This is a genomic window from Nocardioides sp. NPDC127514 (assembly GCF_040302125.1).
Classification (GTDB): domain Bacteria; phylum Actinomycetota; class Actinomycetes; order Propionibacteriales; family Nocardioidaceae; genus Nocardioides.
In genome coordinates this window covers 1-41,020 of record NZ_JBEORF010000046.1, presented here as the reverse complement: position 1 = coordinate 41,020, position 41,020 = coordinate 1, and the positions used below count along the sequence as shown (strand labels likewise).

At 69.7% G+C, this 41,020-nt stretch carries 44 protein-coding genes; 22 read left to right on the top strand and 22 right to left on the bottom strand.

Going from position 1 to position 41,020, the window contains the following annotated elements:
• Positions 1 to 149: 149 nt before the first annotated feature.
• From ABTX24_RS28025 to ABTX24_RS28005, 5 genes are all read right to left on the bottom strand, one after another.
• Positions 150 to 1,157, bottom strand: coding sequence for an ABC transporter substrate-binding protein (locus ABTX24_RS28025; protein ID WP_350844344.1), 1,008 nt, complete (start codon positions 1,155 to 1,157; stop codon positions 150 to 152).
• A gap of 35 nt (positions 1,158 to 1,192) precedes the next feature.
• Positions 1,193 to 2,050, bottom strand: a complete 858-nt coding sequence (locus ABTX24_RS28020) for an ABC transporter permease (protein ID WP_350844342.1) — start codon at positions 2,048 to 2,050, stop codon at positions 1,193 to 1,195.
• A complete protein-coding gene (locus ABTX24_RS28015) occupies positions 2,047 to 2,823 on the bottom strand; it encodes an ABC transporter ATP-binding protein (RefSeq protein WP_350844348.1) in 777 nt (258 codons plus the stop codon). The genes ABTX24_RS28020 and ABTX24_RS28015 overlap by 4 nt, the downstream gene beginning before the upstream one ends.
• A 196-nt stretch (positions 2,824 to 3,019) precedes the next feature.
• On the bottom strand, positions 3,020 to 3,508 hold the full coding sequence (locus ABTX24_RS28010) for a DUF456 domain-containing protein (RefSeq protein ID WP_350844340.1): 489 nt from the start codon (positions 3,506 to 3,508) through the stop codon (positions 3,020 to 3,022).
• An 87-nt stretch (positions 3,509 to 3,595) separates the two neighbouring features.
• Positions 3,596 to 3,802, bottom strand: coding sequence for a DUF7455 domain-containing protein (locus ABTX24_RS28005; RefSeq protein ID WP_040756289.1), 207 nt, complete (start codon positions 3,800 to 3,802; stop codon positions 3,596 to 3,598).
• A gap of 469 nt (positions 3,803 to 4,271) precedes the next feature.
• Between ABTX24_RS28005 and ABTX24_RS28000 the strand changes: the two genes are divergently transcribed.
• Together ABTX24_RS28000 and ABTX24_RS27995 are read left to right on the top strand one after the other, a co-directional pair.
• Positions 4,272 to 6,257 carry a DNA gyrase/topoisomerase IV subunit B gene (locus ABTX24_RS28000; protein ID WP_350844338.1) on the top strand — a complete coding sequence of 662 codons (1,986 nt, stop codon included), beginning with the start codon at positions 4,272 to 4,274 and terminating at the stop codon, positions 6,255 to 6,257.
• Positions 6,258 to 6,261: 4 nt separating this feature from the next.
• Entirely contained in the window at positions 6,262 to 6,684 is a 423-nt protein-coding gene (locus tag ABTX24_RS27995) for a hypothetical protein (protein WP_350844336.1), read from the top strand.
• A 23-nt stretch (positions 6,685 to 6,707) separates the two neighbouring features.
• Here ABTX24_RS27995 and ABTX24_RS27990 read toward each other — a convergent pair whose 3' ends face one another.
• On the bottom strand, positions 6,708 to 7,604 hold the full coding sequence (locus tag ABTX24_RS27990; protein WP_350844334.1) for an RNA polymerase sigma-70 factor: 897 nt from the start codon (positions 7,602 to 7,604) through the stop codon (positions 6,708 to 6,710).
• Positions 7,605 to 7,685: 81 nt separating this feature from the next.
• Here ABTX24_RS27990 and ABTX24_RS27985 point away from each other — a divergent pair, with 81 nt between their 5' ends.
• Both ABTX24_RS27985 and ABTX24_RS27980 read left to right on the top strand, forming a co-directional pair.
• Positions 7,686 to 8,633 carry an NAD-dependent epimerase/dehydratase family protein gene (locus ABTX24_RS27985; RefSeq protein WP_350844332.1) on the top strand — a complete coding sequence of 316 codons (948 nt, stop codon included), beginning with the start codon at positions 7,686 to 7,688 and terminating at the stop codon, positions 8,631 to 8,633.
• Between the two features lie 25 nt (positions 8,634 to 8,658).
• A complete protein-coding gene (locus ABTX24_RS27980) occupies positions 8,659 to 9,111 on the top strand; it encodes a PaaI family thioesterase (RefSeq protein WP_350844346.1) in 453 nt (150 codons plus the stop codon).
• A 56-nt stretch (positions 9,112 to 9,167) separates the two neighbouring features.
• On the opposite strand, the gene tuf is transcribed toward ABTX24_RS27980, so the two are convergent.
• From tuf to ABTX24_RS27955, 5 genes are all read right to left on the bottom strand, one after another.
• A complete protein-coding gene (tuf, locus tag ABTX24_RS27975) occupies positions 9,168 to 10,355 on the bottom strand; it encodes an elongation factor Tu (protein WP_350844330.1) in 1,188 nt (395 codons plus the stop codon).
• Between the two features lie 369 nt (positions 10,356 to 10,724).
• The gene (locus ABTX24_RS27970) at positions 10,725 to 13,004 is read right to left on the bottom strand and encodes an FdhF/YdeP family oxidoreductase (protein ID WP_350844328.1); all 2,280 of its coding nucleotides are present in this window, start codon (positions 13,002 to 13,004) and stop codon (positions 10,725 to 10,727) included.
• A gap of 10 nt (positions 13,005 to 13,014) precedes the next feature.
• Positions 13,015 to 15,624: an ABC transporter permease gene (locus ABTX24_RS27965; protein WP_350844326.1), complete on the bottom strand. Its 2,610-nt coding sequence runs from the start codon at positions 15,622 to 15,624 to the stop codon at positions 13,015 to 13,017.
• 85 nt (positions 15,625 to 15,709) lie between these two features.
• Positions 15,710 to 16,489, bottom strand: a complete 780-nt coding sequence (locus ABTX24_RS27960; protein WP_160024240.1) for an ABC transporter ATP-binding protein — start codon at positions 16,487 to 16,489, stop codon at positions 15,710 to 15,712.
• An 88-nt stretch (positions 16,490 to 16,577) separates the two neighbouring features.
• A complete protein-coding gene (locus ABTX24_RS27955) occupies positions 16,578 to 17,075 on the bottom strand; it encodes a beta-class carbonic anhydrase (protein WP_350844324.1) in 498 nt (165 codons plus the stop codon).
• Between the two features lie 61 nt (positions 17,076 to 17,136).
• Here ABTX24_RS27955 and ABTX24_RS27950 point away from each other — a divergent pair, with 61 nt between their 5' ends.
• A complete protein-coding gene (locus ABTX24_RS27950; RefSeq protein ID WP_350844322.1) occupies positions 17,137 to 19,158 on the top strand; it encodes a M3 family metallopeptidase in 2,022 nt (673 codons plus the stop codon).
• Between the two features lie 3 nt (positions 19,159 to 19,161).
• Here the strand turns inward: ABTX24_RS27950 and ABTX24_RS27945 are convergent, their stop codons facing one another.
• The gene (locus ABTX24_RS27945) at positions 19,162 to 19,359 is read right to left on the bottom strand and encodes a hypothetical protein (protein ID WP_350844320.1); all 198 of its coding nucleotides are present in this window, start codon (positions 19,357 to 19,359) and stop codon (positions 19,162 to 19,164) included.
• Positions 19,360 to 19,431: 72 nt separating this feature from the next.
• The gene (locus ABTX24_RS27940; protein WP_350844318.1) at positions 19,432 to 20,007 is read right to left on the bottom strand and encodes a hemerythrin domain-containing protein; all 576 of its coding nucleotides are present in this window, start codon (positions 20,005 to 20,007) and stop codon (positions 19,432 to 19,434) included.
• A gap of 105 nt (positions 20,008 to 20,112) precedes the next feature.
• On the opposite strand from ABTX24_RS27940, the gene ABTX24_RS27935 reads away from it, so the two are divergent.
• From ABTX24_RS27935 to ABTX24_RS27920, 4 genes are all read left to right on the top strand, one after another.
• A complete protein-coding gene (locus tag ABTX24_RS27935) occupies positions 20,113 to 20,784 on the top strand; it encodes a helix-turn-helix transcriptional regulator (protein WP_160024235.1) in 672 nt (223 codons plus the stop codon).
• Between the two features lie 188 nt (positions 20,785 to 20,972).
• Complete coding sequence (locus ABTX24_RS27930; protein ID WP_350844316.1) at positions 20,973 to 21,494, top strand: sigma-70 family RNA polymerase sigma factor; 522 nt, start codon at positions 20,973 to 20,975, stop codon at positions 21,492 to 21,494.
• 28 nt (positions 21,495 to 21,522) lie between these two features.
• A complete protein-coding gene (locus tag ABTX24_RS27925) occupies positions 21,523 to 21,669 on the top strand; it encodes a hypothetical protein (protein ID WP_160024233.1) in 147 nt (48 codons plus the stop codon).
• Between the two features lies 1 nt (position 21,670).
• On the top strand, positions 21,671 to 21,997 hold the full coding sequence (locus ABTX24_RS27920; RefSeq protein ID WP_160024232.1) for a plasmid stabilization protein: 327 nt from the start codon (positions 21,671 to 21,673) through the stop codon (positions 21,995 to 21,997).
• Positions 21,998 to 22,077: 80 nt separating this feature from the next.
• Here ABTX24_RS27920 and ABTX24_RS27915 read toward each other — a convergent pair whose 3' ends face one another.
• Genes ABTX24_RS27915 through ABTX24_RS27905 form a run of 3 tightly spaced genes read right to left on the bottom strand, consistent with a single transcriptional unit; the run spans position 22,078 to position 23,418 of the window.
• Positions 22,078 to 22,344: a hypothetical protein gene (locus tag ABTX24_RS27915; RefSeq protein ID WP_160024231.1), complete on the bottom strand. Its 267-nt coding sequence runs from the start codon at positions 22,342 to 22,344 to the stop codon at positions 22,078 to 22,080.
• A complete protein-coding gene (locus ABTX24_RS27910) occupies positions 22,341 to 22,565 on the bottom strand; it encodes a hypothetical protein (protein WP_350844313.1) in 225 nt (74 codons plus the stop codon). The genes ABTX24_RS27915 and ABTX24_RS27910 overlap by 4 nt, the downstream gene beginning before the upstream one ends.
• Before the next feature lie 58 nt (positions 22,566 to 22,623).
• Positions 22,624 to 23,418 (bottom strand): sigma-70 family RNA polymerase sigma factor, encoded by a 795-nt coding sequence (locus tag ABTX24_RS27905; RefSeq protein ID WP_160024229.1) that lies wholly within the window; start codon positions 23,416 to 23,418, stop codon positions 22,624 to 22,626.
• A gap of 180 nt (positions 23,419 to 23,598) precedes the next feature.
• On the opposite strand from ABTX24_RS27905, the gene ABTX24_RS27900 reads away from it, so the two are divergent.
• The 6 genes from ABTX24_RS27900 (at position 23,599) to ABTX24_RS27875 (ending at position 27,698) form a co-directional block, all read left to right on the top strand.
• Positions 23,599 to 24,591, top strand: a complete 993-nt coding sequence (locus tag ABTX24_RS27900; protein WP_350844311.1) for an NAD-dependent epimerase/dehydratase family protein — start codon at positions 23,599 to 23,601, stop codon at positions 24,589 to 24,591.
• Between the two features lie 59 nt (positions 24,592 to 24,650).
• Positions 24,651 to 25,613 (top strand): glycosyltransferase, encoded by a 963-nt coding sequence (locus ABTX24_RS27895; protein ID WP_350844309.1) that lies wholly within the window; start codon positions 24,651 to 24,653, stop codon positions 25,611 to 25,613.
• 123 nt (positions 25,614 to 25,736) lie between these two features.
• Positions 25,737 to 25,979: a hypothetical protein gene (locus tag ABTX24_RS27890; RefSeq protein WP_350844307.1), complete on the top strand. Its 243-nt coding sequence runs from the start codon at positions 25,737 to 25,739 to the stop codon at positions 25,977 to 25,979.
• Between the two features lie 39 nt (positions 25,980 to 26,018).
• Positions 26,019 to 26,162, top strand: coding sequence for a GPGG-motif small membrane protein (locus ABTX24_RS27885; protein WP_168381108.1), 144 nt, complete (start codon positions 26,019 to 26,021; stop codon positions 26,160 to 26,162).
• Positions 26,163 to 26,247: 85 nt separating this feature from the next.
• Positions 26,248 to 26,496 (top strand): metallothionein, encoded by a 249-nt coding sequence (locus tag ABTX24_RS27880; protein ID WP_160024225.1) that lies wholly within the window; start codon positions 26,248 to 26,250, stop codon positions 26,494 to 26,496.
• A 14-nt stretch (positions 26,497 to 26,510) separates the two neighbouring features.
• Positions 26,511 to 27,698: a cytochrome P450 gene (locus ABTX24_RS27875; RefSeq protein WP_350844304.1), complete on the top strand. Its 1,188-nt coding sequence runs from the start codon at positions 26,511 to 26,513 to the stop codon at positions 27,696 to 27,698.
• A gap of 1 nt (position 27,699) precedes the next feature.
• Here the strand turns inward: ABTX24_RS27875 and ABTX24_RS27870 are convergent, their stop codons facing one another.
• Entirely contained in the window at positions 27,700 to 28,332 is a 633-nt protein-coding gene (locus tag ABTX24_RS27870) for a MerR family transcriptional regulator (RefSeq protein ID WP_350718087.1), read from the bottom strand.
• Positions 28,333 to 28,420: 88 nt separating this feature from the next.
• Here ABTX24_RS27870 and ABTX24_RS27865 point away from each other — a divergent pair, with 88 nt between their 5' ends.
• Entirely contained in the window at positions 28,421 to 28,975 is a 555-nt protein-coding gene (locus ABTX24_RS27865) for a DUF4188 domain-containing protein (RefSeq protein WP_350718085.1), read from the top strand.
• On the opposite strand, the gene ABTX24_RS27860 is transcribed toward ABTX24_RS27865, so the two are convergent.
• From ABTX24_RS27860 to ABTX24_RS27840, 5 genes are all read right to left on the bottom strand, one after another.
• Entirely contained in the window at positions 28,962 to 30,680 is a 1,719-nt protein-coding gene (locus ABTX24_RS27860; protein WP_350844302.1) for an MFS transporter, read from the bottom strand. The genes ABTX24_RS27865 and ABTX24_RS27860 overlap by 14 nt on opposite strands.
• Positions 30,677 to 31,384 carry an LppX_LprAFG lipoprotein gene (locus ABTX24_RS27855; protein WP_160024221.1) on the bottom strand — a complete coding sequence of 236 codons (708 nt, stop codon included), beginning with the start codon at positions 31,382 to 31,384 and terminating at the stop codon, positions 30,677 to 30,679. The genes ABTX24_RS27860 and ABTX24_RS27855 overlap by 4 nt, the downstream gene beginning before the upstream one ends.
• A gap of 38 nt (positions 31,385 to 31,422) precedes the next feature.
• Positions 31,423 to 32,556, bottom strand: coding sequence for an FUSC family protein (locus tag ABTX24_RS27850; protein ID WP_350844300.1), 1,134 nt, complete (start codon positions 32,554 to 32,556; stop codon positions 31,423 to 31,425).
• A gap of 124 nt (positions 32,557 to 32,680) precedes the next feature.
• Entirely contained in the window at positions 32,681 to 33,871 is a 1,191-nt protein-coding gene (locus ABTX24_RS27845; RefSeq protein ID WP_350844298.1) for an MFS transporter, read from the bottom strand.
• Positions 33,872 to 33,993: 122 nt separating this feature from the next.
• On the bottom strand, positions 33,994 to 34,917 hold the full coding sequence (locus tag ABTX24_RS27840) for a LysR family transcriptional regulator (protein WP_160024218.1): 924 nt from the start codon (positions 34,915 to 34,917) through the stop codon (positions 33,994 to 33,996).
• Positions 34,918 to 35,035: 118 nt separating this feature from the next.
• Here ABTX24_RS27840 and ABTX24_RS27835 point away from each other — a divergent pair, with 118 nt between their 5' ends.
• The 6 genes from ABTX24_RS27835 to ABTX24_RS27810 are packed head-to-tail and all read left to right on the top strand — an operon-like array spanning position 35,036 to position 40,936.
• The gene (locus ABTX24_RS27835) at positions 35,036 to 36,163 is read left to right on the top strand and encodes an FAD-dependent monooxygenase (protein ID WP_350844296.1); all 1,128 of its coding nucleotides are present in this window, start codon (positions 35,036 to 35,038) and stop codon (positions 36,161 to 36,163) included.
• Between the two features lie 26 nt (positions 36,164 to 36,189).
• Positions 36,190 to 37,167 (top strand): VOC family protein, encoded by a 978-nt coding sequence (locus ABTX24_RS27830; RefSeq protein ID WP_350844295.1) that lies wholly within the window; start codon positions 36,190 to 36,192, stop codon positions 37,165 to 37,167.
• 9 nt (positions 37,168 to 37,176) lie between these two features.
• Entirely contained in the window at positions 37,177 to 38,166 is a 990-nt protein-coding gene (locus ABTX24_RS27825) for a fumarylacetoacetate hydrolase family protein (protein WP_350844293.1), read from the top strand.
• Entirely contained in the window at positions 38,163 to 38,879 is a 717-nt protein-coding gene (locus ABTX24_RS27820; protein WP_350844291.1) for an SDR family NAD(P)-dependent oxidoreductase, read from the top strand. The genes ABTX24_RS27825 and ABTX24_RS27820 overlap by 4 nt, the downstream gene beginning before the upstream one ends.
• Positions 38,880 to 38,906: 27 nt before the next feature.
• Positions 38,907 to 40,079 (top strand): alpha/beta hydrolase family protein, encoded by a 1,173-nt coding sequence (locus tag ABTX24_RS27815; RefSeq protein WP_350844289.1) that lies wholly within the window; start codon positions 38,907 to 38,909, stop codon positions 40,077 to 40,079.
• On the top strand, positions 40,076 to 40,936 hold the full coding sequence (locus tag ABTX24_RS27810; RefSeq protein WP_350844287.1) for a cyclase family protein: 861 nt from the start codon (positions 40,076 to 40,078) through the stop codon (positions 40,934 to 40,936). The genes ABTX24_RS27815 and ABTX24_RS27810 overlap by 4 nt, the downstream gene beginning before the upstream one ends.
• Positions 40,937 to 41,020: the final 84 nt, after the last annotated feature.

The following is a 41,020-nucleotide window of genomic DNA, read 5'->3' as shown; positions in this document are numbered from 1 at the left end:
ATCGCGGCCTTGGGCCGGGTGTCGAGCCTGGGGACGACCCAGCTGGTGGGGTCGGCCTCCTTGAGGTGGTAGAGCGAGCGGTTGGTCTACCTTCGTCGCCCACAACTGCATTCTCGGCGCGCCAGAACTACCGATTCGGCGGGGAGGGGTCAGCTGGCGTCGGCGTTGAACTCGTTGTCGACGTAGATGTCCTCGGCGGCCGGGGCCTTCTTGATCATCTCGACCGACTCCATGAAGTCGGCGAACTCGCCGAAACCGGTGGGGGTCAGGGACCAGGTGACGTCGGGGTCGGTGATCTGGGTCTTGACCTCGGCCGCGGTGAGCTCGCCCTCGGACTCGGCGGAGAGGAGCTTGGCGGCCTGCGCCGGGTCGTCGCTCAGCAGGGCGTTGGACTCCTTCAGGGCCGCGTAGAACGCCTTGGTGAAGTCGGGGTTGGCGTCGAGGAAGTCGGGCTTGGCGTAGATCGCGTTGAAGGTGGTGCGACCGAAGAGGTCGTAGCTCTTCAGGATCGGGTGGGCGCCGGCCTCGGCCTCCTGGGCGACGAACGGCGGAGCGGTGAGGTGGCCGGCGATCTGGCCGGAGACGAGCGCCTGGAGGCCGTCGGGGTGGCCCATGCCGACGATGTTCTTGTCCAGGGCGTGCGGGTCGCCGAGCTGCTCACCGGCGGCCTTGCGCAGCGGCAGCGACTGGATCGAGTCGGGCGCCGGCATGGCGATCTTGGCGTCCTTCGGCAGGTCCTTCAGCGACTTGATCGCGGGGTCGGTGACCATGAGCTGGAGGTTCATCTGGTTCATCGCGGCGACCGTCTTCCAGCCGACGCCGGCATCGACGCCGACCAGGAACGGCGAGGCGCCCATCGAGGCGACCTGGACGTCACCGGCGATGACCGCGTCGCGCAGCGCACCACCGGAGTCGAGCTCCTGCCAGGTGATCTCGGTGTCGGGCAGCGCCTTCTCGAGCGTCTTCTGCTCCTTGATGATTAACAGGGTCGCGTACCCCAGGCCGGGCTGGTAGCCGATCGTGATCGAGTCGGCCGGTCCGTCGTCCGCGCCGGCGCCGCAGGCGGCGAGTACGCCGGTGAGCAGGGTGGCGGCGAAGACCGCGGCCAGGCTGCGTACGCCGCGACGCGATCCTCGGCGGGAACCTCGATAGGACATGGTGGAGCTCCTTGACGTGGGGTGGGCGGAGAGTGTCAGGCGGTCTTCATGCCCCAGCGCACGACGGTGCGGCGCTCGAGCCAGCTGAAGACGAGGTCGAAGAGGATCCCGATCAGCGCGATGGTGACCAGGCCGGCGAAGGCGTCGGCGATGTGCAGGTAGGTCTTGGCGTTGTTGATGAAGTAGCCCAGGCCGCCGCCCTCGCCGGCGACGCCGAAGACCAGCTCGGCGGCGATGATCGTGCGCCAGCCGAACGCCCAGGCGCTCTTCAGGCCGGAGACGGTGTGCGGGAGGGCGGCGGGGACGAGGACGTACCAGACCAGGCGTACGCCGCGCAGCCCGATGTTGCGCCCGACCGCGACCACCGTGGGGTTGGCGGTGCGGAAGCCCTGGCTGACGTTGATGGCGATCGGCCAGATCACCGCGTTGGCGATCACCACGATCAGAGCCGTGGTGTTGATGCCGAACCACAGCATCGCCAGCGGCAGGATCGCGACGGCCGGGAGCGGGTTGAGCATCGAGGTCAGCAGGACGAGGAGGTCCTCGCCGATCGTCGTCCAGGTGGCGAGCGTGGTCAGCACCGCGGCGGCCACGATCCCGATGGCAAGCGCCTGGCCGAGGATGCGCAGGGTCAGCACGGTCGAGTCGACCAGCGCGCCGCTGCGTACGCCCTCGACCATCGCCTGCGCGACGTCGAGCGGCCCGACGAGCACGAGCGGGCTGACCCCGCCGAACCGGACGCCGAGGTCCCAGGCGAGCAGCAGGGCGAGGAGCAGCAGCCCGCGACGTACGGCGGTGGGGATGTCGCCCCAGCGGGGCAGTCTCCGCTGCAGGACGTCGGGTAGGTCGGCGGTGGTCCTGGAGGTGGTGGGCGGGGGAGCGGTCTGGGTCATGCTGCCGCCTCGCTCTCGCCGGACCCGTCGACCCCGTCGCCGGCGAGAAGGGACCGCAGGCGGGTCTGGGCGGTGACGAAGGCAGGATCGGTGGGGTCGTCGAGGCCGCGTACGTCGAGCGTGTCCACGACGTGTGACGGGGGCGTCGAGAGGACGACGACCTGGTCGCCGACGTAGACCGCCTCGGCGATGCTGTGGGTGACGAAGAGGACGGTGATGCCGGTGTCCGCGGCTACCTGCTTGAGCTCGCGCTGCAGGCGATCACGGGTCTGGGCGTCGAGGGCGCCGAACGGCTCGTCCATGAGGAGTACGTCGGGTTCGAGTGCCAGCGCGCGGGCGATCGCGACCCGCTGCTTCATCCCGCCCGAGAGCTGGTGCGGATAACGCGCCCCCGCCTGGTCGAGCCCCATCGTCGTCAGCCAGCGGTCGGCCCGCTCCCGGGCCTGCTCGCGGGTGCGTCCGTTGGCGCGCAGCGGGAACTCCAGGTTGCCTCGTACGGTCCGCCACGGGAAGAGCTGGTCGAACTCCTGGAAGACGACCGCCCGGTCCGGCCCGGGCGTGGTGACCGAGGTGCGGCCGGAGACGGTGATCGTGCCCGACCAGGGCCGTAGGAACCCGGCCGCTGCCTTCAGGATGGTCGACTTCCCGCAGCCCGACGGACCGAGCAGCATCGTCGTCGATCCGCGTGGCACGGAGAACGAGACCCCGCCGACGGCGAGATGCGGCTCGCCGTCGACGAGATAGCCGAGGCGTACATCGCTGACCTCGAGCATGGACACGGAAGGCCTCCAGGGATGTGGTCGTCAGAGTCGACTTAGAAAACTAAGTAACTCGACTATAGCGACCTGGAGAAGTGCCCGCCGGAGTGGCCCAGGGGTCGGACTTCTCGGGTGTTTCCTGCACTTCTCGGGCATTGCAACACCTGAGAAGTGCAGGGATACCCGGTTAACCGGGTATCCCGACCGGCGACTACGGCGTGATGACGACCCCCACGACCCAGGTGATGGTGGCGAAGGTGGCGGCGGTGGCGTCGATGAGGATGAACAGGCCCATCGCCTTCAGGGCGGTCCAGGTGGAGGTCCACGCGGCACCTGGGTCACCGCCGTGGCGGCGGAGCTCGGCGAGGAAGACGCCGACGGGGAAGCCGACGAAGATGCCGACGACGGGGATCACGAAGAAGCCGATGATGGCCAGGACCGCGCCGACGATCTGGGTGGACAGCGGCATCCCGGAGTCCTTGAGGCGCTTGCCGGGGATGGCGTACTTGGTGATCAGCCCGATGGCGATGAAGGCGGCCGAGATGCCGAAGATCACCCACCCGGTGGACTCTCCCAGCCAGATGGCCCAGCCGAGGATCGCGGCGGCGACGAGCAGCGCTCCGCCGGGGAGGACAGGGACGATGATGCCGGCGATGCCGAAGGCGATGACCAGCGCGACGAGAACTTCGACGAGACTCACGGAGCGAACCCTAGCCCCGTGCCACCCCGCAGACGCCGAAGGCCCGGACCGTCGTGGTCCGGGCCTTCGGGGAGTCGGTGGGTGGGGTCAGTTCTTCTCGGTGAGCTTGTGGGTCTCGTCGGTGATCGAGCTCGCGATCTCCTTGAGCTTCTCACCGTGCTCGCGGGCGTGGTGGGCGCAGAACAGCAGTTCGCCGCCGGAGTGGAGCTCCGCGCGTACGTAGGCCTGCGCTCCGCACCGGTCGCAACGGTCCTCGGACGTGAGCGGCGAGCTGGTGGCAACGGCAGTGGTCACATCGGCCTCATTTCTGAATCATGATTGCGCCGGGATAACGTACGTGAGTCCTGGAAGATTCCCTAGATCGCTAGCGTTTCCTCGCGAACTCTTACCGCCGCCGCACCTCTAATCCTTGCAGTTGTCGCTCCGGGTTGGGGATCCGGGTCGGACCTACCCCGCGGGACATCGCTGTCCGTGACAGACATTCTTACCTGTCGACTGACCATTTCGTGCATCGAAACCCGCAAGTTCCACGTAACGGACCGATCACGACGTACATGTGCCGCACGATGGCGCATGGGCCGGTTGCCGCGTGCCTGCGTGAGACCCGGGCGTGTCGCACGGTAGATTTCATCCAAGAAACACCCCCACGCAGTACCCCGGGTACCACGCAGTTACGCAGGAGCCGATCATCTCTGACAACACCTACAACGCCGCGCACCTCCTCGTCCTCGAGGGCTTGGAGGCGGTGCGCAAGCGTCCCGGTATGTACATCGGCTCGACCGATACCCGCGGCCTCATGCACTGCCTGTGGGAGATCATCGACAACGGCGTCGACGAGGCGCTGGCGGGTGTCGCCGGCCACGTCGAGGTGACGATGCACCCCGACGGCTCGGTCGAGGTCTACGACGACGGCCGTGGCATCCCGACCGACAAGGAGCCCCGCACCGGGCTTCCGGGCGTCGAGGTGGTCGCGACCAAGCTGCACGCGGGCGGCAAGTTCGGTGGTGGCTCCTACAACGCGACCGGCGGTCTGCACGGTGTCGGCCTCTCGGTCGTCAACGCGCTCTCGAGTCGCATGGACATCGACGTGGACCGCTCGCCGGCCCAGCAGGGGATGTCGTTCCGCCGGGGCGTGCCCGGGGTGTTCGACGGCGACGGCCCGGCGGCCGCCTTCACCCCGCAGAGCGGCCTGACCCGCAAGGGCAAGCGAGTCGCCAAGGGCAAGAGCGGCACCAGGGTCAGGTTCTGGCCCGACCGGCAGATCTTCACCAAGGACGCCCGCTTCGAGCTCGAGGGCCTGCTCGGCCGGGCCCGGCAGACGAGCTTCATCGTGCCCGGGCTCGAGCTGGTCATCCGCGACCTGTCCGGCGAGGACCCGGTCGAGGAGAAGTTCCGCCACGACGGCGGCATCGCCGAGTTCGTCGACTTCCTGGCCAAGGACGAGCCGGTCAGCGGCGTCCTTCGCCTGCAGGGTTCGGACACCTTCACCGAGACCGTGCCGATGCTCGACGACGCCGGCCACATGACGCCGCAGGACGTCGAGCGCGAGCTCGGCGTCGACATCGCGGTGCGGTGGGGCAGCGGCTACGACAACGAGATCCGCTCCTTCGTCAACGTGATCGCCACCCCGAAGGGCGGCACCCACGTCAGCGGCTTCGAGAACGCGCTGACCAAGACGTTCAACGACGCCATGCGCGCCACCAAGGTGCTCAAGGTCAACGACAAGGACATCGTCAAGGAAGACATCCTCGAGGGTCTGACCGCGGTGGTGACGGTGCGTCTGGCCGAGCCGCAGTTCGAGGGCCAGACGAAGGAGATCCTCGGCACCCCGGCTGCGCGCAGCGTGGTGCGCAAGGTCGTCGCCGCTGAGATGAAGACGTTCCTCACCGAGTCGCGCGGGGCGCAGAAGCAGCAGGCCAAGCTGGTGATGGAGAAGGTGTACGCCGCCTCCAAGACCCGGCTCTCGCTGCGTCAGCAGAAGGAGAACCAGCGGCGCAAGAACGCGCTGGAGTCCTCCGCGCTGCCGTCCAAGCTCGCCGACTGCCGCACCACCGACGACCGGGCCGAGCTGTTCATCGTCGAGGGTGACTCCGCGCTCGGCACCGCGAAGGTGGCCCGCAACTCGGAGTTCCAGGCGCTGCTGCCGATCCGCGGCAAGATCCTCAACGTCCAGAAGGCTTCGGTCGGCGACATGCTGAAGAACGCCGAGTGCTCCTCGATCATCCAGGTGGTCGGGACCGGCACAGGTCGCAGCTTCGACCTGGACGCGGCGCGCTACGGCAAGATCATCTTCATGGCCGACGCCGACTCCGACGGCGCCCACATCCGTACGCTGCTGGCGACCCTGTTCTTCAAGTACATGCCCGAGCTGATCGCCGCGGGCAAGGTCTACACCGCGGTCCCGCCGCTGCACCGGATCGAGATCTCCAACCCCAAGAAGGGGATGGAGAAGTACATCTACACCTACTCCGACCCGGAGCTGCAGCGGAAGCTCGCCGAGCTGAAGAAGAAGAACGTCACCTGGAAAGACCCGGTGCAGCGCTACAAGGGTCTGGGTGAGATGGACGCCGACCAGCTGGCCGAGACCACCATGGACCCGCGCCACCGGACGCTTCGCCGGCTGACGCTGGACGATGCCGACGAGGCCGCGGCGGTCTTCGACCTGCTGATGGGATCCGAGGTCGCTCCGCGCAAGGAGTTCATCGTCGCCGGGGGCGGTCAGCTCTCCGAGACCGACCTCGACTTCTAGGGCCGTGACCTCAGCGATGGACCAGAAGGCAGCCCGGACAGCGGCGACCAAGGCGTTCAAGACGGGCGGCATGCCGCTGCGCAAGGGCCATCACCGGCTCGGCGACCCCAAGAGCGACGACATCGTCTGGTACGTCGACCTGCGCGCCCAGGGCGCCGGGCCGAGCGCGCCGCTGCGCTATGAGATCGGCTGCTGGGTCGCGGCTCTGGGCCACCCGGAGCCGGAGGGCGGCCCCGTCGACTGCCCGCTGCTGCTCGACCGGCCGGTCGCGGCCACCACACCCGCCGAGATCGGCGAGGAGGTCGAGGAGCTGGTGACACTCGTCGCCGATCTCGACTCGGTCACCGCGCTGCGCGACGCGCTGGCGGAGGGGACGCTGGGGCGGCCGTTGGTCGACCAGTCGCTGCGTACGTTCCTGGATGGGTAGGGCCTTGGACGGCTGACGCTCGGTCAGCGCTCGGCCAGCAGTGCGAAGAGGTCGCCGACCTCGCCCAGGTGACCGAGCTTGTCGGGGTTGAGGACGTTGTGCATGCGTACGATCCGGCCGCCGTCGACGTCGAGGGCGATGACCCCGAGCAGGGCGCCGTCGGCACCGCGGGTCAGCATCGCCGGCTGACCGTTGGCGTGCGAGAGCTCCAGACGTACGCCGAAGCGCTCGCCCTGACGCATGAGCCCGAGCAGGAAGCGGGTGACGGCGACGGCGCCCAGCATGGGCTTCTGGATGGCTGGAGCCCGGCCGCCGCCGTCGGCGACGAACACGACGTCGTCGGCGAGCAGGCGTTCCAGGCCGGCGATGTCGCTCGCGGAGAGCGCGGCGACGAACTGCGAGGCGAGCTGGTCGCGGCGCTCACGGGACGGGTCGAACCGCGGCGTGCCGTCGGCGATCCGCTTGCGGGCACGGGTGAAGATCTGGCGGCAGTTGGTCGCGCTCTTGTCGACGACGGGGGCGATGTCCTCGTAGTCGTAGCCCAGCACCTCACGTAGCACGAACACGGCGCGCTCGACCGGCGTGAGTGACTCCAGCAGGACCAGGAACGCTGTGCTGACGGTCTCGTCGAGCTCGAGGCGGTGGCTCGGGTCCTCGTCGGAGACGAGGATCGGCTCGGGCAGCCACGGCCCGACGTACTGCTCACGGCGGTGGCGGGCCGAGCGCAGGGTGTCGATGGCGATCCGGGTGGTGACCGTGGTGGCGTACGCATCGAGGTTGTCGACCTCCTCGCTGCTGCGGTGCATGCGCAGGAACGCCTCCTGCACGACGTCCTCCGCCTCGGCGACGCTGCCGAGCATCCGGTAGGCGATCGAGAACATCAGCGGGCGGAGCCCGTCATGGGCGGTTGCGAGGTCCACGAACGCAGGACCTTACGCCAGCTGTCACAGGAGCGCAGGTTGTTTCGTCGGTGGGGTCAACAACGACGAAAGGAACAGAAAATGCGCATCTTCATCGCAGGCGGAACCGGTGCGGTCGGCGTCAGGATGGTGCCGCTCCTGGTGGCTGCCGGACACGAGGTCTACGGCTCGACCCGGCACGAGGCCGGGTGCGAGACCCTGGCCGGCATGGGTGCGACCGGGATCGTGATGGACCCGCTGGACGCGCAGAGCGTCCACGACGCCGTCGCCAAGGCCGAGCCCGAGGTCGTCGTGCACCAGCTCACCGCGTTGGGCGGCCTCAGCGGCAACCTGAAGAAGTGGGACCAGGACTTCGCGATGACCAACCGGCTGCGTACCGAGGGCACCGACCACCTGCTGGCGGCGTCCCGGGCGGCCGGCGTGCGTCGGTTCGTCGCGCAGAGCTTCGGTGGCGGCTGGACCTACGAGCGCACCGGCGGCTGGGTCAAGGACGAGAGCACCCCGATGATCACCGACCCCGGCAAGGAGGCGCGAGGCGCCCTGGCGGCGATCCGTCACCTGGAGGAGGCGGTGACCGCCGCCTCTGACCTCGAGGGGCTGGTGCTGCGCTACGGAAACTTCTACGGCCCCGGCAACGCGGCCTCGCGCGAAGGTGCGATCGGCGAGCTGCTGCGTGCGGGCAAGATGCCGGTGGTGGGTGGCGGCACGGGGGTGTGGTCGTTCGTCCACATCGACGACGTGGGGGCGGCGACCGCCGCGGCGGTCGAGCGTGGTGCGCCGGGCATCTACAACATCGTCGACGACGAGCCCGCTCCGGTGAACCAGTGGATGCCGTTCCTGGCCGAGCAGGTCGGCGGCCGGAACCCGATGCGCCTGCCGGCCTGGCTGGCCCGGCCGCTGATCGGTGAGTTCGGGGTCGCGCTGATGACCTCGGTGCGCGGCTCCTCGAACGCCAAGGCGAAGCGGGAGCTCGGCTGGACGCCGTCGTACGCCACCTGGCGCGAGGGCTTCCGGACCGGGATCGGCTGATCGTGGTTATGGTGGCGCGGTGAAGATGATCGCGTTGCAGGACGAGTGGTGGCCGACGATGACCTGCTTCGGGTGCGGGCCGGCCAACGCCGAGGGGCTCCGGCTGAAGAGCTATCCGCAGCTGGACGGGAGCGTGACCGCGACCTTCCAGCCGTGGCCCCAGCACGACAACGGCGGCGGGTTCCTCAACGGCGGGATCATCGCGACCCTGCTCGACTGCCACAGCGCCGCCGCGGTGCACCAGGAGGCCTTCCTCAACGGTTGGATGCCCGCCGAGGGGGAGTCGCTGGCCTACGTCACGGCCGGGATCGACGTACGCTACCGGCGGCCGGCCCCGCTCCGGGAGCCGGTCACGCTGATCGCGTCCACCAAGGACGCCAGCGAGGACCAGATCACCTCGCTGGTCCGGCTGGAGTGGGACGGGAAGGTCCGCGCCGAGGGCGAGGCGCTGTGGAAGCGGTGGCGCCCCCGCGACTGAGAAATGGGAGACGGCCCCCACCAGGTGAGGGCCGTCCCGTTTCGTGGTCGAGCAGCTCAGTCGAGAAGCTCGGTCACGGTGCCGGCGGCGACGGTGTGACCGCCTTCGCGGACCGCGAACCCGAGCCCGACGTTCATCGCGATCGGCTTCTCCAGCTCCACTCCCAGCTCGATCGTGTCGCCGGGCATGACCAGGGCGATCTCACCCAGGTCGATCCCGCCGGGCACGTCCGTGGTCCGGAAGTAGAACTGCGGTCGGTAGTCCGCGGCGAACGGCGTGTGCCGGCCACCCTCGGCGGTGGACAGCGCGTGCAGGTTCGCCCGGAACTTCCGGTGCGGCCGTACGCTGCCCGGCAGCGCCACCACCTGGCCGCGACGGACCTCGTCGCGCTTGACGCCACGCAGCAGCACCGCCGCGTTGTCGCCCGCGTCCGCGGACTCCAGCGACTTCCCGAACGTCTCGAGCCCGATCGCCGTGCTGGTGATCGTCGCGCCGAGGCCCACGACCTCGACCGCGTCGCCGACCTTCAGCGACCCGCGCTCGACGGCACCGGTGACCACCGTCCCGCGGCCGGTGATGGTGACGACGTTCTCGATCGGCATCAGGAACGGCTCGCCGAGCTCGCGCTCCGGCACCGGCACGTAGCCGTCGATCGCGTCCAGCAGGTCACCGATCGCGGCGGTCCACTTCGGGTCGCCCTCCAGCGCCTTCAGTCCGGAGACCCGGACGACAGGTACGTCGTCGCCGGGAAACCCGTACTCGGAGAGGAGGTCGCGGACCTCCAGCTCGACCAGGTCGAGCAGGTCCGGGTCGTCGACGGTGTCGGCCTTGTTGAGCGCCACCACCAGGTACGGCACGCCCACCCGGCGCGCGAGCAGCACGTGCTCCCGCGTCTGCGGCATGGCGCCGTCCTGCGCGGAGACGACCAGGATCGCGGCGTCCACCTGGGCGGCGCCGGTGATCATGTTCTTCACGTAGTCGGCGTGCCCGGGCATGTCGACGTGGGCGTAGTGCCGGGTCGCGGTCTCGTACTCGACGTGCGAGATGTTGATGGTGATCCCGCGCTGCAGCTCCTCCGGAGCACGGTCGATGCCGTCGAAGGCGATGAAGCGGTTCACGCTCGGGTCGCGCTCCGCGAGCACCTTGGTGATCGCGGCGGTCAGAGTGGTCTTGCCGTGGTCGACGTGACCCATCGTCCCGATGTTGAGGTGCGGCTTGGTCCGCACGAACTGGCCCTTGGCCATGAGAGTTCCTTTGTGTGTCAGAAGATTTCGGGGTGAGCCAGGACCCTCCGGCAAGCCCTCACAGCGCTGTCACCGCGATGAGGGGGCCGGTGCGGGCCACCCTCCTCCGCGGGTCCTGCAGAGCAGGAGGAGGGTCAGCTTCGCGCGCCGGTGCAATCGACTGACGGTGCCCACGTGGGAGCGCCCGTCAGGCTCTTGCCTGACAGGTGGTGCTCGGAAACCACGCGGAACATGCTCATCACGTTAGGCATCAACACCGGCCTCGGCAAAGTAATTCCGACGCCCCACAACCTGCCGAGTCGGCGCGTTATGACGCGCCGACTCGACGGGGATTGTGGTCAGGATGAGCCGACTCGGCCGGATTTCAGGTCAGGATGAGCCGACTCGGCGAGGGTCGAGGCGGACCACGACCGACTTCGAGGTCGGGGTGCGGCTGCCGTCGGCGTAGGAGTCGAGCGGGATGAGGACGTTCGTCTCCGGGAAGTACGCCGCGGCGGAGCCGCGAGGGGTGGCGTAGGCGACGACGCGGAAGCCCTCGGCCCGGCGCTCGCCGTCGGTCCAGACCGAGACGATGTCGACGGTGCCGCCATCCGCGATGCCGAGCTCGCGGAGGTCGTCGGGGTTGACGAAGACGACGTGGCGCCCGCCCTTGATGCCGCGGTAGCGGTCGTTGTAGCCGTAGACCGTGGTGTTGAACTGGTCGTGGGAGCGCAGCGTCTGGAGCAGCAGGTGGCCCGGGGGAGCCGAGACCGCGGTCAGCGGGTTGGCGGTGATCCGGGCCCGGCCGGTCGCGGTGTTGAAGGTGCGCGAGTCGCGGGGGCCGTTGGGCAGGGCGAAGCCGCCGGGTGCCTTCAGCCGGGTCTCGAAGTCCTCGAACCCGGGGATCACCGTGGAGATGTGCCGGCGGATCCGGGAGTAGTCCGTGCCCATCGTGGCCCAGTCGACGCCGTTGTCCGAGCCGAAGAGCGCCTCGCCGATGGCGCAGACGATGCCGACCTCGCTGCGCAGCTCCTTCGAGCCCGGAAGCAGCCGGCCGTAGGAGGCGTGGACCATGCCCATCGAGTCCTCGACGGTGACGTACTGCTCGCGGCCGCCGGTCTCGTCGCGCTCGGTGCGGCCCAGGCAGGGCAGGATCAGGCCCTCGCGGCCGTGGTGGAGGTGGCTGCGGTTGAGCTTGGTCGAGATCTGGACGGTGAGGCCGACGTTGGCCAGCGCGGCCGTGGTGACGGCGGTGTCGGGGGTCGCGGCGGCGAAGTTGCCGCCCAGGGCGAGGAAGACGTCGACGGCGCCGTCGCGCATCGCCTCGATCGCGGCGACCACGTCGAAGCCGTCCTCACGGGGCGGCGTGATGCCGAACTCGGCACCGACCGCGTCGAGGAACCACGCCGGCGGCTTCTCCCAGATGCCCATCGTGCGGTCGCCCTGCACGTTGGAGTGGCCGCGGACCGGGCAGGCGCCCGCGCCGGGCTTGCCGATGTTGCCACGCAGCAGCAGGAACGAGGCGATCTCGCGGATCGTGGCGACCGAGTTCTTGTGCTGGGTCAGGCCCATCGCCCAGCACACGATGACGCGCTCGCGGGACTCGACCAGGTCGGTCAGCGACTCGATCTCCTCGCGGGAGATGCCGCTGAGCCGGGTGATCTCGTCCCACTCCATCGCTGCCCACGCCTGCGCCGCGACCTCGAAGCCGTCGGTGTGCTCCTCGATGAAGGGGTGCGCGATGGCGTCGCGCTCGACGAGCAGCTTGTTGATCCCGGCGAACAGCGCCAGGTCGCCGTTGACCTGCACGGGTACGTGGACGTCGGCGAGCTGTGTGCCGACGCCGGTGACGCCGCGTACGGTCTGGGGGTTGCGGAACCGCCCCAGCCCGGCCTCGCGCAGCGGGTTGATCGAGACGACCTTCGCGCCGTTCTCCTTGGCGGACTCGAGCGCGGTCAGCATCCGGGGGTGGTTGGTGCCGGGGTTCTGGCCGACCACGAAGATCAGGTCGGAGTGCTCGGCGAGGTCGTCGTAGGTGACCGTGCCCTTGCCGATGCCGATCACCTCGCCGAGTGCGGTGCCGCTGGACTCGTGGCACATGTTGGAGCAGTCGGGGAGGTTGTTGGTGCCGAGCTGGCGGGCGAGCAGCTGGTAGACGAACGCGGCCTCGTTGGACGCCCGGCCGGAGGTGTAGAAGACCGAACGGTCGGCGTCGGACGCGCGCATCCGGTCGGCGATGAGCGAGATCGCGTCGGACCAGGTGATGGGGGAGTAGTGGGTCTCGCCGGGGGCGACGTACATCGGCTCGGTCAGCCGGCCCTGCGACTCCAGCCAGTGGTCGTCGCGCTCGTTGAGCGAGGCGATCGAGTTGGCCGCGAAGAAGGCGCGGTCGACCCGCTTGCGGGTCGCCTCCCAGGCCACCGCCTTGGCGCCGTTCTCGCAGAACTCCGCCGCCTTGCGGTGGTCGGGGTCCGGCCAAGCACACGAAGGGCAGTCGAAGCCGCCGACCTGGTTGACCTTGAGCAGCGTCTGCAGGCTGCGCCTGGGGCCCATCTCGCGCAGTGCGTACTCCATCGAGTGGGCCACGCCGGGGAGTCCGACCGCGGCCGTCTCCGGCTCCTTGATGCGGAGGGTGGGTTCGGGCAGGTCTACGGAGTGCTCGGTGCTCACCCGAGGCACACTACTCCGAGGCGATCGCCTTGAGGACGTCTTCCCTCCCGGCGCGGATGGCCGGGAGGAGCGCGGCCAGGACGCCGACGACCACGGCGATCGCCATGAAGATGGCCAGCTGGTCGAGCGGCACCCACAGGCTGGTGAGGTCGTCGCGCAGCGCGTCGCGCAGCAGCACCCCGAAGAGCACCCCGAGGGCGAGCCCGAGCACCGCGCCGAGGACCGCGATCGTCACCGACTCCAGGGTGATCATCCGGCGCAGCTGGCCGCGGGAGAGACCGATGGCGCGCAGCAGCCCGATCTCGCGGGTGCGCTCGATGACGCTGAGGCCGAGGGTATTGACGATGCCGATCACGGCGATCACGATCGCCAGCGCGAGCAGGCCGTAGATCATGTAGAGCAGCTGGTTGACCTGCCCCTTGATCGACTCGGCGAACTCGTCCTTGTCCTGCACCGCGACCACCGGACGGTCCTCGACGAGCTTGTCGAGACGGTCGTGGACGACGGCCGGGTCGGCTCCGCGGGCGAGCATGATGCTCAGCGAGGCGTCCTCGCGCGGCACCTTGGCCGCGACCAGGTCCTCGATGCGCACCGTGATGTCGCCGGTGACCTGGGTCCGGGCGATGATCCCGCTGATCTGGGGGCGCTGCTGGCGGCCGCTGACGAAGGTGAGGTCGATGCGGTCACCGAGCTGCCACTTGTGCTCCTTCGCGGCCTCGTCGGTGACCAGCACCTGGCCGGGCTTGACGTCCTCGCTGCCCTCGAGCACGTCGAGGTCATAGACCTGTGAGAGGTGCTCGTCGACGCCGAAGAGGAACTCGACGTCGTTCTTCTTCGGGTTCTGCAGATCCACCTTGCCGACGACGGCCTGGGCGATCTGGGAACGGGAGACGGTCGCGACGCCCTCCACCTTTTCCATCTCGTCGCCGATCGAGGTCGGGAACGGGGTGAACGTCGGGCTCTGCACGACCAGGTCGGGCTTGAACTGTTCCTCGACCACATCGGAGATCGAGGCGTTCATCGAGGCGGCGAGCACGCCGATGAGGGAGACCAGCGCCAGGCCGATCATCAGCGCCGACGCGGTGGCGCCGGTGCGCCGTGGGTCGCGCATCGCGTTCTGGCCGGCCAGCTTGCCGGTCATCCCGAAGACAGCCCCCGAGACCGTACGCAGCGCCGCCAGCACCGGTCGGCCCAGGAACGCGCTGATCCAGGCGACCGAGAGGATCGAGATCCCGGCCCCGACGCCCACCCACAGCGCCGGGCTGGTCGGCACGTCGAAGCCGCCGGGGAGAGTGATCTCCGGGACGCCGATCCGCGGCACCGCGGCGATCGCGAGCCCGGCGGCCAGCAGGACGAGCCCCACCGACGTACGCAGGACGGTGGATCTGGCCGGAGGCTGGGTGTCCTCTCGCATCGCCGCCACCGGCGGGACCTTGCCGGCCCGGCGGGAGGGGAGCAGAGCCGCGGCGAGCGTGACGCAGACGCCCACGGCGTAGGAGATCCAGATGGTGCGCGGGGTGAGGACGAGGACGTCGGAGGCGATCTCCAGACCTGCCTGCCGGAAGACGGCGGCCAGGGCATGGGCCAGCCCCCAGCCGGCGAGAACCCCGATGGTGGCCGCGATCAGCGACATCACCAGCGCCTCGAAGAGCACCGAGGTGGTGACCTGGCGGCGGGAGGCCCCCAGGGCGCGGAGCAGCGCCAGCTGGCGGGAGCGCTGCGCGATCAGGATGGAGAAGGTGTTGACGATGATGAAGGCCCCGACGATGACCGCGATCACCGCGAAGACGATCAGGAAGACCGAGATCACGTCGAGGAACTCGCCGATCGCGTCCTCGGACTCCTCGACCATCTTGTCGCCGGTGACGGCCTCGAACCCCTTCGGGACCACCGTCTCCGCGGCCTCGACGAGCTCCTTCTGGGAGACGCCGGGGGCGGCGGTCAACGAGATCCCGGAGTAGACGTCCTTGCCGTCGGTGAACAGGCTCTGGGCACCGGCCGTGCTGAAGATCAGCAGCTGCGCGCCCGCGGTGCCACCGCCGTTGAAGGAGGCGGTGCCGGTGAGGGTGACCTTGCGGCGGGTCTCGCCCTGGGGCGCGATCAGGGTGACGGAGTCGCCCACCTGGTAGCCGGCCTTCTCCGCGGTCGCCTCGTCGAGGACGAGCTCCTTGTCCCCGGTCGGCCAGCTCCCGGTGATGAGCTCGAGCGACGGCTCGCCGAGCAGGTTGGGGGTTCCGGTGTGGTTGAACGCCAGCGTCGGCGCACCCGAGCTGCTGACCAGCTTGTCGTCGGTGTCGAGCACATAGAGTCCCGCGCCCTGGACGACGCCGTCGGCGCGGGCGACCTCCGGCAGCGTACGCAGCTTCTCGATGGCCGCCGGCTCCAGCGTGGCCGCGCCGCCGCTGCCGGGGCGGCTGGCCTCGGCAGAGCTGGCGCTGTTGGTCGGACGTACCTGGCCGTCAGGCGTGGAGCCGTTGATGATCCCGGAGAAGGTGCGGTCGAGCCCGTGGGAGAAGGTGAGTACGCCGGCCAGGAACGCCACGCCCAGGACGATCGCGAGCGTCGACATGAGCAGGCGCACCTTGTGCGCGGCGAGGTTGCGCAGCGTCAGCCGAAGCACGCCGCCACCTTCCTTGCGCAAGCGCGAGTGTACGGACGTGGCGGCGTGCCGACTGCGTGGTTCACTCGCTGACGCTCGTTCACTCTCAGGCGCCTTCGCTGATCGGAGCCAGGCCCATCGCCCGTGCCTGCAGGTCGGCCATGTGGGCCAGGATCTCCTCGCGGCTCGGCTTGGCCAGCTCGTCGACGATGCGGCCGTCGGCCAGGAAGATCACCCGGTCGCAGTAGGAGGCGGCGACCGGGTCGTGGGAGACCATCACGATGGTCTGGCCCAGGTCGTCGACGCTGTGGCGCAGGAAGTCGAGCACCTGGGCGGCTGAGGTGGAGTCGAGGTTGCCGGTCGGCTCGTCGGCGAAGACGATGTCGGGCTTGGAGACCAGCGCCCGGGCACAGGCGACCCGCTGCTGCTGTCCGCCGGAGAGCTCGCTCGGCTTGTGCGAGAGCCGCGGTCGCAGGTCGACGGTGTCGATGACCTGGTCGAACCACCCCGGGTCCGGCTTCTTCCGGGCCAGCGAGAGCGGAAGCAGGATGTTCTCCTGCGCGGTCAGCGTCGGGACCAGGTTGAACGCCTGGAAGACGAACCCGATCTTGTCGCGCCGCAGCGAAGTGAGGCGGCGGTCGCGCAGCTTGCCGAGCTTGCGACCGCCGACGATCACCTCACCCGTCGTGGGCTTGTCGAGCGCCGCCAGACAGTGCATCAGCGTCGACTTCCCCGAGCCTGATGGACCCATGATCGCGGTGAACTGCCCCGCATAGAGGTCCAGGCTCACGCCGTCGAGCGCGCGGACCTCTGCGGCGCCCTTGCCGTAGGTCTTGTGCAGGTCGATCGCCTGGGCGGCGATCTCGAGTCGGTCTGCGTCGGTCACGACCCCAACTCTGGCTCACCCATGGTGAGCGCGCATCGGGGTTTATACCGATTTCGTAGATCTCGACCCGCTTCGCGGGTTCGCCGGCTCAGATCTTCTGGTTGAGCAGACCCGTGTCGACGTCGTAGATGAACCCGCCGACCTTGACGTCCTCGGGGACGAACGGGTGCGAGCGCACCTTGGCGACGTCCTCGGCGAGCGCGCGGGCCTGGTCGTCGACGACGACGGTCAAGTCGAGCCAGGACGCGTCCTGGCCCGCGGACTCGGAGAGCTTGGTGCGCAGCTCGGCCTCGGTGTTGGAGGCGACCGCACAGCGGGTGTGGGGCACGATCAGGATGCGCTTGACGTTGAGGAGGTGCACGCCGAGCACCAGCGCCTCCATCGCCTGCGGGGTCACCCGGCCACCGGGGTTGCGGAAGATCTTGGCGTCCCCGAGGCTCAGTCCCAGCATGGCCAGCGGCTCGATGCGGGAGTCCATGCAGGTCACGATCGCCACTCCGGCGTGGGCGACGCCGTCGAAGCCGCCGGTGTCGAACGTGTCGGCGTAGGTCTGGTTCGCGGCAAGCAGGTCATCGAAATCGGCCATGACGTCAAGGTAGCCGATATCCGCGGGCCGTCCGCACGCTGTTTCAGATAGCGTGCGCGATGTGATCGATGCCCTACTCGAGCCCAGTGACCTGCCCCACCGCCTGCCCCGTTTCGCGGACATCTCGATCGAGGACTACGGCCCGGCGATCGAGCAGGGGATGGCCGAGCAGCTGGCCGCGCTGGCCGCGATCACGACCTCTGCCGAGGAGCCGACGTTCGAGAACACGCTGGTCGCTCTGGAGCGGTCCGGCGAGCGGCTGGACCGGGTCCTGCGGATCTTCTTCTCGCTGCTCTCCGCGGACTCCGACGACGATCTGGACGAGCTCCATGCTGCGTACGCTCCACGGCTGGCGGCCCACCACGACGCGCTGCTCCTCGACGACGCGCTCTTCGCCCGGGTGAACGCGGTCTATGAGAAGCGGGCCGAGCTGCAGGGCGAGGACCGCTATCTGGTCGAGCGCTACCACCGCGACTTCGTGCTCGCCGGTGCTGCGCTGGGGCCCACGGAGAAGGCACGCCTGCGGGAGCTCAACCAGGAGATCTCCGGGCTGGAGGCCGCGTTCGGACACGCGGCGCAGGCCGACTCCAACGACCTCGCCGTGGTCGTCGACACCGTCGAGGAGCTCGCCGGGCTGACCCCGGGGGAGATCTCCGCGGCCGCGGCGGCCGCCGAGGGCAGGGGACTGGCGGGCAAGTTCCTGATCACGCTGACCCTGTTCACCGCCCACCCCTACCTGTCGGTGCTGGAGAACCGGGAGCTGCGCCAGCGGCTGTTCGAGGCCCAGCTCGCCCGCGGCTCGCGCGGCAACGCCAACGACACCCGCGGCATCGCGCTCGACGCGCTGCGGCTGCGGGCGGAGAAGGCGCAGCTGCTCGGGTTCGACAGCTACGCCGGCCTGGTGACCGCCGACAACACCGCCGGCACCCCGAAGGCCGTCCGCGACATGCTGGAGCGGCTGGCGGCGCCGGCGGCTCGCAACGCCCGGGCCGAGCAGTCCGCGCTCGAGGCATCGGCGGGCGGACCGATCGAAGCCTGGGACTGGCCCTACTACGCGGAGAAGGTCCGGGTCTCGGAGTACGACGTCGACCTGGCCGTGCTGCGGCCGTGGTTCGAGGCCGACCGGGTGCTGCACGACGGCGTCTTCTTCGCCGCCGGCCGGCTCTACGGACTGACCTTCGAGGAGCGCCCCGACCTGCAGGGCTACCACCCCGAGGTACGCGTCTTCGAGGTCTCCCGCGACGGCGAGCCGATCGGCCTCTTCCTGCTCGACCTCTACACCCGGGACTCCAAGAAGGGCGGCGCGTGGATGAACTCCTACGTCACCGCCAACACGCTGCTGGGTGAGCCGTCGGCGGTCGTGACCAACAACCTCAACGTGCCCAAGCCGGCGCCGGGGGAGCCGACGTTGCTCACGTTCGACCAGGTCAACACGCTCTTCCACGAGTTCGGGCACGCGCTCCACGGGCTGCTCGCGCGGGCGACCTACCCGCGGTTCGCGGCGACGTCGGTCTACCGCGACTTCGTCGAGTACCCGTCCCAGGTCAACGAGATGTGGATGCTCTGGCCCGAGGTGCTCGCCAACTACGCCGTACATCACGAGACCGGTGAGCCGATCCCGGCCGACGTCCTCGGCAAGCTCGAGGCGTCCGCCACGTTCAACGAGGGGTTCGCGACCTCCGAGTACCTGGCCGCCGCGCTCATCGACCTCGCCTGGCACGAGCTCGGTCCGGCCGACGTACCGACCTCGCCGGAGGCGGTCGAGGAGTTCGAGGCGGCCGCGCTCTCGGCGGTCGGCCTGGACAACCCGGCGGTGCGGCCTCGCTACTACACGGCGTACTTCAAGCACATCTTCGGCGGCTACGCCTCGGCCTACTACTCCTACATCTGGTCCGAGGTCCTCGACGCCGACACGGTCGCGTGGTTCAAGGAGAACGGAGGCCTGACGAGGGAGAACGGCGAGGCGTACGTCCGTTACGTGATCGGCATCGGCGGCACTCGGGACCCGCTGGAGTCCTATGCGGAGTGGCGCGGCCGGCCGGCCCCGATCGCTCCGTTGCTGGAGCGCCGGGGCCTGGCCTGAGGGTCAGCGGTCCCGCGGATCCGCGGGACCGGCCCAGCTGGACTGCGGGTCGCTGGCGGGAAAGGTCTCTTCCTCGGTCTCGTCCTGGCGATCGCGCTCGGCGCCTTCCTCCTCGACCCGGTCCGGAGTGGGGAAGGGGATCGGAGCCTCGGTGCTCTCGTCAGCGCCGGTCACCGGGTCCTTGGTTTCCTTCTCGACCATGTTCTCTGCTCCCATCTGAAGACTTCGCTGCTGTCGTCGATGCCGTTCAGCATCCACTGTGCCACGGCCAGGTCAGGATCGGCTCAGCGCGTCCTTGACACGGTCCGCGATGGAGTGGAACGGCATGGTGGCCAACTGCTTGGGCACCGATCCGGCGGAGCCGGGGTGGGGGTGGGTCGGTGCGATGAGCTCGGTCGCGGTCAGGCGCTTGCCCATCATGTGGCGAGCCGTCTCGTCGATCGTGCTGAGGAGCAGCGGGAACTCGACACGCTCCTCCTCCTCGGCGTGCTGCTCGACGGCGATCTGGAAGATCGGGAAGGTCTCGTCGAACTCGGGGCTGTCGACGCCGACCTCCTCGAGCCGGGCCAGCATCTCGGTGGCCTCCTTCTCATCGGCGTTGAGCGCCTTGGCGAGCGTCTCGCCGCCATGGGTCGAGGTGACCGTGTGGACGACGATCTGCTCGGCGGTCTCGTGCACCGCGAGCAGGACCCGGAGGTCGTCGAACGCCTGGCGCTTGGCCGGGCCCTCGGAATTCGCCACCGTCGCGCAGAGCTGCCGGATGCCGGCGTGCTGCTGCAGCAGGATCCTGACCACGTCTCCCTCGGGTAGCTCGGAGGCCTTCTTGAGGTCTTCGGTCACGTGGGACATGGGCTGCTCCTGTCTCGGATGTCTGGACATAACCCCAGGTACCCACGGCGTGTTCTGCCCATACACCTGTCCAATCGACCACTGATCTGAGATGGTTCAGGTGTGATGAGGTCGGGCGTTGTGCAGGTCGCGGTGGTCAGCCCGCAGGAGGTTGTCGTGCGGGGGCTCGTGAGCATGCTCACGGACTTTCCCGACCGGGTGGTCGTGACCGCGCTTCCGTCGGTACGCAGCCGTGCGCCGGGCGTCGACGTGATCCTCTACGACACCTACGGTCTGTACCTGAGCGACGGCGCCGATCTGCAGCATCTGCTGCACGAGACCGACGCCGAGGTGCTGATCTTCAGCCGCGACATGCGCCCCGATCTGAGGGCCCAGGCCTACTCGCTGGGAGCCCGCTCCTGGGTATCGATGAGCGTGCACGCCGGTGATCTCGTACGCAGCATCGAGCTCGCCGCCGCCGGCGAGCCGATCGGCGAGCACGAGGACCCGATGGGCACGCTCGCCGGGCTCAGCACCCGTGAGGTCGAGGTGCTTGCCCTGATCACCCAGGGGCTGTCCAACAAGGAGATCGCCGAGAAGCTCGTGGTGAGCGTGAACACGCTCAAGAGCCACATCCGTCAGGCCTACCGAAAGATCGACGTCACCACCCGCAGCCAGGCGGTCAGTTGGGCGATCACCCACGGGTTCGCGCCGCCCGACGAGAATTCTCTGGAGCCGGGCGCATCGGTGGTGGCACGGATGGTTACCGATAGCGTATCGACAGAGCAGTCTGGGTGACTGCCGCCTGCCACGGCACGCCGGTGGACACCACGATTGTGCTGTCGGTGCCGCGGTCTCGGCAACGGACCCGGGACCGCGGTTCTAACCCTCAGGGGTGAGTGTGCTGTGGGGGTTGAGCTCACCCCTGGGGGCCATTTCTCTCCTGAGCAGGTGTCTTTCGCACGTCCGCGCGAAAGACTCGGGTCATGGATACGACACAGGATGCATCGCCGCTGCTCCCTCCTCAGCAGGAGGATCTGGTCGTACGCCACCTCCCGGTGGCACGCTCGCTTGCGGCCCGCTACTCGGGCCGCGGCGTCGAGGCCGACGACCTTCGCCAGGCCGCCCACATGGGACTGGTGAAGGCTGCTCGCCGCTATGACCCCGCCGAGGGCGAGTTCCTGAGCTATGCCGTGCCGATGGCCAAGGGCGAGATCCGCCACTGCTTCCGCGAGCTGGCCCGCTGCGTACGTCCGCAGGGTGTGGACGACGAGCTGCTCGAGCAGATGGGGGAGGCCGACCCCGGCTTCGACCGCGCCGAGGCGCGAGTCGTCGTCGCGGAGGCGATCGGCGATCTCCGTGAGGCGGACCTGATGATCCTGCAGCTGCGGTTCGTCGACGGTCTTTCTCAGGCCGAGATCGGCGAGCGGATCGGCGCCACCCAGGCGCAGGTCTCCCGCGCCCTGGCCCGGATCCTCCGCCGGATGCGGGTCGCCGTCGCCGCGTAACCGATGTATCGAGGGGGTACCGGAAGATATGACTACCCAAGCCGTCATCTTCACCGTGATCGGGGTGATCGTCGTCCTGGTCGGCGTTGCCGCCTGGCTCTACGACGCCCGCCGGAACAAGCGCGTCGCCGATGACGAGGAGCGCTTCGATCAGCCGAGAAAGAGGAGGAGCTGAGATGCCGCAACGTGCCTGGAGCAAGAAGCGAGAACGCCAGTACGAGCACATCAAGGAAGGTCTGCTCGAGCGCGGTGAGAACGAGGACACCGCCGAGGAGATCGCGGCTCGTACGGTGAACAAGGAGCGTGCCCGCGGGGGAGAGTCCCGCGAAAGCAGCCGCACCTCGACCAAGGACATCTCCTCAGGCCGCCGCGGTGGCTTGCGCAGCCACCGCGGCTCCGGCGGCCGGACCAAGGCCCAGTTGTACGAAGAGGCCAAGGACAAGAACGTCAAGGGGCGTTCGAAGATGAGCAAGGCCGAGCTCGAGAAGGCGGTTGGGCGCTAGTTCCGTTCTACGGAGACCTGTGGGCCGCCGACCCGTGATCGGGTCGGCGGCCCACAACTGTGTGCTGAGCCTGCAACCATCTACGGATGCGGCCGCGAGACGTACGCCGTCGAGGTCCGCTCGAACACGCCGTCGGCGTTGTCCGGAGGCGGGGTGGGGGCTCGGTGGTAGCCGGGTCGCCCGATCGGGAAGGTCTCGGACATCATGCCGATCCGCTCGCGGGCCAGACCCAGGGTGATGCCGGCTCCGTCACGCAGCTTCTCGTACGTGGCGGCGGGGTAGCGGCCGACGACGTAGCCGGCCACCCCACCCAGGGCGAAGGTGAAGAGGTTGCGTTTCGTCCTCACTTCTTCTTACCTCCCTTGACCTTTCGCAGCAGCGCCTCGGTGCCCTTCTTGCGGATGACCGTGGTGGCGACGGTGATCACGATCGGGACCGCGAAGGCGGCGACAGCCGTGAGCCGCTTGCCCCAGGACGACTCCTGCCACTTGGTCTTGGGCGTCGTGCCGTTCCACAGCGAGCGCTGAGCGTCCTTGGAGCGCTCGCCGGTGATCGTTGAGTACGTCATGCCAGATCTCCTTGTGTCGGGGTCGGCTTTCGTGTCCCGTACCCGCCGTGGGTGCGGGTCATGCGGCGAGTCCTACGCCTTCGAGCTGCTCACGGAGCTCGTCGATGATCCGGGTCAGGATCCGGGAGACCTGGGTCTGGGTGACTCCGATGGCCTCGCCGATCTCTGCTTGGCTGCGGTCCTCGATGAAGCGCAGCCTCACCACGAGCTGGTCACGCGGGCACAGCACGTGAATCGCCTGCTCCAGGGCCAGACGGGTCTCGCAGTCGGCGAGTCCGCCGTCGACTCCGGGCAGCATGTCGCCGATGGTCGCCTCGGCCGAGGACTGGGCCTCGCCCGGGCGCAGCGGAGCGTCCAGCGAGGACGGGGTGAAGCAACCGCGGGCATCGAGCGCCTCGCGTACCTTCTGCTCCGGCACGTGGGCGATCTCGGCCAGCTCGGAGGTGGGCAGGTTGCCTCGCTCCGACCCGATCCGCAGCAGCGTGCTCTGCAGCTCCTGGATGGGTCGCGGCGGCCGTACCGTCCAGCCGTGGTCACGGAACCAGCGCTTCACCTCCCCGCGGATCGTGGGTACCGCATAGGTGAGGAAGTCGTCGGCACGATCGGGGTGGAAGCTCTTCGCGGCCCGGACGAGGGCGATGTACGCCACCTGCTCCAGGTCCGCACGGGGGATGCCACGGCCGGTGTAGCGGTGGGCGATCGAGCGGGCGACCGCGGCGTTGAGGAGGATCACCTCCTCGAGGATCCGGTCCTGCTCCTCACCCTCCGCGGTGTGTGCCTTCGCCAACAGCTCTGAGGTCAGACGCTGTCGCTCGGCCCGGGGTAGGTCTGTCTCGAAAGTTGTCGTCGTCATGTGTAGGTAGTGCCCGACACGACCGTCTCCCAACGGCTTCTGCGCAAGGTTCACCCCGGCGGGTGTGGGTCGTAGGGGTCCGCAACCACCCCTGCGGGTGGTAAACGGGACGGCCGGGCTGGGACGAGCGGCTGCGGGTACCGGCAGGTGAAACGGACACACGCCCTGGGAGGAACACCGATGAACGCCTGGGAAGAGTCATTGCGCGGCGCCCGGGTGGTGGTCACCGGCGGGGCCGGATTCCTCGGATCGTGGGTGAGCGAGCGACTCCTGGACGCCGGGGCCCAGGTGTGGATCGTCGACAACCTGCTCACCGGCTCGGCCGACAAGATCGAGCACCTCTTCGGCCGCCCGGGTTTCGCGATCACCATCGCCGACGCCAGCCGATCGATCCCCGACCCCGGTAACGTCGACCTGGTGATGCACCTGGCCTGTCCGGCCTCTCCGGTGCACTACGAGCGGCTGCCTCTCGAGACGCTACGAGCGGCGAGCGAAGGTACGGTCAACGCACTCGAGCTGGCCGCCCGCCACAACGCCAGGTTCGTGCTCACCTCCACCTCCGAGGTCTACGGGGAGCCCGAGGAGCACCCCCAGCGCGAGGAGGACTGGGGCCACGTCAACCCGATCGGCGTACGCAGCGTCTACTACGAGGGCCAGCGGTTCGCGGAGGCGACCACGATGGCCTATGCCCGCGAGCGAGGCGTCGACGTCGCGGTGGCGCGCCTCTTCAGCACCTACGGCCCGCGGATGAGCCTCGATGACGGCCGGGTCGTGCCGACCTTCCTCGGCCAGGCCCTGAGCGGGGCTCCGCTGACGGTCGCGGGTGACGGCTCGCAGACCCGGTCCCTGTGCTGGGTCGAGGACACCGTCGAGGGACTTCTGCGGCTCGCCTGCGCCGACGTGGCGGGACCGGTCAACATAGGCAACGACCACGAGGTCACGATGCTCGAGCTGGCCCGGATGATCATCGAGCTGACCGGGTCCGAGTCGCGGATCCACCACGTGGCGCTGCCGACGGACGACCCGCACGTACGCCGCCCGGACCTGACCCGCGCGCGGCTGCTGCTCGGCTGGGAGCCGGAGATGCCGCTCGAGGAGGGGCTCAAGCGAACGGCGAGATGGCGCGAGGAGACGACCTCGACGGCGGCAGCAGACGCAGAACCGGTGCGCTGACCTCGGAACTTGTCCTGATTCGCCGCATCACCACAGGGCGTCCCGGGCACCGAGAGGGAATGAGAATCCTGATCTGGCACGTACACGACTCCTGGACGAGGGCGTTCGTGCACGGTCGCCACGACTATCTCCTCCCGACCACGCCCGACCGCGGCCCCGACGGTCTCGGCCGCGCCAGCACATGGGACTGGCCGCCGGCAGCCCGCGAGGTGAGCAGCGAGGCCCTCGCGGACGAGGAGATCGACGTCGTCGTCCTGCAGCGGCCGCACGAGGTCGAGCTGGCCGAGCGGTGGCTCGGCGGTCGGCGCCCGGGTCGGGACCTGCCCGCTGTCTACGTGGAGCACAGCACTCCCGTCGGCGCGGTCCCCGACACGCGCCACCCGATGGCGGGCGGCGGTGTCCCGATCGTCCACGTCACCGGATTCAACGACCTCCTCTGGGACTGCTCGGGCACCCCTACCACCGTGATCGAGCACGGCATCGTCGATCCGGGCCGCCGCTACACCGGCGACATCGAGCGCGCCGGAGTGGTCGTCAACGATCCCGTACGCCGAGGCCGCTCGGTCGGCGCCGACCTGATCCCGGCGCTGGCCGAGGGCGTCGGCGCCGACGTCTTCGGCCAGCGCGTCGAGCGCCTGCCGTCCTACGACGGGCTGCGGACGTACGAGGACCTGTCGCAGCAGGATCTGCACGATCATCTCCCGCGACGTCGCGTCTACGTCCACCTCAACCGCTGGACCTCGCTGGGGCTCTCGCTGATCGAGGCGATGCACCTCGGTATGCCGGTCGTCGCCCTGGCCACGACCGAGACCCCGCTCGCGGTGCCGCATGAGGCCGGGTTCGTCACCACCCGCCGCGACGAGATCGTCCCGGCCGTACGCCACCTGATGAAGGATCCCGACGTCGCCGAGGAGGCCGGGCTCATCGGGCGCCGGCACGCGAGAAGGCGCTACGGCCTGGAGCGGTTCCTCGAGGAGTGGGACGACGTGCTCCGGTGGGTCGCCACCGACAGCGCTCGGTGATACCGCGTCCGATATCGCCCGGACGCGAGCCGATCTTCCGTTCCGGACGGAGGGTTTGCGGGCGCGCGAGTTGGGTACCGGGCGGAGTGTAGGAACGAAAAAACCTCATGAGGAGTGATCCGCATGACCACGAAGAGCGCTGAGACTGGAGTCGTCACGGGTACCCCTGACAAGGACTACAACCTCATCTGGTTCGCCGAGGCATGCCTGAACAACGCGCTGCGTCTGGACACCTACATCGAGGACGCGCGCCGCTCGAAGGACACCGAATTGGAAGACCTGTTCGTTCGCGCGCAGGCCAACTCCGTGCAGGGTGCCGAGGAGGCGAAGGCCCTGCTCCGTAGCCGCTTGGACGACAAGGTCTGAGCATCCCCCGCAACAACTACACACTGAGGTGAGATCCACATGGCACTAATTCTCTGGCTGATCGCGGCAGTCCTGGTTATCGGCGGCATCCTGGCCCTGGTACGCGGCCAGATCCTATGGGGAGCAGTCCTCATCATTGTCGGCCTGTTGGTCGGCCCTGGTGGGGTCAGCATCTTCACCTAGACACCATGCGGCCCGGGCCCTCGAGGGCCCGGGCCGCGTGGCGTCCGGCGTGAAGTCCGGTACGAAGCAAGGAAAGGACCGAACCATGGGTAAGTGCGTCACGTGCGGCAACGACTACGACGAGAGCTTCGAGGTGACGACGGCTTCGGGTGAGCACCACGTCTTCGACTCGATCGAGTGTGCTGTGGCGGTGATCGCGCCCGTGTGCGTCAACTGCGGCACCCGCATCCTCGGGCACGGGGTGCAGAACGAGGAGCACGTGTTCTGCTGCGCCCACTGTGCCCATTCGGTCGGCGTGACGGGTGTGAGCGACCGGGTCACCAGCGGTTCCTGACGGGAGGCGACCGGATGTCCCGCGATCTCGCCGCGGACCTGCTCCGGCACGGCTACCACGCGATCCCCGACGCTCGGCGACGGGCCGGCGACCCGCCGGTCTGCCCCGTCAAGCTCCTCGGGGACGATGCCGTCGTCGTGAGCGGTCCTGCCTCCGTACGCCGCTTCTACGACCCCCGGCTCATCCGCCGCTCCGGTGCGGTGCCCCAACCTTTGGCCACGCTGCTCTTCGGCCGTGGCGCCGTCCACGGACTCGACGGTGAAGAGCACCAGCACCGCAAGGGGCAGTTCCTCGGCCTGCTCGACGATGCCGCTGCCTCGACGCTCGAGGATCTGGTACACCACCACCTCGACACAGCGATTCGGGAACGCCACGGGGAGACGGCGAGCGTGTTCCACCTGCTGTCCGAGGTCTACGCCCGCGCGGTCCTGGCATGGGCCGGCATCTCGGTGCGCCACCCCGACAGGGTCGGGCGTCGGCTGGCCGGGATCGTCGACGGGTTCGGGGTCTCCGGCCCCTCCTACGCGAGAGCGTGGGCGGCCCGGCTGTGGGCCAACCGCTGGGCCCGGGGGCTCATCCGGGAGGCGCAGTCGGCCACTACGCAGCCCACCACGCCGGTGGAGACCATCGCCACCTGGCGGGACCCGGAGGGCGAGCTGCTGCCGGTTCCGGTGGCGGCGGTGGAGCTGCTCAACGTACTGCGGCCCGCGGTCGCCGTGGCCTACCTCGGCACCTTCGCCGTCCAGACCCTCGACGACGAACCCGCGCTGCGCCCGATGCTCGCCGAGGATCCCGGTCGACGCCACGCCTTCACCCAAGAGGTACGCCGCATCTTCCCGTTCGTTCCGGCGCTCGCCGGCATCGCGCGCCAGCACGGCGACTGGGACGGCCAGATCGTCCCGCAGGGGAAGCGGGTCGTCCTCGACGTACCCGGGACCAACCTGGACCCGGCCTCGTGGTCCGCGCCGTACACGTTCTCGACCGAGCGGTTCCTCGGCCGAGAGGTCGACGAGTTCGAGCTGGTGCCGCAGGGCGGGGGAGACCCCGCCGAGGGTCACCGGTGCCCCGGCGAGCCGTCGACGATCGCGATGATCTCGGCAACCGCCGAGGTCTTCGCCGCCGCTCCCTGGAGCGTGGTCGAGCGCGGAAGCACCTATCCGCGGATCCCCGCCCGCGAGCGGCTCCGCGTCCGGATCGGGTAGATCAGCGGCGCCCGGCGAACCGCAGGGCACTGTGGTGCTCGTGGGCCAGTCGGCGCAGGCAGAGGAGGAACTCGCCGAGGACCACCTGACCCACGACCATCTGCTCCATCATCGCCTCGCGGTCTTGGGTGTCGTCGATCTGGCCGAGCTCGTAGGCAGCGATCGCATCGACGAGGGGAAGATAGGTCGCCGCGCCCTCGGGGTCGGTCGGCAGACCGCTGTCGAGGATGACCTCGATGATGCCAGCGAGATGGTCGCGCTCGGGGGCATCCGCCCTGACCTCGGTCCACCCCGCTTGGGCGACGATCTGGTCGGCGAGCTCGCGGGTGTGATCACCCCGGGACACGGGGACGGTCGTCTCGATGCGGAGCGCGTCACAGGCCTTGCCGAACATGTCGTGCACAGACGCGGTGCGGTCCTGGGTCGCGTCGACCAGTGCCTTGAGCGCCCCGACGGGGACGGCGCCCACATCGCGTAGCACGCGGAGCAGGCGAAGGCGGCGTACGTGCTGGTCGTCGTAGTCGGCCAGACGCTCGGAGAGCTTTTTGCCGGGGGAGAGGAGGCCCTCGCGCACGTAGTACTTGATGGTCGCGACGCTCACGCCGGTCGAGTCGGCAAGCTCGGAGATCCGCATCGTTCCTCCGTGAAAGGGTTGACGGCACTGTTGGATAGGAGCACTATCCTAGACTAGATACTAATGCTATCCAGTCAGGAGGACGGCCATGTCGAAGATTGCCCGGGGCTATCGAGGGGCTCCCGAGAACGTCCCGGACGGCGTCACGCCCGGCCACAGCGTCGCCGACGTCGGCACCGACGAGGTCGTCGTGTTCCTGATCGGGATGCGCATCCACCGCTGGCACAAGGTGCGCAGCTGGTTCCCAGCGTTCGTCGGGATGCCCCGGATGCTCGCCGAGCTCGCCAAGAACCCTGACCTCGGGCTGCTCTCGGCGCGCAGCTACTGGTCGGGGCGCGTGCTGATGACGGTGCAGTACTGGCGCAGCGTCGAGGACCTGGGCCGGTTCGCCAAGGACCCGTCCCTCACGCACGCTCCCGCCTGGGCGGCCTTCAACCGGCGCGCGGCCTCGACCGGCGACATCGGGATCTGGCACGAGACCTACCGGGTCCCCGGCGACCAGGTCGAGACGCTCTACGGCAACATGCCGGCCTTCGGCCTGGGTGCCGCCCTCGGGGCCATCGAGCGCGCATCCGGACGGCGGAACGCGACCCACGAACGGATGGGCTCGACCCGCCCGGAGTACGTCCCTACAGCGCGGTGACGGTCTCGGTGGGGGAGAGCGCCCGGGTGGGCGCTCCTCGCAGGAGCACCACGGAGAGCAGGGCCGCGATCCCCGCGCAGACAGCGGCGCCGGCGAAGACGGTGTGCTCCTGGGCGATGGCGGCGCCGATGAGCAGGTCCTGATACTCCTCGCACATGCCGCCGCCGGTGCACACCGACGACAGCGACGGCAGGTCGGCCTGGGCGGCGTAGTAGCTGCGCAGGCCGATCGTGGTCAGCGCCGAGATGCCGACCAGCATCCCGACCATGCGGGCCACCACGGTGAAGGAGGTGGTCAGGCCGTGCATCGACTGCTCGGTCGTGGCCAGGATCGCCGCGTTGACCGGCGCCAGGGCGAGGCCGAAGCCGAGGCCGCCGGCGACGAGCACGACGGTCGCCGACAGCGAGCGCAGCGCGTCGGCGTCCCAGCGGGCCATGAACACGAACGCCACCGCGGCCAGCAGCATCCCGGCACCCGCGATCACGCCCGCCGGCAGCCGCCGGGTCAGGAAGCCTCCCGCGATGGCACCCACGGGCAGTGCGACCAGGAACTCGAGCAGCACCAGGGCCGCTTTCAGCTGGCTGTCGCCGTAGATCGTGGTGCGGGCGAAGAGCGGTACGTCGATCAGCGCCGCCACGAGCGCGGCGCCGACGAAGAACGAGATCAGCACCGAGCCCCACGCGGGCGTGCGGGCGAACGCGCCCCGGGGCACGATCGGGTCCTGCGCCCGGCGCAGGTGGAAGACGAACCCGAGCAGCGCCAGCCCGCCGGCGACCAGGTACCAGGTGCCCTGCTCGGAGAAGACCGCGACCTCGGGGTCGGCGGTCGCGAAGGCCAGGATCACCCCGGCCAGGGCGAACGAGAGCAGCAGCGCCCCGAGGAGGTCGACCTCGGCGGCGATCCGGCCGAGCACGCGGCGTACGCCCGGCCGCAGGCCGCACTTCACCAGGAACCCGAGGGTGGCGATGATCGTGACCAGCCCCAGCGGGGTCAGCCAGCGCGTCGATCCGGCCGCGGGCACGTAGAGCGCGCCCCAGGTCAGGTCCTGGACCAGGGCGGTCGGCTCGACCGCCAGCAGCACGAACGCGGCGCCGGCGACCAGCAACAGCAGCATTGCGATCAGGTCCGGTCGCCGTGGACGATCCCGGACGGAGTCCGCTCGGCCCAGCTTCCGGATCGCCACCGCGAGCACGACGCCCACCACGAGGTTGAGCCCGAAGATCGCCCGCCAGTCCGCGACGGCGAGGACGGCCGCGCCGATGAGCGGCCCGAGCACGGAGCCGAGCTCCTGGACCGCCGAGACCAGCCCGAGCGGAACCCCGCGCCGCTCAGCGGGGTAGAGCACTGCGACGAGCGCGAGGGTCGCCGGTACGAGTGCGCCACCGCCCAGCCCCTGGAAGAACCGGCCGACGACCATCGCGGCCAGGTCCCACGACAGGGCGGTCAGGAACGAGCCGAACGCGAAGACGACCAGCCCGCCGACGAGCACCGGCAGGTGCCCGAGCAGGTCGGCGAGGCGGCCGATCAGCGGCAGCACCGCCACATAGCCCAGCAGGAACCCCGAGATCAGCGGTGCCGCCCGCTGCAGCTCCTCGATCGAGAGCCCGACGCCCGCCATCATGTCCGGCAGCGCCAGCACCACGACGTAGGTGTCCGCGGCGGCGAACGCCACCGCGATCGCGGCGAGCCAGAGAACGGCTCTCACGGCTTGGTGATCTCCTTCTCGACGCCGTACTCGGTCACGTCGATCGTGTAGGAGTACGCCGCCTCGCCCTCACCGCTGAAGTTGCCCTCGATGGTGGCCTCGGTGAGCTCGTCGGAGTCGTTGATGATGTAGGTGACGTCGAAGTCGCCGGTCGCGCCCGCGAGGATCTTCTGGACCGCGGTGTCCGGGAGCGTGCCGGTGTAGGTCGAGAGGATCTCGTCGTTGTCGGCGCCGCCGCGTACGGACTTGCCGATCTTCACGTCCTCGGTCGCGGCGAGCAGCGAGGAGATGCCCGTCTCCGGAGCGATCAGCGCGGCCGGGTCGGGCACGCCGTAGTCGGCCGGGTCGAGCTCCTGGAACGCGGTCGTGAACGGCAGCTTCGCGTAGACGACGCCGTCGACCGAGACCACCTCGACCTGCGCCTCCGTGCCCATCACCGGCACGGTCAGCGTGCCCTCGAAGGCGGGCTCGCGGGTCAGTGTCCCGGTCGCCGCCTTCAGCGTGGTGATGCCCTCGGGAAGGTCGTCGGAGGCGATCGAGAAGTTGATCCCGCTCGTCTCGTCGAGGTGCTTCTGCGCCGCCGCGAGCACCTGTTTCGGCGTACGTCCCTTGGCCGGGTCCTCGTCGCCGCACGAGGTCATCACGAGAAGCGCGGCCAGAAGGGCGACGAGAGCGAAGGCGAGGCGTGGCAGGCTCAGGGGCATGCGGGTCAGAATGCCACGCCCCGCAACCATCTTGCTGTTCAGGTGGCGTAATCAGCGGCGCTGACCGGGCGCGGCGTCTCCAGGCAGCGCCGGATGGTGGTGACGATGCTGCCGGCGGTGAAGAGCTCGTCATCTGGGGAGTCGCCCGCACGTACGTCATGGATCTGGTCGACAAGTGCCGACAAGGCGTCCTGGGCGTCCGCCTTTGCCCCGGGATCCGCGGTGCGCCCGTCTCCTGACTCGACCAGGTCGGCGAGAGCGAGCAGAGCCCGTGCGGTGTGCGGCCGCAGCTCTGGGCCGAGCCCGACCTGGTCGTTCTCCGCCCGTTCCTCCTCTTCGAGGAGCTGGGTGAGCTCCTCGACCAGGACGCACACTCTCTCCAGGACGGCCGCCTGCTCGAGCTGTCGTTCCAGGCGAAACCGGTGGGGTCCCCGACGCCTGTTGGCGCGGGCCGCTTCAAGGACGAGCTGTCGTGCGGCGCGCATGTTCTGCGCGGCCGGCTCCAGCTGTGCCCGATGGTCGCTCCATTCGTTCTCCGTCGGTGGCCCGTGCTCGTGCAGCGCGCGTGCCAGCCGTCGGAGCTGGACGAGCACCTCCGCACGCACGTCACTGATCGACCGCTCCATCGGGGCGAGTGGAAGCTGTGGGAAGAGCATCGTCATCAGGACCCCGATGGCGGCCCCGATCAGGGTGAGTCCGCCGAAGGCGCTCACGAACGCCACCGGGTTCTCGGTCCCGATGATCAGGACGAACAAGGCTGCCGTCGGTACCCAGCGGCCGGTGTCGTCGAGCCAGCCCCAGGTCCCCGCTATCGTTCCCACCGCGATCACCAGCGCCACCGTCGCGGGACTGGGGGAGAGCACGGCCCCGACGGCCAGCGCGATCGCCGATCCCAGCCAGATGCTGACGACGCTCTGGATGGACTTGCGCACCGAGCGCATCACGGTCGAGGACATGGCGACCACGGCGCCCAAGGGCGCGTAGTACGGGAACTCGCCAGCCGGCCGCGGGAAGACCGCACCGACCCAGAAGGCGATGGCTCCTGCGGCCGCCGTCGTCAGGGCTGGTCCCCAGGGAAGCCGACCGACCCGCGCTCGGAAGCGAGCCGATCGCTCCGTCTCGGGCAGGTCCGTCTTCGTCCCGGCACGCGTGGCCGCGGTCGAACGCGACATCACCTGACGATGCGGCGCTCAGGGCGGACGGTTCGGCCGGCGACCGTGACGACGACAGATGTGACGGCAGTTGTCATGACCCGCTCGGTACCCCGGCGGATGCCGGTTCATAACCTCATCCGGATCAGGCGGCGAGGGCTACGTCGCGGGTGAGGACGCGGCGGGTGAGGAGGGCGAGGAGTAGAGCGACGGCGCCCACGAGGACGACGGCGGCGCCGAGGCCGCCGAGGGCACCGGTGAAGGCGACGACCAGGAGCGGGCAGACGAACTCGCCGAGGAAGAGGGCAGCGGTCCACAGGCCCGTACCGCGACCGCGCTGCTCGAAGGTGAGGCCGGACTGGGCCCAGACGAGCAGGGTGGGCAGCATCAGGCCGGTGCCTGCCGAGGCGATGACCGCGCCGAGCACGATGACCGGCACCACCGAGGTGGTACCCAGCACGACCAGACCGATCCCGGCCAGCCCGAAAGCGATCGGCAGCAATGCGGCGGTGCCGCGACCGGAGACCCGGCCGAAGGCGTACGCACCGCCGGCGGTGGCGAGGGAGGCCAGCGCGGTGAACGCGCCGATCGCCGGGACGGCGGTGATGCCGGCCGCGTCGAGCAGGTAGGGGAGCTCCACGATCGGGGTGTAGAAGACGATGCCGCCGACGACCGTGATCGCACAGGGCAGCGCGAGGGCGCGGACGGGCAGCGGCGGGAGCGGGGCACGCTTCCCGGTGGAGGTGGTCTCGCCAGCGGGCTGCCAGATGAGCGCCGCGGCGAGGACGAGGAAGAGCAGGCTGGAGGCGTAGAGCCAGAACGGGGTGCGCCAGTCCTGGGCACCCAGTGCGCCGCCGAGGGCGAAGAAGACGGTGGCCGACAGTGCCGCGAAGACGGTCTGCATGCCGAGCCAGCGGTCGCGCTCTGTGCCGGAGAAGTAGTCGGAGATCAGCGTCGTGCAGCAGGTCATGATCGCCGCCTCGGCGACACCGACCCCCGCGCGGCTGAGGACGATCGCGCCCAGTCCGTCCAACCACAGCGGCGCGGTGCCGAAGACGGTGTAGACCGCCAGTCCGGTGAGCAGCAGCCGCTTGCGCCCGAACGTGTCCACGATGCGGCCCGCGAACGGCGCCAGCAGCGCGATCATCAGCGCCGGGGCGGTGAGGGAGAGCGGGACAAGCGCGGTCGCGGCACCGCTGTGGCCGAAGTGGTCCTGCATCCGGGGCAGGACGGGAGCGAGCAGCACGGCGCCGAGGACGGGCAGGCAGCTCATGAACATCAGCAGGAAGCCCTGCGTGCGGCCGGCTTGCCGGACGGGCGTGAGGGTGTCGGACATGGGGTCTCCATGGATCAGGCCGAGATCGTGTGACAGCAGTCACAGCATCGTGGGAGATCCGGGAGGTATTGCGGAAGCCAAACCTGCTTCTGCCGGGTATCAGCCTCGTCGATACCCGACGGTCAGTCCGCCTCCAGCCGCGCGGCGGCACGCGTCATCATCCGGCGCAACCAGCCGTGGGCCGGGTCGGCGCGGTGGGCGGGGTGCCACCAGAACGCCTCCTTCAGCGGGACCACGTCCCACGGGCAGTCGAGGATGCGTACGCCGGCGGCGCCCGCCAGCCGGGTGGCGAGCTGGCGCTGCAGGAGGGCGACGCGTGGGGTCCCGGCGACCAGGAACGGCACCGGGAGGAAGCTCTCGGTCACCACATGGACGTCAGGCTCGACCCCGATCATGCTGAGCTGGCGTACGGCCGGGGTGAACGCGGTCGGGGCGTGGTGGGTGACGACCCAGGGCATCTCGGCGAGCTCCGCCATCGTGATCGTCTCGCCGACGGCGTCGTTGTCGGCGGACACGACCAGCACCCAGCCGTCGGTGTGCAGTTCGACGGCGGGCTGGTCCTGCAGGAAGCCGTGGGGGAGGATCAACCCGTCCACGTGTCGCAGCGACTCCGGCGCCTGGTCGACGTCATCGTGGGTCTGCATCTGGAACCGGAGGCGTACGCCGGGGGCCTCGCGGGCCAGCTCGGTGGCGAGATGGTCGCCGAGGACGGTGGTGGAGTAGTCGGAGGCGACCACGGTGAACTCGCGGGTCGAGGTCGCCGGGTCGAAGCCCGGCTCGGCCTCGAAGACGCGGCGTACGCCGGCCAGGGCCGTCGTGGTGGTCCCGCGCAGCTGGGTGGCCAGGGGAGTGAGGTCGTAGCGGTTGCCGGTGCGGACGAGGAGGTCGTCGCCGAAGTGGCGCCGAAGGCGCCGCAGCGCGGCCGAGACCGCGGGCTGGCTCAGCCCGAGCCGTGCGGCTGCGCGGGTGACGTTGCGCTCCTCGAGCAGTGCGTCCAGGGAGAGCAGCAGGTTGAGGTCGAGGTTGCGGAGCGGATCGGTCGCCATGGCGTCTGACTATAAACGCCGTGTATAGGCGGGATAGGAAATCTGCTCTTCCCGAATAGTTGCGTGCGGTTCAGAGTGGTGCTCGTCACTCCACCATCTCGCACATCAGGGAGATCTCATGCCCGCCATCAGCTCGGTTCTCGTCATCGGTGCCGGAACCGCCGGGACGGCGACCGCCATCCTGCTCGCCGAGCGGGGCGTCTCCGTCGACCTCGTCGACGCCAAACCGGACCTCTCCGCCCTCGGCTCCGGGATCACCCTGCATGGCAACGCGCTGCGGGTGCTCCGCGACCTCGGCGTGTGGGAGCAGGTGCGCGCCGAGGGCTACGGGTACGACACCCTCGGGCTGCGTGCACCGGACCCGGCCGGCGCGCTGCTGGTCGAGCTCGAGGACCACCGCACCGGCGGTCCGGACCTGCCGGCGACGATGGGGATGTACCGGCCCGCCCTCGCCCGGATCCTCCTCGACCGCGCCGTCGCGGCCGGCGCCAAGGTGCGCTTCGGGATCGCACCGACCGGCATCGAGCAGGACGAGACGGGCGTCGACGTCACCTTCGCTGACGGGTCGCACGGGCGCTACGACCTCGTCGTCGGCGCCGACGGGGTGCGGTCGTGGACACGTCGGGCGATCGGCATCGACGTCGAGCCCGAGTCGGTGGGCATGGGCATCTGGCGAGCGTTCACGCGTCGACCGGCCGAGGTCACCCGCACCGACCTCTTCTACGGCGGACCGTCCTACATCGCGGGCTACTGCCCGACCTCGGAGGAGAGCCTCTACGCCTACGTCGTCGAGCCGGCCCAGGACCGGAGCGGGCTGTCGGCCGAGGAGGGACTGGCGGTGATGCGCGAGCTGGCCGAGACGTACCACGGGCCGTGGGACCAGATCCGCGCGTCCCTGACCGACGCCGAGCGGGTCAACCACACCCACTTCGAGAGCCACGTCATCGACGGCCCCTGGAACCGGGGCCGGGTCGTCGTCATCGGCGACGCCGCGCACAGCTGCCCGCCGACGCTCGCCCAGGGCGCCGCCCAGGCGCTCGAGGACGCCGCCGTGCTCGCCGAGCTGCTCACCGCTGCCGACGATCTGGCCGCCGTCTGGCCCGCGCTCACCGAGCGCCGGCTGCCCCGTGCGCGGGCCGTCGTCGAGGCCTCGCTCCAGCTATGCACCTGGCTGAAGGCGCGCGAGCGCGGTGACGTACCCGGGCTGATGGCCCGCGTCGCCGCCCTCGTCACCCAGCCCGCCTGACCACCCCATCTCACGAGGAGAACACCGTGACCGACCCAGTGACCGAGACCATCATCGAGACCCCGCCCGCCGAGCGGCTGATCACCCACCTGCGCCACGTCGACCTGGCCGTGCCCGACTACGAGCGGCAGCTGGAGTTCTACACGAACACCTGGAAGCTCAAGGCCGAGACGACCGACAGCGGCCTGGCGTTCCTTGCTGCGGAGGGCTCTCCGGAGCACTACTCCGTCCGCCTGCGCCGCGCCGACGACAAGCGCCTGGACCTGATCGCGTTCGGTGCGGCCAGCCCGGCCGACGTGGACGCGATGGCCGAGCGGCTCGGCCGTGCCGGGGTGAAGCTCGTCAGCGAGCCGGGCCCGGTGCTGACGCCGGGCGGTGGCTACGGCTTCCGCTTCTTCGACAACGACGGACGTACGGTCGAGGTCTCCTGCGACGTCGCCGTGCGGCAGCACCGCCAGATCGAGGAGGGCGAGGCGGTCCCGGTCAAGCTCTCCCATGTCGTCATCAACTCGCCCAACCCCGAGCAGACCGTGGCGTTCTACCAGCGCCACCTCGGCTTCGCGCTCTCCGACACCCTGATGCACCCGCGGCTGGGCTCGATGATGTGGTTCCTGCGTACGAACCGGTTCCACCACAGCCTCGCGATCGCCCGCGGGCCGCACGTCGCGCTGCACCACGCCTCGTTCGAGATGCGTGGCCTGGACGAGTACATGCGCGGCACCGGGCGGCTGCTGCGGGCCGGCGTGGAGAAGATCTGGGGGCCGGGGCGGCACCTGGCCGGCAACAACACCTTCAGCTACTTCCTGGACCCGCACGGCAACACCGTCGAGTACACCACCGAGCTCGAGGAGCTCGTCGAGGACAACTGGCACCCGCATCTGTACGACTTCAGCGACCCCGAGGTCTCCGACCAGTGGGGCACCGCCAACCCGATGGACGAGCTGATCGCCGGCAAGTCCTTCAACGACCCGGACAAGGGCGTCTTCGTCGCCCCGCCGGTCTGAGGAGGGCCGATGAAGCTCGCCACGTATCTCGACCAGGGCCTGCGGGTGCCGCGCGTCGGGCTGGTCACCGACGAGGGCGTGCATCCGTTCGCCGTCCGGCACACGATGCGCTCGCTGATCGAGGCCGGACGCGACGTCCTCGACCGCGCCGCCGACCACGCCCGGGCGACGGAGCCCCTCGACCTCGCCGAGGTCGAGCTGCTTGCGCCCCTGGAGCCTGCCTCGGTCCGCGACTTCGTCGCCTTCGAGGAGCACGTCGAGGGCGTACGCCGCTCGGTCGACGGCGCCGTCGGCGTCCCCGACGCCTGGTACGACGCTCCGGCCTTCTACTTCACCAACCCGCACGCGATCCTCGGCCCGGAGGCCGAGGTCCCGTTCCCGGCAGCCTGTGAGGCCCGGGACTTCGAGCTCGAGGTCGCCGCTGTCGTCGCCGCAGAAGGCCGGTCCGTCCCGCCCGAGGAGGCCGGGGCGTACGTCTTCGGCTACACGATCCTCAACGACTGGTCGGCCCGTGACCTGCAGGGCCGCGAGATGCAGGTCGGTCTCGGGCCGGCCAAGGGCAAGGACTTCGCCACCACGCTGGGACCGTGGATCGTGACGGCCGACGAGCTGGATCCCTACCGCGACGAGGACGGCTTCCTCGACCTGCTGTGCACGGTGTCGGTCAACGGTGTCGAGGTCGGCCGCGACCGGCTCTCGAACGTCGGCTGGACCTTCGAGACGATGATCGCGTACGCCTCTCGCGACTCCCGCGTCGTCGCCGGTGACGTCCTCGGCTCGGGCACCGTCGGCAACGGCGGGTGCCTGGCCGAGCTGTGGGGCCGTCATGGCTCGCAGGAGCCGAAGCCGCTCCAGCCCGGTGACGTGGTCACCCTCGAGGTCGAGGGGATCGGCACCCTCACCAACACCGTCGGCGTCGCGCCGCCCGCTCCCGAGCTGCCGCCGGTGCGTCGCCGCGGCGGTGACGAGCGCGCGGCTGTTCGAGAGGGTCCCCGATGAGCTCGCTGGCCGGACGTACGGTCGTCGTCACCGGGGCCGCCTCGGGTATCGGGGCGGCGGTCGCGGCCGCTGTGGCGACTCAGGGCGGCACGGTGGTGGGCCTGGACCGCGAGCCCGGTTCCGGCGTGCGGACGTTCGACGTCCGCGACGAAGGCGCCTGGACCGAGCTGGGGGACCAGCTCGCCGGGCCCGTACACGGACTGGTGAGCTGTGCCGGGGTGACCCGGCGTGCCCGGGTCGGAGCGGCGAGCGTCGCCGACATGCGAGACGCCCACGACGTCAACGTGATCGGGCCGCTGCTCGGGATCCAGGCGCTGACTCCGTTGATGCCATCCGGTGCGTCGATCGTCACCATCGGGTCGCTCGCCGCGCTGCAGGGGCACTACCCGGTGGCGTACACGACCAGCAAGTGGGCGGTCCGCGGGCTCACCCACACGGCAGCACTCGAGCTGGGGGAGCGCGGGATCCGGGTCAATGCCGTGCATCCCGGCTTCATCGAGACCGCCATGACCGCCTCCGCCTCGCCCGCCTTCCGGGACGCCTCCGTGGCCGCGACCCCGCTCGGCCGGGTCGGCACGCCTGACGAGGTGGCGTCGGTGGTGGTCTTCCTGCTCGGTGACGGCGCGGCGTACGTCACCGGTGCCGAGATCCCGGTCGACGGCGGGGTCGCCTCGCACGCCGGCGCCAAGGCCGTCTCCGACGCCCTGCGCTGAGAATCATCCATCAGAAGAGGACAAGAGATGTTCGAGTACTTTCCCGGCAACTACGTGTGGAACCTGGGTGTGGTCGCCACGCTCAACTCCGGCGGCCTGATCGACGAGGTCGACCGTGCCTGCCGGCCGCTCAAGGAGCTGGCCGCGCAGGGCTCCGACGTGGGCACGACCGAGTTCATGGCCGCCTGGCGCGGTGTCGCCGACCAGCTCGAGGAGCAGGCGAGCGAGGCCGAGAAGGCCGGCCACCGGCGTACGGCCGGGCAGAAGCTCTTCCGCGCCTCCGTCTACGTCTCCCAGGCCGAGCGGATGCAGAGCGCGAAGGACCCGGGCCGCAACGCCGAGTACCAGCGCAGCGTCGACCTGCTGGTCCGCTCCTTCGAGCTGCTCGACCAGCCGACGGTGAAGGTCGCGATCCCGTACGTCGAGGACGGCCGCGAGACCAGCCTGCCCGCCTACTTCCACCCGGCTCATCGGGACGGGACGCCGGCGCCCGTGATGATCGTGTGGAACGGCCTCGACTCGACCAAGGAGATGATGGTCGGCGCCGGCGTCCACACCGAGCTCGCGGCTCGCGGCATCTCGACGCTGATGGTCGACTGCGGCGGCGCCGGGGAGGCGCTGCGTCTCGACGGCCTCACCGCGCGCGTCGACACCGAGGCCTGGGCCGCGGCCTGCGTCGACTGGCTCGAGACGCGCTCGGACGTGCGCGCGGACCGGATCGGGCTGGTGGGCTGGTCGCTGGGTGGCTACTACGCGCCTCGCGCCGCGGCGTACGAGAAGCGGCTGGCGCTGTGCGTGGCCTGGGGTGCCAACCACGACTGGGGCGCGGTGCAGAAGCGCCGGCTGCAGCGGGAGGGTGAGAACCCGGTGCCGCACTACTGGGACCACGTGCTGTGGGTGTGGGGGCAGCCCGACATCGACACGTTCATCGACTTCGCGGAGTCGATCAAGCTCGACGGTGTCGTCGAGGAGATCACGGTGCCGTTCCTCATCGCTCACGGTGAGAACGACCGCCAGATCCCGCTGTCCTACGCGCATCGCTCCTACGACCAGGCGGTCAACAGCCCCAAGCGCGAGCTGCGGATCTTCACGCCCGAGGAGGGCGCCACCGAGCACATCGGCCTGGACCACTTTCCGCACGTGATCGGCTTCATCGCCGACTGGGTCGCCGACACCTTCGCCGAGCTGGACGCCTCGTGACCGTCCTGGATCGGGCTGATCCCGAGGGTGAGATCGCAAAGACGGTCGCCCGAGTCTCCAATTGGGGACGCTGGGGCGAGGACGACGTCCGCGGGACGATGAACTTCCTCACGGATCAGAAGAGGGTCGAGGCCGCGGGGCTGGTGCGGACCGGGCGGTCCTACTCGCTCTCGCTGCCCTTCGACATGGACGGGCCGCAGAACGGCTGGCGGCGGCGTACGAATCCGGTGCACACCATGCTCGACACCGGCACCGACGCGGTGGCCGGTATCCAGGGGTTCCCGCACGGGATCGGTGGCGCGGACGACGTGATCGCGATGCCGCTGCAGTGCTCGACCCAGTGGGACGGGCTCGGTCACATCTTCGACCACGGGCGGGCCTGGAACGGCCGCCCGGCGGAGTCGGTGGTCACCTCGCTGGGCGACGGTGTCACCGGGATCGAGACGGTCGCCGACGTGGTCTGCGGCCGCGGGGTGCTGCTCGACGTCGGCCGCGCGGTCGGGACCGACGGAGAGCTCCCCGACGGCTTCGCCATCACCGAGGAGCACCTGGAGCGCACCATCGCCGCCCAGGGTGCCAGCGCGGCGGTGGGTCGCGGCGACATCGTCGTCGTACGCACCGGACAGCTCTCCCGCGCCCGCCGGGGCGTCGCCGCAGGCGATGGCTGGGGCGGCTACGCCGGGGGAGCGGCCCCCGGCCTCTCCTTCACCACCGCCGACTGGCTGCACCGCACCGAGATCGCCGCGATCGCCACCGACACCTGGGGTTTCGAGGTGCGGCCCAACGAGTTCGACGAGGCCTTCCAGCCGCTGCACCAGGTCGCGATCCCACACCTCGGTCTCTTCCTGGGCTACTAGAGGATTCCCGTAGGACCGGCGTCCGGCCAGACTCGGTCCAGGTGTCCGGTGGGTTCGCTCTCTATTGGGCTGCCCACTCGCCCG

What these genes read in the sequence shown, in the direction of transcription:
- ABTX24_RS27985 (WP_350844332.1), top strand. Translation starts at nt 7,686, where the DNA reads ATGCGCATCTTCATCGCAGGCGGAACCGGTGCGGTCGGCGTCAGGATG.
- ABTX24_RS28020 (WP_350844342.1), bottom strand. Translation starts at nt 2,050, where the DNA reads ATGACCCAGACCGCTCCCCCGCCCACCACCTCCAGGACCACCGCCGAC.
- ABTX24_RS27875 (WP_350844304.1), top strand. Translation starts at nt 26,511, where the DNA reads ATGTCCCGCGATCTCGCCGCGGACCTGCTCCGGCACGGCTACCACGCG.
- ABTX24_RS27880 (WP_160024225.1), top strand. Translation starts at nt 26,248, where the DNA reads ATGGGTAAGTGCGTCACGTGCGGCAACGACTACGACGAGAGCTTCGAG.
- ABTX24_RS27825 (WP_350844293.1), top strand. Translation starts at nt 37,177, where the DNA reads ATGAAGCTCGCCACGTATCTCGACCAGGGCCTGCGGGTGCCGCGCGTC.
- ABTX24_RS27855 (WP_160024221.1), bottom strand. Translation starts at nt 31,384, where the DNA reads ATGCCCCTGAGCCTGCCACGCCTCGCCTTCGCTCTCGTCGCCCTTCTG.
- ABTX24_RS27815 (WP_350844289.1), top strand. Translation starts at nt 38,907, where the DNA reads ATGTTCGAGTACTTTCCCGGCAACTACGTGTGGAACCTGGGTGTGGTC.
- ABTX24_RS27895 (WP_350844309.1), top strand. Translation starts at nt 24,651, where the DNA reads ATGAGAATCCTGATCTGGCACGTACACGACTCCTGGACGAGGGCGTTC.
- ABTX24_RS28000 (WP_350844338.1), top strand. Translation starts at nt 4,272, where the DNA reads ATGTACATCGGCTCGACCGATACCCGCGGCCTCATGCACTGCCTGTGG.
- ABTX24_RS27885 (WP_168381108.1), top strand. Translation starts at nt 26,019, where the DNA reads ATGGCACTAATTCTCTGGCTGATCGCGGCAGTCCTGGTTATCGGCGGC.
- ABTX24_RS27940 (WP_350844318.1), bottom strand. Translation starts at nt 20,007, where the DNA reads ATGTCCCACGTGACCGAAGACCTCAAGAAGGCCTCCGAGCTACCCGAG.
- ABTX24_RS27820 (WP_350844291.1), top strand. Translation starts at nt 38,163, where the DNA reads ATGAGCTCGCTGGCCGGACGTACGGTCGTCGTCACCGGGGCCGCCTCG.
- tuf (WP_350844330.1), bottom strand. Translation starts at nt 10,355, where the DNA reads ATGGCCAAGGGCCAGTTCGTGCGGACCAAGCCGCACCTCAACATCGGG.
- ABTX24_RS27980 (WP_350844346.1), top strand. Translation starts at nt 8,659, where the DNA reads ATGATCGCGTTGCAGGACGAGTGGTGGCCGACGATGACCTGCTTCGGG.
- ABTX24_RS27870 (WP_350718087.1), bottom strand. Translation starts at nt 28,332, where the DNA reads ATGCGGATCTCCGAGCTTGCCGACTCGACCGGCGTGAGCGTCGCGACC.
- ABTX24_RS27905 (WP_160024229.1), bottom strand. Translation starts at nt 23,418, where the DNA reads ATGACGACGACAACTTTCGAGACAGACCTACCCCGGGCCGAGCGACAG.
- ABTX24_RS27935 (WP_160024235.1), top strand. Translation starts at nt 20,113, where the DNA reads ATGAGGTCGGGCGTTGTGCAGGTCGCGGTGGTCAGCCCGCAGGAGGTT.
- ABTX24_RS28025 (WP_350844344.1), bottom strand. Translation starts at nt 1,157, where the DNA reads ATGTCCTATCGAGGTTCCCGCCGAGGATCGCGTCGCGGCGTACGCAGC.
- ABTX24_RS27865 (WP_350718085.1), top strand. Translation starts at nt 28,421, where the DNA reads ATGTCGAAGATTGCCCGGGGCTATCGAGGGGCTCCCGAGAACGTCCCG.
- ABTX24_RS27930 (WP_350844316.1), top strand. Translation starts at nt 20,973, where the DNA reads ATGGATACGACACAGGATGCATCGCCGCTGCTCCCTCCTCAGCAGGAG.
- ABTX24_RS28015 (WP_350844348.1), bottom strand. Translation starts at nt 2,823, where the DNA reads ATGCTCGAGGTCAGCGATGTACGCCTCGGCTATCTCGTCGACGGCGAG.
- ABTX24_RS27850 (WP_350844300.1), bottom strand. Translation starts at nt 32,556, where the DNA reads ATGTCGCGTTCGACCGCGGCCACGCGTGCCGGGACGAAGACGGACCTG.
- ABTX24_RS27845 (WP_350844298.1), bottom strand. Translation starts at nt 33,871, where the DNA reads ATGTCCGACACCCTCACGCCCGTCCGGCAAGCCGGCCGCACGCAGGGC.
- ABTX24_RS27920 (WP_160024232.1), top strand. Translation starts at nt 21,671, where the DNA reads ATGCCGCAACGTGCCTGGAGCAAGAAGCGAGAACGCCAGTACGAGCAC.
- ABTX24_RS27955 (WP_350844324.1), bottom strand. Translation starts at nt 17,075, where the DNA reads ATGGCCGATTTCGATGACCTGCTTGCCGCGAACCAGACCTACGCCGAC.
- ABTX24_RS27840 (WP_160024218.1), bottom strand. Translation starts at nt 34,917, where the DNA reads ATGGCGACCGATCCGCTCCGCAACCTCGACCTCAACCTGCTGCTCTCC.
- ABTX24_RS27900 (WP_350844311.1), top strand. Translation starts at nt 23,599, where the DNA reads ATGAACGCCTGGGAAGAGTCATTGCGCGGCGCCCGGGTGGTGGTCACC.
- ABTX24_RS27910 (WP_350844313.1), bottom strand. Translation starts at nt 22,565, where the DNA reads ATGACGTACTCAACGATCACCGGCGAGCGCTCCAAGGACGCTCAGCGC.
- ABTX24_RS27925 (WP_160024233.1), top strand. Translation starts at nt 21,523, where the DNA reads ATGACTACCCAAGCCGTCATCTTCACCGTGATCGGGGTGATCGTCGTC.
- ABTX24_RS27890 (WP_350844307.1), top strand. Translation starts at nt 25,737, where the DNA reads ATGACCACGAAGAGCGCTGAGACTGGAGTCGTCACGGGTACCCCTGAC.
- ABTX24_RS27835 (WP_350844296.1), top strand. Translation starts at nt 35,036, where the DNA reads ATGCCCGCCATCAGCTCGGTTCTCGTCATCGGTGCCGGAACCGCCGGG.
- ABTX24_RS27945 (WP_350844320.1), bottom strand. Translation starts at nt 19,359, where the DNA reads ATGGTCGAGAAGGAAACCAAGGACCCGGTGACCGGCGCTGACGAGAGC.